This window comes from Serratia sp. CY81684, from assembly GCF_052166595.1.
GTDB lineage: Bacteria > Pseudomonadota > Gammaproteobacteria > Enterobacterales > Enterobacteriaceae > Serratia > Serratia nematodiphila.
In genome coordinates this window covers 513,818-569,553 of record NZ_JBJNOO010000005.1, presented here as the reverse complement: position 1 = coordinate 569,553, position 55,736 = coordinate 513,818, and the positions used below count along the sequence as shown (strand labels likewise).

56 protein-coding genes and 4 tRNA genes (2 of these 60 running past the window's edge) are annotated in these 55,736 nt (G+C 58.2%); 42 read left to right on the top strand and 18 right to left on the bottom strand.

Annotation, left to right across the window (positions count from 1 at the left end; translation table 11 throughout):
- The 4 genes from yncE to ACJ8QF_RS20740 form a co-directional block, all read left to right on the top strand.
- On the top strand, positions 1–461 hold the end of the coding sequence (gene yncE / locus ACJ8QF_RS20755; protein WP_370456249.1) for a 7-bladed beta-propeller protein YncE. Its footprint begins 559 nt before the window's first position; only the last 461 of its 1,020 coding nucleotides appear in the window; its start codon lies beyond the left edge, outside the window; its stop codon occupies positions 459–461.
- A 121-nt stretch (positions 462–582) separates the two neighbouring features.
- Positions 583–1,200 carry a DUF2238 domain-containing protein gene (locus tag ACJ8QF_RS20750; protein ID WP_049186365.1) on the top strand — a complete coding sequence of 206 codons (618 nt, stop codon included), beginning with the start codon at positions 583–585 and terminating at the stop codon, positions 1,198–1,200.
- Positions 1,201–1,465: 265 nt separating this feature from the next.
- Positions 1,466–2,260 carry a winged helix-turn-helix domain-containing protein gene (locus ACJ8QF_RS20745; RefSeq protein ID WP_442537826.1) on the top strand — a complete coding sequence of 265 codons (795 nt, stop codon included), beginning with the start codon at positions 1,466–1,468 and terminating at the stop codon, positions 2,258–2,260.
- Between the two features lie 31 nt (positions 2,261–2,291).
- Positions 2,292–2,732 carry a hypothetical protein gene (locus tag ACJ8QF_RS20740; protein WP_442537825.1) on the top strand — a complete coding sequence of 147 codons (441 nt, stop codon included), beginning with the start codon at positions 2,292–2,294 and terminating at the stop codon, positions 2,730–2,732.
- Positions 2,733–2,808: 76 nt separating this feature from the next.
- Here the strand turns inward: ACJ8QF_RS20740 and ACJ8QF_RS20735 are convergent, their stop codons facing one another.
- Positions 2,809–3,558: a winged helix-turn-helix domain-containing protein gene (locus tag ACJ8QF_RS20735; RefSeq protein ID WP_004929612.1), complete on the bottom strand. Its 750-nt coding sequence runs from the start codon at positions 3,556–3,558 to the stop codon at positions 2,809–2,811.
- 472 nt (positions 3,559–4,030) lie between these two features.
- Between ACJ8QF_RS20735 and ACJ8QF_RS20730 the strand changes: the two genes are divergently transcribed.
- The 10 genes from ACJ8QF_RS20730 (at position 4,031) to ACJ8QF_RS20685 (ending at position 13,017) form a co-directional block, all read left to right on the top strand.
- On the top strand, positions 4,031–4,591 hold the full coding sequence (locus ACJ8QF_RS20730; protein WP_442537824.1) for a fimbrial protein: 561 nt from the start codon (positions 4,031–4,033) through the stop codon (positions 4,589–4,591).
- A gap of 86 nt (positions 4,592–4,677) precedes the next feature.
- Complete coding sequence (locus tag ACJ8QF_RS20725; protein WP_131164185.1) at positions 4,678–5,223, top strand: fimbrial protein; 546 nt, start codon at positions 4,678–4,680, stop codon at positions 5,221–5,223.
- 29 nt (positions 5,224–5,252) lie between these two features.
- On the top strand, positions 5,253–7,784 hold the full coding sequence (locus ACJ8QF_RS20720) for an outer membrane usher protein (protein ID WP_442537823.1): 2,532 nt from the start codon (positions 5,253–5,255) through the stop codon (positions 7,782–7,784).
- A 53-nt stretch (positions 7,785–7,837) separates the two neighbouring features.
- Complete coding sequence (locus tag ACJ8QF_RS20715) at positions 7,838–8,587, top strand: fimbria/pilus periplasmic chaperone (protein WP_442537822.1); 750 nt, start codon at positions 7,838–7,840, stop codon at positions 8,585–8,587.
- Between the two features lie 49 nt (positions 8,588–8,636).
- Entirely contained in the window at positions 8,637–9,251 is a 615-nt protein-coding gene (locus ACJ8QF_RS20710) for a fimbrial protein (RefSeq protein ID WP_442537821.1), read from the top strand.
- Positions 9,244–9,831 (top strand): fimbrial protein, encoded by a 588-nt coding sequence (locus tag ACJ8QF_RS20705; RefSeq protein WP_442537820.1) that lies wholly within the window; start codon positions 9,244–9,246, stop codon positions 9,829–9,831. The genes ACJ8QF_RS20710 and ACJ8QF_RS20705 overlap by 8 nt, the downstream gene beginning before the upstream one ends.
- A 13-nt stretch (positions 9,832–9,844) precedes the next feature.
- Positions 9,845–10,375, top strand: coding sequence for a fimbrial protein (locus ACJ8QF_RS20700; RefSeq protein ID WP_442537819.1), 531 nt, complete (start codon positions 9,845–9,847; stop codon positions 10,373–10,375).
- 202 nt (positions 10,376–10,577) lie between these two features.
- Entirely contained in the window at positions 10,578–11,558 is a 981-nt protein-coding gene (locus ACJ8QF_RS20695) for an MrpH family fimbial adhesin (protein ID WP_442537818.1), read from the top strand.
- A 140-nt stretch (positions 11,559–11,698) separates the two neighbouring features.
- Entirely contained in the window at positions 11,699–12,226 is a 528-nt protein-coding gene (locus ACJ8QF_RS20690; protein ID WP_442537817.1) for a helix-turn-helix transcriptional regulator, read from the top strand.
- A gap of 503 nt (positions 12,227–12,729) precedes the next feature.
- A complete protein-coding gene (locus tag ACJ8QF_RS20685) occupies positions 12,730–13,017 on the top strand; it encodes a hypothetical protein (RefSeq protein WP_442537816.1) in 288 nt (95 codons plus the stop codon).
- Positions 13,018–13,101: 84 nt separating this feature from the next.
- Here ACJ8QF_RS20685 and ACJ8QF_RS20680 read toward each other — a convergent pair whose 3' ends face one another.
- A complete protein-coding gene (locus tag ACJ8QF_RS20680) occupies positions 13,102–13,728 on the bottom strand; it encodes a helix-turn-helix transcriptional regulator (RefSeq protein ID WP_004929586.1) in 627 nt (208 codons plus the stop codon).
- A gap of 310 nt (positions 13,729–14,038) precedes the next feature.
- Here ACJ8QF_RS20680 and ACJ8QF_RS20675 point away from each other — a divergent pair, with 310 nt between their 5' ends.
- The 5 genes from ACJ8QF_RS20675 to ACJ8QF_RS20655 all read left to right on the top strand — a co-directional run bounded on the left by ACJ8QF_RS20675 (position 14,039) and on the right by ACJ8QF_RS20655 (position 17,825).
- A complete protein-coding gene (locus tag ACJ8QF_RS20675) occupies positions 14,039–15,313 on the top strand; it encodes a cation:dicarboxylate symporter family transporter (RefSeq protein ID WP_442537815.1) in 1,275 nt (424 codons plus the stop codon).
- A gap of 54 nt (positions 15,314–15,367) precedes the next feature.
- The gene (locus ACJ8QF_RS20670) at positions 15,368–15,757 is read left to right on the top strand and encodes a RidA family protein (RefSeq protein WP_442537814.1); all 390 of its coding nucleotides are present in this window, start codon (positions 15,368–15,370) and stop codon (positions 15,755–15,757) included.
- Positions 15,758–15,778: 21 nt separating this feature from the next.
- Positions 15,779–16,750 (top strand): threo-3-hydroxy-L-aspartate ammonia-lyase, encoded by a 972-nt coding sequence (locus tag ACJ8QF_RS20665; RefSeq protein WP_442537813.1) that lies wholly within the window; start codon positions 15,779–15,781, stop codon positions 16,748–16,750.
- A gap of 26 nt (positions 16,751–16,776) precedes the next feature.
- The gene (locus ACJ8QF_RS20660) at positions 16,777–17,283 is read left to right on the top strand and encodes a YbaK/prolyl-tRNA synthetase associated domain-containing protein (protein ID WP_442537812.1); all 507 of its coding nucleotides are present in this window, start codon (positions 16,777–16,779) and stop codon (positions 17,281–17,283) included.
- Positions 17,284–17,402: 119 nt separating this feature from the next.
- Positions 17,403–17,825 (top strand): hypothetical protein, encoded by a 423-nt coding sequence (locus ACJ8QF_RS20655; protein ID WP_442537811.1) that lies wholly within the window; start codon positions 17,403–17,405, stop codon positions 17,823–17,825.
- A gap of 553 nt (positions 17,826–18,378) precedes the next feature.
- Here ACJ8QF_RS20655 and ACJ8QF_RS20650 read toward each other — a convergent pair.
- From ACJ8QF_RS20650 to aspA, 6 genes are all read right to left on the bottom strand, one after another.
- A tRNA-Phe gene (locus ACJ8QF_RS20650) sits at positions 18,379–18,454 on the bottom strand.
- 160 nt (positions 18,455–18,614) lie between these two features.
- Positions 18,615–19,190, bottom strand: a complete 576-nt coding sequence (gene dicD, locus ACJ8QF_RS20645) for a division control transcriptional repressor DicD (protein ID WP_280631021.1) — start codon at positions 19,188–19,190, stop codon at positions 18,615–18,617.
- 39 nt (positions 19,191–19,229) lie between these two features.
- On the bottom strand, positions 19,230–20,948 hold the full coding sequence (locus ACJ8QF_RS20640) for a protein-disulfide reductase DsbD (RefSeq protein WP_442537810.1): 1,719 nt from the start codon (positions 20,946–20,948) through the stop codon (positions 19,230–19,232).
- The gene (cutA, locus tag ACJ8QF_RS20635; RefSeq protein ID WP_442537809.1) at positions 20,924–21,247 is read right to left on the bottom strand and encodes a divalent cation tolerance protein CutA; all 324 of its coding nucleotides are present in this window, start codon (positions 21,245–21,247) and stop codon (positions 20,924–20,926) included. Before cutA ends, ACJ8QF_RS20640 begins: the two co-directional genes overlap by 25 nt.
- 109 nt (positions 21,248–21,356) lie before the next feature.
- Positions 21,357–22,658, bottom strand: a complete 1,302-nt coding sequence (locus tag ACJ8QF_RS20630) for an anaerobic C4-dicarboxylate transporter (protein ID WP_442537808.1) — start codon at positions 22,656–22,658, stop codon at positions 21,357–21,359.
- A gap of 125 nt (positions 22,659–22,783) precedes the next feature.
- The gene (gene aspA, locus ACJ8QF_RS20625) at positions 22,784–24,220 is read right to left on the bottom strand and encodes an aspartate ammonia-lyase (protein ID WP_004929659.1); all 1,437 of its coding nucleotides are present in this window, start codon (positions 24,218–24,220) and stop codon (positions 22,784–22,786) included.
- Positions 24,221–24,588: 368 nt separating this feature from the next.
- On the opposite strand from aspA, the gene ACJ8QF_RS20620 reads away from it, so the two are divergent.
- From ACJ8QF_RS20620 to ACJ8QF_RS20600, 5 genes are all read left to right on the top strand, one after another.
- Positions 24,589–25,077, top strand: a complete 489-nt coding sequence (locus ACJ8QF_RS20620; protein ID WP_197836448.1) for an FxsA family protein — start codon at positions 24,589–24,591, stop codon at positions 25,075–25,077.
- Positions 25,078–25,266: 189 nt separating this feature from the next.
- Entirely contained in the window at positions 25,267–25,560 is a 294-nt protein-coding gene (locus tag ACJ8QF_RS20615) for a co-chaperone GroES (RefSeq protein WP_004929661.1), read from the top strand.
- A 44-nt stretch (positions 25,561–25,604) separates the two neighbouring features.
- Positions 25,605–27,251, top strand: a complete 1,647-nt coding sequence (groL, locus tag ACJ8QF_RS20610; protein ID WP_004929662.1) for a chaperonin GroEL — start codon at positions 25,605–25,607, stop codon at positions 27,249–27,251.
- A gap of 224 nt (positions 27,252–27,475) precedes the next feature.
- The gene (locus ACJ8QF_RS20605) at positions 27,476–29,083 is read left to right on the top strand and encodes a methyl-accepting chemotaxis protein (RefSeq protein ID WP_442537807.1); all 1,608 of its coding nucleotides are present in this window, start codon (positions 27,476–27,478) and stop codon (positions 29,081–29,083) included.
- A 178-nt stretch (positions 29,084–29,261) separates the two neighbouring features.
- Positions 29,262–29,606 carry a DUF4156 domain-containing protein gene (locus ACJ8QF_RS20600; RefSeq protein WP_004929664.1) on the top strand — a complete coding sequence of 115 codons (345 nt, stop codon included), beginning with the start codon at positions 29,262–29,264 and terminating at the stop codon, positions 29,604–29,606.
- Positions 29,607–29,694: 88 nt separating this feature from the next.
- Here ACJ8QF_RS20600 and epmB read toward each other — a convergent pair whose 3' ends face one another.
- Entirely contained in the window at positions 29,695–30,723 is a 1,029-nt protein-coding gene (gene epmB / locus ACJ8QF_RS20595) for an EF-P beta-lysylation protein EpmB (RefSeq protein ID WP_004929665.1), read from the bottom strand.
- A 42-nt stretch (positions 30,724–30,765) separates the two neighbouring features.
- Between epmB and efp the strand changes: the two genes are divergently transcribed.
- From efp to sugE, 4 genes are all read left to right on the top strand, one after another.
- Complete coding sequence (efp, locus tag ACJ8QF_RS20590) at positions 30,766–31,332, top strand: elongation factor P (RefSeq protein ID WP_004929666.1); 567 nt, start codon at positions 30,766–30,768, stop codon at positions 31,330–31,332.
- Positions 31,333–31,402: 70 nt separating this feature from the next.
- On the top strand, positions 31,403–31,534 hold the full coding sequence (locus tag ACJ8QF_RS20585) for an entericidin A/B family lipoprotein (protein WP_004929667.1): 132 nt from the start codon (positions 31,403–31,405) through the stop codon (positions 31,532–31,534).
- 120 nt (positions 31,535–31,654) lie between these two features.
- Positions 31,655–31,786: an entericidin A/B family lipoprotein gene (locus ACJ8QF_RS20580; RefSeq protein ID WP_004929668.1), complete on the top strand. Its 132-nt coding sequence runs from the start codon at positions 31,655–31,657 to the stop codon at positions 31,784–31,786.
- A gap of 192 nt (positions 31,787–31,978) precedes the next feature.
- Positions 31,979–32,296 (top strand): quaternary ammonium compound efflux SMR transporter SugE, encoded by a 318-nt coding sequence (gene sugE / locus ACJ8QF_RS20575; protein ID WP_004929669.1) that lies wholly within the window; start codon positions 31,979–31,981, stop codon positions 32,294–32,296.
- On the opposite strand, the gene blc is transcribed toward sugE, so the two are convergent.
- The 5 genes from blc to frdA form a co-directional block, all read right to left on the bottom strand.
- A complete protein-coding gene (blc, locus tag ACJ8QF_RS20570) occupies positions 32,290–32,823 on the bottom strand; it encodes an outer membrane lipoprotein Blc (RefSeq protein WP_004929670.1) in 534 nt (177 codons plus the stop codon). The genes sugE and blc overlap by 7 nt on opposite strands.
- 84 nt (positions 32,824–32,907) lie before the next feature.
- Positions 32,908–33,267, bottom strand: a complete 360-nt coding sequence (frdD, locus tag ACJ8QF_RS20565) for a fumarate reductase subunit FrdD (protein WP_042783508.1) — start codon at positions 33,265–33,267, stop codon at positions 32,908–32,910.
- 12 nt (positions 33,268–33,279) lie between these two features.
- Positions 33,280–33,672: a fumarate reductase subunit FrdC gene (frdC, locus tag ACJ8QF_RS20560; RefSeq protein ID WP_004929673.1), complete on the bottom strand. Its 393-nt coding sequence runs from the start codon at positions 33,670–33,672 to the stop codon at positions 33,280–33,282.
- A gap of 15 nt (positions 33,673–33,687) precedes the next feature.
- On the bottom strand, positions 33,688–34,422 hold the full coding sequence (locus ACJ8QF_RS20555) for a succinate dehydrogenase/fumarate reductase iron-sulfur subunit (protein WP_004929676.1): 735 nt from the start codon (positions 34,420–34,422) through the stop codon (positions 33,688–33,690).
- Positions 34,415–36,211, bottom strand: coding sequence for a fumarate reductase (quinol) flavoprotein subunit (gene frdA, locus ACJ8QF_RS20550; protein ID WP_033631602.1), 1,797 nt, complete (start codon positions 36,209–36,211; stop codon positions 34,415–34,417). Before frdA ends, ACJ8QF_RS20555 begins: the two co-directional genes overlap by 8 nt.
- Positions 36,212–36,596: 385 nt before the next feature.
- Here frdA and epmA point away from each other — a divergent pair, with 385 nt between their 5' ends.
- Positions 36,597–37,574, top strand: a complete 978-nt coding sequence (epmA, locus tag ACJ8QF_RS20545) for an elongation factor P--(R)-beta-lysine ligase (RefSeq protein ID WP_004929681.1) — start codon at positions 36,597–36,599, stop codon at positions 37,572–37,574.
- A 68-nt stretch (positions 37,575–37,642) separates the two neighbouring features.
- On the opposite strand, the gene mscM is transcribed toward epmA, so the two are convergent.
- The 3 genes from mscM to rsgA all read right to left on the bottom strand — a co-directional run bounded on the left by mscM (position 37,643) and on the right by rsgA (position 43,023).
- A complete protein-coding gene (mscM, locus tag ACJ8QF_RS20540) occupies positions 37,643–40,990 on the bottom strand; it encodes a miniconductance mechanosensitive channel MscM (RefSeq protein WP_442537806.1) in 3,348 nt (1,115 codons plus the stop codon).
- A 13-nt stretch (positions 40,991–41,003) separates the two neighbouring features.
- Complete coding sequence (gene asd, locus ACJ8QF_RS20535) at positions 41,004–41,897, bottom strand: archaetidylserine decarboxylase (protein ID WP_442537805.1); 894 nt, start codon at positions 41,895–41,897, stop codon at positions 41,004–41,006.
- Between the two features lie 76 nt (positions 41,898–41,973).
- On the bottom strand, positions 41,974–43,023 hold the full coding sequence (rsgA, locus tag ACJ8QF_RS20530; RefSeq protein WP_004929686.1) for a small ribosomal subunit biogenesis GTPase RsgA: 1,050 nt from the start codon (positions 43,021–43,023) through the stop codon (positions 41,974–41,976).
- A gap of 244 nt (positions 43,024–43,267) precedes the next feature.
- Here rsgA and orn point away from each other — a divergent pair, with 244 nt between their 5' ends.
- The 4 genes from orn to ACJ8QF_RS20510 all read left to right on the top strand — a co-directional run bounded on the left by orn (position 43,268) and on the right by ACJ8QF_RS20510 (position 44,353).
- Positions 43,268–43,813 carry an oligoribonuclease gene (gene orn / locus ACJ8QF_RS20525; RefSeq protein WP_004929689.1) on the top strand — a complete coding sequence of 182 codons (546 nt, stop codon included), beginning with the start codon at positions 43,268–43,270 and terminating at the stop codon, positions 43,811–43,813.
- A gap of 192 nt (positions 43,814–44,005) precedes the next feature.
- Positions 44,006–44,081, top strand: a tRNA-Gly gene (locus ACJ8QF_RS20520).
- Between the two features lie 66 nt (positions 44,082–44,147).
- Positions 44,148–44,223: transfer RNA gene (locus tag ACJ8QF_RS20515), tRNA-Gly, on the top strand.
- Between the two features lie 54 nt (positions 44,224–44,277).
- Positions 44,278–44,353 (top strand) — tRNA-Gly (locus ACJ8QF_RS20510).
- A gap of 311 nt (positions 44,354–44,664) precedes the next feature.
- Here ACJ8QF_RS20510 and queG read toward each other — a convergent pair.
- On the bottom strand, positions 44,665–45,804 hold the full coding sequence (gene queG, locus ACJ8QF_RS20505; RefSeq protein ID WP_004929927.1) for a tRNA epoxyqueuosine(34) reductase QueG: 1,140 nt from the start codon (positions 45,802–45,804) through the stop codon (positions 44,665–44,667).
- On the opposite strand from queG, the gene nnr reads away from it, so the two are divergent.
- The 9 genes from nnr to hflC all read left to right on the top strand — a co-directional run.
- Entirely contained in the window at positions 45,803–47,317 is a 1,515-nt protein-coding gene (nnr, locus tag ACJ8QF_RS20500; RefSeq protein ID WP_131164170.1) for a bifunctional ADP-dependent NAD(P)H-hydrate dehydratase/NAD(P)H-hydrate epimerase, read from the top strand. The two genes, queG and nnr, sit on opposite strands and share 2 nt — an antisense overlap.
- A gap of 10 nt (positions 47,318–47,327) precedes the next feature.
- On the top strand, positions 47,328–47,798 hold the full coding sequence (gene tsaE / locus ACJ8QF_RS20495) for a tRNA (adenosine(37)-N6)-threonylcarbamoyltransferase complex ATPase subunit type 1 TsaE (protein ID WP_015376387.1): 471 nt from the start codon (positions 47,328–47,330) through the stop codon (positions 47,796–47,798).
- Positions 47,799–47,805: 7 nt separating this feature from the next.
- Complete coding sequence (amiB, locus tag ACJ8QF_RS20490; protein ID WP_004929933.1) at positions 47,806–49,602, top strand: N-acetylmuramoyl-L-alanine amidase AmiB; 1,797 nt, start codon at positions 47,806–47,808, stop codon at positions 49,600–49,602.
- Between the two features lie 22 nt (positions 49,603–49,624).
- Positions 49,625–51,508 (top strand): DNA mismatch repair endonuclease MutL, encoded by a 1,884-nt coding sequence (mutL, locus tag ACJ8QF_RS20485; RefSeq protein ID WP_442537804.1) that lies wholly within the window; start codon positions 49,625–49,627, stop codon positions 51,506–51,508.
- Positions 51,501–52,442, top strand: a complete 942-nt coding sequence (gene miaA / locus ACJ8QF_RS20480) for a tRNA (adenosine(37)-N6)-dimethylallyltransferase MiaA (RefSeq protein WP_197753468.1) — start codon at positions 51,501–51,503, stop codon at positions 52,440–52,442. The genes mutL and miaA overlap by 8 nt, the downstream gene beginning before the upstream one ends.
- Before the next feature lie 114 nt (positions 52,443–52,556).
- Positions 52,557–52,865, top strand: coding sequence for an RNA chaperone Hfq (gene hfq / locus ACJ8QF_RS20475; protein ID WP_004933678.1), 309 nt, complete (start codon positions 52,557–52,559; stop codon positions 52,863–52,865).
- Positions 52,866–52,963: 98 nt separating this feature from the next.
- Entirely contained in the window at positions 52,964–54,244 is a 1,281-nt protein-coding gene (hflX, locus tag ACJ8QF_RS20470; RefSeq protein ID WP_004933675.1) for a ribosome rescue GTPase HflX, read from the top strand.
- A gap of 68 nt (positions 54,245–54,312) precedes the next feature.
- Complete coding sequence (gene hflK, locus ACJ8QF_RS20465) at positions 54,313–55,563, top strand: FtsH protease activity modulator HflK (protein WP_442537803.1); 1,251 nt, start codon at positions 54,313–54,315, stop codon at positions 55,561–55,563.
- Between the two features lie 3 nt (positions 55,564–55,566).
- Positions 55,567–55,736, top strand: the beginning of a protein-coding gene (hflC, locus tag ACJ8QF_RS20460; protein ID WP_004933669.1) for a protease modulator HflC. The gene runs 835 nt beyond the window's last position; only the first 170 of its 1,005 coding nucleotides appear in the window; it begins with the start codon at positions 55,567–55,569; the stop codon falls past the right edge of the window.

Here is a 55,736-nt window from a genome sequence, read left to right as displayed (position 1 = left end):
TCACCAACGCCGACGGCGAGCTGGTGACCATCGATACCCAGAGTAACAAGGTGCTGTCGCGCAAGAAGCTGGATGAGTCTAAAGAGCACTTCTTCCTGAACATCAGCCTGGATACCGCCACTCACCGCGCCTTCATCACCGATTCCAAGCAGCCGCAGGTGCTGGTGGTGGATACCCGCAACGGCAACATCCTGAGCAAGATCGACGTGCCGGAATCGCTGGCGGTGCTGTTCAACCCGGCGCGCAATGAAGTCTACGTCACCCACCGCCAGGCGGGCGAAGTAAGCGTGATCGACGCCAAGAGCTACAAGGTGCTGAACACCATCAAGACGCCGACCCATCCGAACAGCCTGGCGCTGTCGCCGGATGGCCAGACGCTGTACGTCAGCGTCAAACAGGCTTCCAGCCGCGAAAAAGAGGCGACTGCGCCGGACGACGTGATCCGCGTCGCGCTGAAATAATCCTACGCTGGGTAAGCGCACACCGAACAGGCGAAGCGGCGACGCTCCGCCTGTTTTTTTTCGCCGTGCGATCTGCGGTATAAAGTGTGGATTGCCTTATTGACCCGAAGGAACGTTGGTTATGCCCGTCTCACGCGCACCGCTGTTGTTATCCGTTATCACTCTGCTGCTGCTGGCCGCGCTGATCCACAGCGGCATCAGCCCTTACGATCGCACCACCTGGCTGATGGAGGTGGCGCCGGTCTTGATCGTTTTGCCGCTGCTGTGGCTGACCCATCGCCGTTACCCGCTGACGCCGCTGCTCTACACGCTGATTTTCTTCCACGCGCTGATCCTGATTTTCGGCGGCATGTACAGCTATGCCCGCGTGCCACTGGGGTTTGAGGTGCAGCAGTGGCTGGGTCTTGGCCGTAACCCGTACGACAAACTGGGGCACTTCTTCCAGGGGTTGGTGCCGGCGCTGGCGGCGCGCGAGATCCTGCTGCGCGGTGGTTATGTACAGGGGCGCAAGATGCTGGGCTTCGTGGTGTGCTGCATCGCGCTCGCCATCAGTGCCCTGTATGAGCTGATCGAATGGTGGGCGGCGCTGGCGCTGGGCCAGGGCGCCGACGAGTTTCTCGGCACCCAGGGCGACCCGTGGGACACCCAGTCCGACATGTTCTGCGCGCTGCTCGGGGCGATATGCGGCCTGTTGCTGTTCGGGCGTTGGCAGGAGCGGCAAATCGCTCGCTTGGGCTGAAAAACTCAAATGATCACATCGCGTAATAGCCCGCCGTATGGCGGGTTTTTTGTTTATATTCATGTGGGTAGCTGCATCAGAAGACGATATGGAGCATAAAACCAGCCTTGAGTGCAGCCGCTTGTTATCATTGCTGTGTTGTTATCTTGTTGTTTTATATTAATTTATATTTATTTGGTAAGAATTTTCTTATCAATAGTGCTGTGCTAATATCATTACGCTTGGTAGGGGGTCATTAGCGTTATTAGTTATAGCGCAGGGGATTATGAGATATATAATTAATAATAATATTAAGTATCATGAAGATAGATCGGAATTGGTCTCGCTGCATGATGACATCCCACCTATCACATTGACGGCCACGCTGAATCGCCTGCTTTCCGCGTTGGTCAGAAATAATAACCTGGTGCTTTCCCGCGATGCGTTGCTGGCGCAGGTGTGGGAAGCGCACGGCCAGGTGGCCTCCGGCAATAATCTCAATAACACCATTTCGATTCTGCGCAAGATGTTCGCCACGTTGGGTGAGGATGACATTATCGTCACGCTGCCTCGACAGGGATTTATGTTTCGCGCATCCCAGCTAAAAACCGCAGACAGCCAAGTGAAAGGCCCGGTTGAACCGGCTGAACTGGCTGAACCTTCTGAGAGTGATACATCACCCGCATTGATACCCCACATGCCACGGTTGAAAAGGTATGCATTGATGGTGCTGATCGCACTGGCGATAGGGAGCGGTATCTGGGCGTGGTTGGCGACAGGGTATCCGCCGCTCCGCGTGGCAAACGTTGGCAAGATAGACAACTGCGAAGTGCAATTTGTGACTTCCTATCATAAAACGGGCCCCAGTGAGATAGACAGGCAGCATTTTCAGGAAATGCTGAAGAAAAATAATCATGTTCAGTGCCATGAACCGGCGACGTTGTTGTATTTCGACTCTCAGGCCATTTTGCCGAATACCACCGGTAAGGTGAGAATTGCTTATCTTTATTATTGCCCACAGGTAAAAATGGCGGCTGGAAAGGTCCAATGCGAGAACTTCTATGAAAGCTGGGGTTTATAAATTGTTATGGCGGTATCGCTATGGCGCACTAATGGCTATAGCGCTGTTTATCAGCGCTTGCGCCATTTACCGATTGTTTTTTACCCCCCGGCTGCCTGAATGCAGCGCGGTAATGCGCGTGGCTAATCATAACGGTGAAAGCCGCCATGAGCGCGTGTTGCTGCTTAAATTGATTCCACATGGGACACGGGAAGCGACGCTGTTGCTTAACGGAAGCTTTCTCGACGGCAATAATAAATATGTGATCTCCAGGGTGGCGCGTCTGGAATATCATCGCCGTGGGGACAACTATACCTTCTGGGTCAAAAGCAATATCAGGAATCCGCAGGATACCTTGGTGTCAGAGGCACTTAACCGCCGTCTGCCGATGAAAGGCCAGCAATACCACGTACGCATTGAACAGGTTGATGCAAGCCATTTCTTGTTTGTCGACAATCTCTCTCCCTATTTTGTCTGTTCGGTGGCATTGTAACTGTGCCCCCTGCGGATTGACGTATCGGCAGAGGGGTGGCGAGTTAGTGAATGATAAATAAAATTGCAAACATGGATTAATTATTGTCAATGGGTTTGCTGAAACAGGGGGTATTAGCCGTTCTGGGGCAGAATGTGAGCAGCCCGGCACCGTCTTTTATCCCTTCTTGTTGCACCCGGTCATAGTAGTAAACATCTGCTTTACTGGCGCAATTCAAACTTTCTCGCTGAATGAATTCGATAACCTTTACCTTGTCCCCGCCCCCCGCTTTCATGCTGTAGAGCTGACAAGACGCATAGTTGCCCAGTGGATAAACATTGATATGCATGCTGTGTTTATAAACCATGAACGCGGTAAAAGGCAGTAGGCAAATAAGCATGGCTACGACCGAACGACGCAACAATAACCAGGCGATTTTGCGCCTGAAGAACCCACCTCTTCGAGCCTCCTTGGTATCGTCCGCTTCATATTCAGTTTTTATACTCCTTTTGCTTTCATTTTCTACATGAATGCTTTCTGCGGTGAATTTAAAACCTTGTCGGGGGAAGGTGACTATGATTTTCTCTTCGCCGAATTGTGCAAGGGATTTGCGTAGGCCTGAAACATAATTATTCAGATTGTTATTTGAGGCCTTGAGCCCATGCTCCACCCAAACTTCATTAAGTAACTTCTCCCGCATAAGAAGAACATTATTGTTACGGATGAACAGTGATAACAGCCTGGCGCTGGGTCTAAGTAACACTATTTTAGTCGCCGCATTATCGATATGCGCTAGCGTGTTCTCTTCTTCATCGTAGAGAACATTGTTGTTTATATGGAAAATCATTTTTTCAACCTGTCAACTTACCTGTCGAGAGATGATTCTGAGACCTGCGACCTGTTTTTTCAATCCTCCAGGGGGGGGAGTCAATAGGATTTTTCCATGTATTTATATAATTATCGTAATGATTGGCTTGGTTTATAAGTATTAAAAAATAATCGTTATTACTTAATTTCTATTTTACAGAATTAAAATCTATTTAATTTGTATTTATTTTGTATAAATCCTGTGTTTTTGTATTTTTGCGACATAACATTTTATTTTCGTGCGATGGAGGGTAGATTTGTTGCCACTGATACGGAGCGTGAAAATGCCGCGTGTCAGCAAGAAAAGCGATGTTCCGACAATTAGATGGCTAACTCTAACTGAGTAAGATAATGACCAGGTGCAAACACAAGGAGTTGCCTGCGACTTAATCGGACTAATTAATTGTCATTTATTACAACCTCATGCTTACTAAGGAATGTAAGGGATTATTATGAAACTGAATAAAATCATGATGGCAGCGGTATTGGCTTTTGGCGTTTCTTCCATGATGGCACAGGCGGCAAATCAGGGTAGCGGTACTGTCACTTTCACGGGTGAAATCATTGATGCGCCATGCTCTATTGCACCGGGCAGCATCGATCAAACCGTACCGCTGGGTCAGATTTCCAACCTGAGCCTGAAAGACGGCCGCGAGTCTGAAGTAAAAGAGCCGTTCAGCATTAAGTTGGAAGACTGCTCTAATACTACGACAAAAACCGTCAAGACAACCTTTACCGGTGAAGCCGGTGGTTCCGCCGGCACCGATAAGAAGATGATTGCACTGGGCAGCGGCAGCACCGCCAAAGGTGCGAGCATTGTGATCACCGATACCCTTAATTCTAACGCCGTTGTAGAGCTGGGCACAGCGACCACCGGGCAGAAGATCGAAATTGGTGATACTGGTGCCGAACTGGCATTCAAAGCCTTCCTGAAAGGGAACGGCGGTGCTCTGGATACCATCACTCCAGGTGCATTCACCAGCGTGGTTAACTTCGCGCTGAGCTACCAGTAATAGTTTTAATTCAGTGATGCCAGCATGCGGGCGGGCCCGCATGCTTTTTTCTCCTGATGGATTCATATTCGCAAGGAATAACGTATATGGCCCCCATTGGCAAAAATAGAATGGCGCCTTCCCTATTGGCCGTGCTTTTTATTACTCAGACGATGCCGGCAGCGGCCTCGGTTATTGGCTGGGGAAGAGTCAATATGGAAGGCGCTATTGTTAACGCAGCCTGCGCAATTGAATCGGCAAGCCGCGATCAAACTATAGACATGAAAAGTTTGCCGATAGAGCAAATATCTCGCGATGGGCACGGATTAACTCGCCCTTTTACTGTGCAATTGGTGAATTGCGGGCTGTCTGGCGATGATACTGGTATTTCTGGTCGCCAGCATTTCCGCATGATATTTGATGGGCACGCAGAAGGTAAAAACTTCGGTGTGATAGGGGATGCCCGCGGCGTTGCATTGCGAATTGCCGATAGTATTGGTAAAGAGGTTAATCCCGGGGTGCCAGTGTCGATAGAAAATACTCTAACAAAAGATTATAGATTGAATTATTCAATGCAGCTGGTGGCTAACCGCCAGGTATTACGTGCAGGGGATTACCGCTCCGCCATTCGTTTTAAATTGGATTATTACTGATTATAAATAAGTCAAAGGTTGGCGGAATCATGGATGCGAAAAAATTTAAATCGGGAGCGCTCCCGTTAAGCTTGTTAGGGATATGCATTTCGTTGGCCCTGTGCAGTCTGGCGTTTCCGTTACGTGCAGATGATGCGATTCAATTCAACACCGACATTCTGGATATAAACGATAGGAAAAATATCGATCTCAGCCGCTTTTCCACCGGTGCTTACATTATGCCGGGTACGTACAACATGACGGTATTGATGAACAAGCAGGCATTGGATGAACAGCCTGTCACCTTCTATCAGCCGGAAAACGATCCTAAAGACAGCGTGGCCTGCATTTCACCGCAGTTGGTCGAGCAATTGGGTTTTAAAGCAGAATTTCTCAAGCAGCTGCGCTGGTGGCACAACGAGCAGTGTCTGGATCTTGCCAGCCTCAACGGCATCGAAGCCCGGGGCGATCTGGCGGCTTCGGCGCTGTACCTGAACATCCCGCAGGCCTATCTGGAATATTCCTCGCCGGACTGGGATCCGCCGGCGCGCTGGGATAACGGCATTCCCGGCCTGTTGTTGGACTACAACCTGAATGGCCAGGCACAGAGCAACAGAAATGGCGGCGGGCAGACGCAGCGGCTGGGCGGCAATGGTGCGGTGGGCGCCAACCTCGGCGCCTGGCGGCTACGTGCCGACTGGCAGACTAGCCTGAGCCATCAGACCGGCTCGGGCCAGTCGAGCCAGAAGTCGTTTGACTGGAGCCGTTACTACGCCTTCCGCGCTCTGCCGAAGCTGGGTGCGCGCCTGGCGCTGGGTGAAGACTATCTGCAGACCAACCTGTTCGATAGCTTCCGCTTTACCGGCCTCAGCCTGATATCGGACGACAACATGCTGCCACCCAACCTGCGCGGTTATGCACCGGAGGTGACGGGTATCGCCAAAACCAACGCCAAGGTCACGATCAGCCAGCAGGGGCGGGTGCTGTACGAGGCGCAGGTCGCCGCCGGGCCATTCCGTATCCAGGATCTGAGCGATTCGGTAATGGGCAAGCTGGATGTGAAAGTAGAAGAACAGGATGGCAGCGTGCAGCAGTTTCAGGTGGATACCGCCAACATCCCTTACCTGACCCGCCCTGGCATGGTGCGTTACAAACTCGCCGGTGGCCGGCCGTCGAACTGGGAACATAACCTGCAAGGGCCAGCCTTTGCGGCCGGTGAGTTCTCTTGGGGGGTGAGCAACGGTTGGTCCTTGTATGGCGGGGCTATCGCCGCGGGCGATTACAACGCGCTGTCTCTGGGGCTGGGGCGCGATCTGCTGGCGTTTGGCGCGTTGTCGTTCGACAGCACGCAGTCACGGGCCAGGTTGCCGAGCGAAGACGGCACCAAAAGCGGCGGCTCATACCGCCTGAGCTATTCGAAAAGCTTTGACGAATACGACAGTCAGGTCACCTTCGCCGGTTACCGTTTCTCGGTGCAGGACTTTATGACCATGAGCGAATACCTGGATGCGCGCTATCACGGCATGCAGAACGGCAAAAGCCGGGAGATGTACACCATCACCTTTAACAAGCAGTTCCGCGATCTGGGGGTCAGCGCCTATCTCAACTATGACCACCAGACCTATTGGGATAAACCAACCAGTGAACGCTACAGCCTGGCGGTGTCACGCTATTTTGACCTGGGCTCGTTCAGGAATATGAGCGCGTCGTTAACCGCTTATCGCAATAAAGCCCAGAGGGCCAATGACGACGGCATGTATCTGAGCCTGTCGGTGCCGTGGGGGGTGAATGCCAACCTCAGCTACAGCAGCGCGTGGAACCGCAACAACAACAGCCAGCGGGTGGGGTATTACAGCCGGCTGGATGAGCACAATAACTATCAGCTGAGCGCCGGCAGCTCGCGCAGCGGCGAATCCGCCAGCGGCTTCTACAGCCACGATAGCGACATTGCCAAGATTGACGCCAACGTGAGCTATCAGGGCGGCCAGTACAGCTCAATCGGCATGGGCCTGCAGGGCGGCGCCACGCTCACTGCCAAGGGCGCGGCATTGCACCGCAACGGCGCCTTTGGCGGTACGCGCCTGATGCTGGACACCGACGGCGTAGCCGGGGTGCCGGTGCGCGGCTTTGGCGCTACTACCCGCACCAACATGTTCGGCAAAGCGGTGGTGGCGGACGTCAGCAGTTATTACCGCAGCCGGGCTAGCATCGATCTGACCAACCTGGCGGACGATGCAGAGGCGACCCAGTCGATGGTGCAGGCGACGCTCACCGAGGGTGCGATTGGCTACCGGCGCTTCAATGTGATTTCCGGGCAAAAAGCTATGGCGGTGATTCGCCTGGCGGACGGCAGCACGCCTCCGTTTGGCGCCGAGGTATTCAACCGCCGCAAGCAGCAAACCGGGATAGTGAACGATGGCGGCAGCGTGTACCTGAGCGGTATTCGCGCCGAGGAACAAATGACGGTGCATTGGGAAGGGAAAGCGCAATGTGAGATTGACCTGCCGGCGGTGCGCGCGGATGTCGCTTTGAGCGACCTGCTGCTGCCGTGCCGGCCGGTGACCGCGGCGCAGGAAGGCTAAGCCGTACCCTTGAAAACCAGTAAGTGCAACTTTGACCAAATGGGACCTTTTTTATGCGAAACAACACTGTAAAAACGCTTTCGGTAGCCGGCCTGCTGACAGCCACCTTACTGAGCGGCCAGGCGCAGGCCGCCATTGCGCTGGATCGCACCCGCGTGATTTTAAACGGCGGCGATAGCGCGGCCAGCATGACCATCAGTAATAAAAATACTCAGCTGCCGTATTTGGCGCAGGGCTGGCTGGAGAATGAGCAGGGTGAGAAGATCACCAGCCCATTGATCGTGCTGCCGCCGGTGCAGCGCGTGGAGCCGGGCGCGCAAAGCCAGGTCAAGGTACAGGCGTTGCCGAGTATTAAGGTGCTGCCGCAGGATCGCGAGAGCCTGTTCTATTTTAACCTGCGCGAGATCCCGCCAAAGAGTAGCAAGGCCAACACGCTGCAGATCGCTCTGCAGACGCGCATCAAGCTGTTCTATCGCCCGGCGGCGATAGTGCCGAACAAAAACAGTGCGTTCGCTCCGTGGCAGGAACAGCTGACCCTGACGCGCCAGGGTGATGGCTTTAAGGTCAACAACCCGACCCCGTATTACATCACGCTGGTTGATGCACGCAGCAGCAAGAACGGCAAGACCGCCGCCGGCTTTGAGCCGCTGATGGTACCGCCGAAGGGCAACATCGCGTTGGGGGCTTCGGGCCTGGGCAATGCACCGGTGCTGACCTACATCAATGACTACGGCGGCCGCCCGGAGTTGACCTTCAAGTGTGGCGCTGGCGATTGCCAGGTGGTGCCTGAGAAGCAAGGATAATCGGAGCCGGCAGCGGTGCTCCGCTAGTTGAAGCGGCAGGGGAAAAGCAATGGAAAGGAATGGCGTGGGCTACGGCAGCCAAAGAAAAGGCATTTTAACGCGACGGGCAGGCCGGGCGGCAGCGCTGGCACTGGCGCTGATGGCGAATGCCAACGTTCAGGCAGCGCCAGGCAATAGCGGCGTGCTGTTTGTGCATGGCGCCCTCACCGAAGGCGCTTGTCGGCTGGAAATGTCATCGGCCTATCAGGATATCTGGTTGGGCGATACCACCACCGGCAGCCTGAGCATGCCCGGCAGCCGCGCAGAACCGGTGGCATTCCAGCTGCGGTTGCGTGACTGTATGCGCATGGGGGCGGCGATCAGAGACCCGCGCTTGGGTTATCGGCTATGGGATGCCTACCAGCCGGCGGTGACGGTAAGCTTCAGCGCCCCGGCCGATGCGGATAACCCGCAGTTGGTGCAGGTACAGGGCGCCAACGGCCTGGGGCTGCGCGTGTTGGATGCCGGTAAACAGGACGTTCGGTTGGGTAGCCGCAGCCGGCCGCAGCTGCTGGCGCTGGGCGATAACGGTCTGCAGTTCTATGTGATGGCGGAACGCACCCGCGCGCCTTTGCTGGCGGGGGCCTACCGCGCCGCGATTGATTTTCGGATGAACTATGACTGAGGTAGACGCAATGGAAACTCTATGGCGAGCCAGGCTGCAAACCGGCGCAGAATATCTGCGCCTGGGGTGTGGGCTGGCGGCTACCGCCACCGCTGCCTCGGCGTTAACCCTGCTGGCGGTGCTGCTCATTGGCCAACCCGCTCAAGCCGCCACGGTGGGCGTAACGGTCAAAGGCGTAGTGATCGCCAAACCGAAGTGTGAAATTAACGGCGGCAACGACATTGACGTGCCCTTCGGCGAGCTGAAGATCGCAGATATTGACGGCGTTAACTATGGCAAAAAAAAGATCCCCTATCGGGTAGTCTGCCATGGCGATACTTCCGGCATGAATGGGTATATGAAGATTAAATTGCAGGGCACTAGCCCGAACTTTGGCGACGGCTTGCTACGCACTGACAAGGATGACTTGGCGATCAAGCTGCTGTTTCAAAATACCCAGCAGCTAAAGTTGAATGAATGGCTGAATTTTTATTATCCCAATCTGCCGGAGCTGCACGCCGTACCGATAAAACACAGCGGCGCCACTTTGCGCGGCGGGGACTTTTCCGGTTCCGCCACATTGCTCGTAGAAGTTCAATAATAAGGAGATGAAAATGAAGATAATGAATATGGAAAAAATGAATATGGTGCGTGGCTCAGGCTTGGCCGCAATGCTCTGCGCAGGTTTACTGACCATGGGGGGGGCTGCGCAAGCGGTAAATGTAAAGTTTACCGGAAAATTGGTCGAGCAACCAATTTGTACGCTGAATGATGGCAAAGATATTAGCGTGGATTTTGCCAACGTAGCCATCAATAAAATTGATGGCATCGCGTACAAAAAAATGGAAATTCCGTATAGCGTATCTTGTAACGGCGGTTCTGCGGGATACGGTGATCTGAAAGTCAAACTGGGTTTTGCGCCGGTGTCTTGGGGGGATGGCAAACCGCTGCAGTCAAGCGTCGGCAATCTTGGTTTGCGCATTACGCAAGGTACAGGCGACACGACTTACGTCAGCGATACCAAATTGATCATTGATGCCGCCAACCCGACTAAGCTTTACGCGGTGCCAATTGCACGGCCAGGGAGCATGCTGGTGGGAATTGATTTCACCGGAACTGCCACGTTAACGGCGGAATATGAATAGCAACGCTTTCTGCAGTTGGCTGGAATACGCTTAGTTGCAGGAATAGAGGTTTCAGCATTCAACTATTAAGAAGCTAATGCCCTACCTAGCCTTAATTTTGATAGGTAAGGTGTTTGCGTTTAAGCCAAAGCCTCTCTGTTTTTTATGCACGACTTATAGTGAGTCTTATTTTTTTATATGTAAATAATTTTAAAGGGTGCTTATGATTCGCTACAAATCGGGTTTTAAAAATAAACTTCTATGGATGAAACGTACTTTTTTTACCTCATTCTTGCTTGTTTTTTTTGTCTGTAAAGCAAGCGCTAGCATGGTTTGGGAGACAGTCAAGGCGCCAATAATTGATGGCCAGATTCACTCTGCGAATTCTTCTGGCGCAGGTAGCACAGGCCGACTTGTAAGCGTTGATTTTAATGATCAAACACCGAGCCCTTGTTTTAATCCCACTAATACAGTGGGATGCATAATAACTGTTGGGGTGTTTACCAATCTGGGGACTTTAAGTGCGCCCTATTACTATGTAGGTACAAACGGTTCCCCCTCGATAAGTAGTGGGCTGCATCCTGCGTTAAAGAAGGCGCGTACAATGGGGGAATTGTATTCCTATCTAAGGCAAGTAGGAACGCCTATGGTTGAAGTTGGATTTAGCCCGTTCGGCTATCCACGTCCGGGCTGGTATTGTGATCCGGGGATAAGCCCATTAGCTAACTGTGTTATTAAGACTCGATGGGAGGCCTATTCGAAGGTGTGTTATGCGCTGGTTTACGCGCACGCGTCAACTTCATATTATGCGTCTTTACCAGGGCAAAATTGTATTGGCCCGACTCCACCAAATAATGAGTGCAACATTGATGCGGGGGCGGCAATACTGAATCATGGGCAATTAGGTACTGACGAAGTTAATGGCCATAAGAAAAAAGAAAGCGTTAGGCTTTCTTGTTCTTACCCAGCCAACGCAAATATTTCTGTGGTGAGCAATAATGCCAGTGAGAAAATAGAGTTAAAAGCCGACGGGAGTCTTTTCTCGACCGTCACTATCGATGGAGTTCCCGGTATCACTGGCAAGAAAATCAACATTCCTACTGGTGGGGTCCTTATTGATCTGGAATCTACCTTGCACACTGCCGGGAATGTTGAAGAGGGGCCGTTCAGCGGTAATGCCATACTTATTATAAACTCATATTGATTGTGTGGGTTTTACTCGATCGGCCAGAATAAGACGGTCGATTATCCTTGAATTTATTTTTTTGGCCGTTAATAACGGTAAGCGAAAGTGTCCTTTAATTTTGTAGGGCTTATCGGTATATGGTTTTTTTTGAGGCAAAGATGAAGGTTATCAATATTATCATCAATGATGACAATCGTTTTTTTTCTGCTGGTCTGAAAAGTAGTTTAAATAAGTATGCCCAAGTCAATAATAAGGTACTTTGTTTTTTAAATCAGGATGCTATAGCCCGACCTGATGTGATATTCGTTTCATCAAGGCGAAGCGCAGCGCATGGAAATGGGGGGGCGCCTGTCGTCATGATAAAGGAAAGGCCGATTATTTCCCATGAAGCTTCCCGCGTGCTGTATCGAACGGATAGCCTTGATAAATTGTTTGTACTGTTGTCCGAAATACTAAGTGATATCAGAGCTACAAGTCGGTTTGAATATCAGCCTTTAACCCGGCGCGAACGGCAGGTGGTGAACTATCTTCGCAATGGGTTCGATCAGTCGCAAACCGCCAGGCTGTTAGGGGTCAGCGTAAAAACCGTGCACAGTCATAAACGATCGGTTATGCGCAAGTTGATGTTAAGCCGGAATCATGAGTTTATTTACTGGCTGTTGTCCCAGGAGGGAGAACATTCTTAACCTTGATGAGGGATACTCTAATTCTTCTTTTTTGTTATTCTGACACCCCCTGTTATTTTTAATTCTAATGAAATGGCTATGTGTTTTTTTTAATATATTAATGGCGTGAATGTTAAATTTAAAAAGAGAGTTCACAAGCACGTCACACAGGTTGTGAAAAAATACTATAGGTTTATTAATGGCTATTTATCGATGAGCGGGGGTTAGCCCTGTTTTTTTTGGCTCGTAACGCGCTATGGCTTATGAGTTATGAAAAACTATTTATCAAGTGAATGTTATATTTTGTGTGGTGCCGAGATGTACCCAGGGAAGGTAAAGTGAGTCTTTTTTTTCTGGCGATACTGCTGTTTTTTCTGAGCCTGTATGCATTTTTCAAACATGAACAGCGTATGAGGAAAAGACGGCTGATGATAGGTGAAAGAGAGGGATTAACTGCAGCAGGGAATGGATAAATGGTCTGAAGTACGAGAAATCAAGTCAGGTAATTCAATAAGGAAAAGGCAATGATAAGTAAGAAAATTGCATTACTGAGCTGCGCACTGCTGATGTGTTCGCCGCTGGCCCAGGCAGGTTTGGTGATTGAAGGCGGCATTAATGGCAATACCGGCAGCGGCGGCAACACGTCCGTTGACGTGAGTATTAACGGCAGCACCAGCGGCAGCAACGGTACCGGCGTCAACATCGGCGATGCGCAAAAACCGGCGTCCACTGCCAGCCAGCGGCAAAAAGATATCTATGCGTCAATTTGCGCCAGCCCGTTTATGAAGAAATATGCTTCGATTTGCCAGTGAGGCATGAGTCTAAACTCGCCGTACTGGCGGGTTTTGTATTAATAATGCCTGAGTAACGCAAGCGGGGCTGAAGGTGCCGCCTTTTCACTCTTCTTTCGCATAGAGATACACCGAAGCGCGGGAAACGCCGAGGTGCTGCGCCACAATCTCCATCGCCTTTTTCACCTCGAGCAGGCCTTGCTCCCTCAGTTCCTGAATCAACCGCTTTCTCTCCGGCGTTTTCAGCGCGCGCGGCGTGGTGGCGTGGCGTGCGGCGAAGCGATCGATACGGTTGCGGATGGCCTCCGCGCCGCTGGGCTCCAGGTGTTCCGTCACCGCGCCGGCCGCCGTTTGCGTGAACTGCGCCAGCGCGCTTTGCATGCCGCGGAACAGCGTCATATCAACGTTCAAACAGAGTGCGGCGACGTAGTCGCCCTGCGCATTCTTGATGCCGATCGAGGTGCTTTTCGCCGGGCGGCCATCGGCGAACTGGTTGCCGTAGTTGGCGATCACGCTGGGAAACTCCGCCGAAGCGATGCGAGCCAGGCCAAGTTCCGTCGCCGCCTGGCCGACTTCTCGTCCGGACAGGTTGTTGTGGATTGCCAAAATGGCGTGTTCGGGATTTTGCAGATCGTGAACCACCACTTCGCAAAATGGCGCGAAGGTGGCGCTCAGCCCCTCGGCAATCACATTCAACTGGGATAACAGCAAATTTTCCGGCACTTCAGGCATAGGGCACTCCGATCACTTTCTTGGCGGCGTTGGCTCATTTCGAGCCAGATGAAGAACATACCACAAGTGCGGCGCACGGCGGTTTTCATCTGGCGCCTGGCGGCACTAAAAATGATCCTGCTCCCAATTCTGCACTTCCCGATTGGCATTTGGCCGTCGCGCAGGTATATAACATCATTATTGGACTTATTTTCTAATTTTAGATTATTTGTTTTAAGTATGACAATGTTCGTGCGTTAAAAGCCGTATCGCACACACCGGGGTTTTTCAGCGCTAGCTTCAACGGCCCGCAAGGGCATGGAGAACAATAATGTCTGCAACTTCAGTCGTCGGTTCTGCACGAAAACCTTTTTATTACACGTTGACCTTTCAACTGGTATTGGGGCTGGTGGCCGGTGGCGCGCTGGGCCTGTTGTGGCCGCAAATCGGCGCTCAGCTCAATCCGCTGGCGGCGGCCTTCGTCAAACTGATCAAAATGGTGGCCGGCCTGATTGTGTTTCTCACCGTGGTAGCCGGTTTTGCGCAGGTTAAACGCGGTGCCGGCGTTGGCCGCCTGGGCATGATCTCGGTCTGTTATTTCGAAGTGGTCAGCACGTTGGCGCTGCTGATCGGCCTGGCGATGGGCAATCTGTTTGAGCCGGGCAAAGGGCTGGCCCTGCATGCTGATGCCGCCACGGCGCTTAAACCGGCGGAGCCCCTGCAAGGCGTGGACTTCGTGATGAGCATCATCCCGAAAACGGTGGTTGATGCGTTGGCCGGCGGTGTCATGCTGCAAATCTTGTTGGTGGCTCTGCTGTTTGGCTATGCGCTGTACGCAATGGGCGATAAAGGCAAGCCGGTGGTTGATTTGGTGAATCTGCTGACCGACGCCACCTTCAAAGTGGTCAATATCATCCTCAAGCTGGCACCCGTTGGCGTATTTGGCGCGGCGGCGTTCATGCTGGGCAAATACGGCATCGGCGCGCTGATGCCGGTGATGAAATTGGTGGGGCTGGTCTATCTGGGGTGTCTGTTCCTCATTGTGGTGGTGTTTTCCGTGGTGGCCTGGTTGACCCGTTTTAGCCTGTTCGGTTTCTTAAAACTCATCAGGGAAGAGCTGATCATCGCCTTTACCACCACTTCATCGGAAGCCGCCCTGCCTGGCCTGATGAAAAAACTTGAATCGGCCGGCTGCAGTAAAGCCACCGTCGGTTTTGTCGTGCCGACCGGTTACTCCTTGAATCTGGACGGCTCTTCAATCTACATGACGTTAGCGGCGCTGTTTATCGCTCAGGCCGCCGGTTTGGAGCTGAGCCTGGTGCAACAGACCGGTCTATTGATGGTGTTTCTGTTGACCTCGAAAGGCGTAGCCGGCGTGACGGGCGGCGCTTTTGTCACGCTGTCCGCTTCGCTGTTGATGTTTCCAGAGATACCGATGGAGGGGCTGGCGCTGATTCTCGGCGTGGATCGCTTGATGGATACCATGCGTACGTTGACCAACGTGGCCGGCAACGGCGTGGCGACCATGGCGATTTCTTACTGGCAGAAAGAGCGTGTGGGTTTTCAGGCGAGGCTGCCTGAAGCGGCTGCGCGCAAACCCGTCTGAATGCCGCCCTGCGCCGTTTCCGCAGGGCTTTTCGAACCTGTGCAAGGATTAAATATGAAGCATGATGTGGTTTACAACGCCGGCGGCGGCTTTCCTCTCGCCGGTCATTATTCACCCAGTTGCACGGCCAATGGGACGGTCTATATCTCTGGTCAATTGCCGATCGCCTTTTCCGGTGAGAGTCTGGCCGAAGAACCTTTCGCGCGGCAAGCCCGCCAGGTGCTGGCCAATCTGGATGCCTGCCTGGCAGGGGCCGGCGTCGGCCGCGCGCAGCTGGTTCAGGTGCGCGTCTATCTGACGGATATCGATTTGTGGCCGACCTTCAATGCGCTGTATGCCGAATGGATCGGCGAGTTTCGCCCAGCGCGCGCGGTGGCCGGCGTATCGCAACTGCATTATGGCGCCGCCGTGGAAGTGGAAGCCGTCGCGTTGGCCGCCCTTTAACCCTTACTGACAGGTAACGCTATGACCGATTTGATTTTACCCGTTTATGACGACGTGGCCGCCGCCGCCGCGCGCATCAAGGATTATGCTCACCGCACGCCGGTGCAGACTTCACGCACGGTTGACGACGATTTCGGCGCCAGCGTATTTTTCAAATGCGAGAACCTGCAGCGTATGGGCGCCTTTAAATTTCGCGGTGCGATGAATGCCTTGCTGCAGTTTTCTCCGGCGCAGCGCAAGGCCGGGGTCGTGGCCTTTTCTTCCGGTAATCATGCGCAGGCGATCGCGCTGGCCGCCAGGCTGCTCGACATTCCCGCCACGATCGTTATGCCGCACGACGCGCCGGCGGCCAAAGTGGCTGCGACGCGCGGCTATGGCGGCAAAGTGGTGGAGTACAACCGTTATCATGAAGATCGCGAGCAGATCGGCCGGGATCTGGCGCAGCAACAGGGATTAACGCTGATCCCGCCTTACGATCATCCACAGGTGATCGCCGGGCAGGGCACCGCGGCTAAAGAGCTGTTCGACGAGGTTGGCGAACTGGACGCGCTGTTCGTTTGTCTGGGCGGCGGCGGGTTGCTGGCCGGTTCTGCGCTCGCCGCGCGCCGGCTGTCGCCGGGTTGCCGAGTCTATGGCGTAGAGCCTGTGGCGGGCAATGACGGGCAGCAATCATTCCGTACCGGCCGCATAGTTCACATTGAGACGCCGCAGACCCTCGCCGATGGCGCGCAGACGCAGCACCTGGGCCAATATACTTTCCCGATTATCTGCCGGGACGTTGACGACATTCTGACGGTGACCGACGATGAGCTGATTAGCGCCATGCGCTTTTTCGCCGAACGAATGAAAATGGTGGTGGAGCCAACCGGCTGCCTGGGATTCGCCGCCGCCTGCGCGCAGAAATCGATGCTGCGGGGAAAACGCGTCGGTGTGATCATCAGCGGTGGCAACGTCGACATTCGCCGCTACGGCGAGTTGCTGGCAGGTCAATAGAAACAGGCAGGTGACGAGAGAGAACCATGGTGACAGACAAGACGGTATTTGAGCAGGTCGTGGCGTTGCTGAGCGCCGGAGAGGCCGCATTCCGGGTGATAGAACATCCGGCGGAGGGGCGCTGCGAAGCGGTGGCGGCGCTGCGCGGCACCGAACAGGGGCAGGGCGCCAAGGCTCTGGTGTGCCAAACGCGCATCGACGGCGGCAAGCATTACATTTTGGCGGTGCTGGCGGCGGATCGGCAGGCGGATCTGCAGCGGTTGGCGGCCGAGTTGGGCGGTAAAAAGGCGTCGTTGGTCAGCCCGGCGGAAATCGCGACCCTGACGGCCTGCGTGCCGGGGGCGATCCCGCCGTTCAGCTTCCACCCGCAGCTCAGGCTGGTGGCCGATCCGGAGCTGTTTGACCGTTACGATGAAATTGCGTTTAACGCGGGCGATTTGGAGCGCTCCGTGGTACTCAATGCGCAGGATTATCTGCGTATTGCGGCGCCTGAGTTTATTCATTTCGCGCGTACGGAGACGATGGCGGAGTGAGAAAAAGAGTGTCTGTTCAGACGATTTGAACAACAACGCTGAACCGCCGTTTACCGCCGGTTCAGCGTTGTTATGCTATATCCTTTGTTCGGAACCGCTGGCTGAACGAGAGACTGAGTTTGATCACCAATCCCCTATCCCGCAAAGAGTACGCAGTATGGATGTCGTTAACGATAGGGCTCAGCTTTGCGTGGCTAAATCTTTTAGAGCTCTATAACAACGACGCATTATTCTTTCAGAAATTGACGATTTCCGTCATCAATAACGTATCGTTCGCCGATGTCGTCGCCTCTTACCTGAGGCTGATACTGTATCTTCCTGTCGGGCTATTGGCGGTGGTGCTGACGCTGCTGTTTTGCGCCCGGCGACTATGTGACACCCGGTTCTTCGTGCTTGCCTGGCCGGTTTCGTTGGCGATCTTCTTTGTTTTTTGGTTTATCAACGTCGATTTTCCCGGACATCTCAATCTGGTGCTGGCCGCCAAATCCTGTGTGCTGGCGCTGATTGGGCTGATCCCGCCGAGTCAACGAAAGCCCGAATAATCGAACGCAGTTCGATGGAGAATCCGTACCCCAGAAAGCGAAAAACCCGCCATAGGCGGGTTCTTCTGAATAGGGTGCCCGGACTCGGACAACCGGCGCTGGCGCCGCGTTGAACAGCGCTTCAGCGCTGGCCCGCAGGGTGAGGCCCTTGGCCGAATAATCGAACGCAGTTCGATGGAGAGTCCGTATCCCAGAAAGCGAAAAACCCAGCCATAGGCTGGGTTCTCTAAATATGGTGCCCGGACTCGGACAACCGGCGCTGGCGCCGCGTTGAACAGTCCTTTAGCGCTGGCCCGCAGGGTGAGGCCTTTGGCCGAATAATCGAACGCAGTTCGATGGAGAGTCCAGTCCCTGAAAAGCAAAAACCCAGCCATAGGCTGGGTTCTCTAAATATGGTGCCCGGACTCGGACAACCGGCGCTGGCGCCGCGTTGAACAGCGCTTTAGCGCTGGCCCGCAGGGTGAGGCCTCTGGCCGAATAATCGAACGCAGTTCGATGGAGAGTCCTGTCTCTGAAAAGCAAAAACCCAGCCATAGGCTGGGTTCTCTAAATATGGTGCCCGGACTCGGAATCGAACCAAGGACACGGGGATTTTCAATCCCCTGCTCTACCGACTGAGCTATCCGGGCAACGGGCAGCATTAAACCGTATTGGCCGAAAGCCGTCAACGGCTTTATGCGTGAAAGACGCTAAAATGCCTCCGGTTGCTGGCTTTTCAGGCAAAGGGCGCAAAAAATGCGCCTGTTGGGGCTATCGCCTCGGGGTGGCGGCTTCACCAACCCTGCCGATTCAGCTCAGCGCCCCGTTGCGCCGGCACTGCGCCACCTGCAAGATGTCTTCCGCCAGCCGTTTGGCGACCGATACGTCATGGAGCTGGCGTTTTACCAGCAGTTTGCTCAGGCAACCTTCCTGAATCAGCTCCATTTGCTGCGCCACCATGTCGGCGTCGTCGGCGTCCATTTCACGCAGTAATTCGCGGGTCAGCTCCAGCGATGTCAGCTTTTGCTGCTCCGCCAGCTGGTGGATCGGGTGGTCCGTTTCCGGGAAGAAGCTGCAGGCGGCGATAAACAGGCAGCCGGGATAGCGGTCTTGCTGCACGTATTCTGCCAGCACGTCATAGCGCGCCAGCAGCTTTTGCTGCGGGCTCAGATTTTCGTCCAGCAGCAGCTGGCGGCGCCAGGTGTCGATCTGTTGGCCGTGGTAGCGCAGGCAGTCGTACAGCAGCGCTTCGCGATCCGGCCAGAACCGTTTGAGATCGCCGGGCTGAACGTCGAGTTTTTCCGCCAGCATCTCTAATGTGGCGGTCGCCAGGCCCTGTTGTTCCAACAGGCCCAGCGCGGTATCAAGGACGTGTTCACGTTGCACTTGTGCTTCCTCCCATTCGCTTCCGATCTTCAGTGTCAGTTATCGCATCACTTTCTGCAAATGCGCGTTGAAGGCTTCCGCCTTCATAAAACCGGTGACCCGCTGCACCGTCAGTTCCTGGCCCGCCGGATCGAAGAACAGGATCGTCGGCAGCCCCAGCACCTGCAGATGCTTCAGCAGCGCCGCCTGTTCCGCGCTGTTGGCGGTCACGTCCGCCTGCAGCAGCACCGCGTTGGCCAGGCTCGCCTGCACCGCCGCATCGCTGAAGGTGTATTTCTCGAACTCTTTACAGGCTACGCACCAGTCGGCGTACAGATCGAGCATCACCGGCTTGCCGCGTGCCTGTTGCAGCGCCAGATCGAGCTGTGCGACGTTGTTGATGCGGGTAAAGGACAGGTGTGGCTGAGCGGCCTGCTGCGCCTGGTCGGCGCCGAAAGCCCAGTCCTGCAGCGGCCGTGCGGCGATCACCGCCGCCGCCAGCAGCAGCAGTTGCAGGGCGCGAGCCCAGCCGCGCGCGCTTCTTAGGCTCAGGGCGAAGGCCCAACCGAAGAACGCCAGGCCGAGCAGGCTCCACAAACGCATGCCCCACAGATCGCCGATCACCCGCTCCAGCAGGAATACCGGCAGCGCCAGAATGACGAAGCCGAAGGCCTCTTTCACGTACTGCATCCACGGGCCGCTGCGCGGCAGCAGGCGGTTGCCGAACAGGGTGACGATCACCAGCGGAATGCCCATCCCCAGCGCGTACAGGTACAGCGTGCCGCCGCCTGCCCACAGATTGCCGCTCTGGGCGATATACAGCAGGATGGCGCTGAGCGGCGCGGTGGTGCAGGGCGAGCAAATCAACCCGGCCAGAGCGCCCATCAGGAACACGCCGGTCAGCGAGCCGCCGCGCTGGGTGTTGCTCCAGTTAGCCAGCCGGGTTTGCAGTGCGGAAGGCAGCTGCAGGGAATAGAGGCCGAACATCGACAGGGCCAGGGCGATGAACAGCACCGACAGGCCGATCAAGACATAAGGATGCTGCAGCGCCGCCTGGAACTGCAGGCCGGCGGCGGCCACCACCAACCCGAGCAGGGTATAGGTCAGCGCCATGCCCTGCACGTAAACCACCGCCAGCGCCAGAATGCGGCCGCTGCTTTGCGGCCGGTCGCGGCCGAGAATGATGCCTGAGATCAGCGGGTACATCGGCAGCACGCACGGCGTGAAGGCGATGCCGATGCCGATAAGCAATGCCCACAGCGGCGAAAACGGCAGGCTGGCCGGTGCGGCGGGCGCTTCAGCCGGTGCTGCGGTCGGGAGCGGGGCGGCAGCGCCGGCGCTGACCGCGTCCAGCGGGATGACCCGGGTTTCCGGCGGATAGCAGAAGCCGGCCTCGGCGCAGCCCTGATAGGTGACGCTGAGGCTGGCGTTGGCCGCTGCCTGTTGCAGCGGCACCTGCAGATTAAGCTGCTGCTTGAAGATGGCGACTTCGCCGAAGAACTCGTCCTTGTGGCTCAATCCTTCCGGCAGGGTAAAGGCGCCGAGCGTCGCCTGCTGTGGCACCAGTTTGATCTGCTGACGATACAGGTAATAGCCGGGGCGGATCTGCCAGTTCAGCGTTACCTGGTTGCCTTGCTGTTTGAAATCGAAAGCGAAGGCCCGATCGACGGGCACGAACTGGCTGCCGCCCGTCGGCGCGAACAGTGAAGCCTGCGCCGCCTGCGGCAGGAAGAACAGGCTGCACAGCAGCAAAATCAGTTTAATGAAGCGTTGATCCATAACAGGTAGTCTTTATCTCCGGCCATCACCGGCAATACCAGCAGCTCGGGTATCTGGTAGGGGTGATGTTGTTTCAGGGTGTCGAGCAGGGCCTGCTGACGGCGGCGATCGCTTTTGAACAGCATCTGCACCTCGTATTCCTGTTCCAGTTTCCCTTCCCAGTAATACAGCGAGGTGGCGCCGGGCAGCAGCGTGGCGCAGGCCGCCAGCTTATCGCCCAGGATCCGCGCCGCCAGTTCCTGGGCGCTGGCTTCATCGGGTGCGGTACAGAGTATGACGACAGCTTCGCAATCAGACATCTTCAGCCCTCTCATCGGTTCGAATGGGCACTATACCCTGAAGGCGGATTGGCTAGAAGGCGAGTTTATCGCCAGAAGGAAAACCGGGGCCGCAGCCCCGGTCGAAGCGTTACAGCATGACGCTGCCGAGCAGGAAGCCGAATACCACCGCGAAGATCACGCCCATGGTGCCGGGAATGAAGAACGGATGGTTGAACACGAAGCGGCCGATGCGCGTGGTGCCGGTATCGTCCATCTGCACCGCGGCGACCAGCGTCGGGTAGGTCGGCAGGATGAACAGGCCGGAAACGGCGGCGAAGGAGGCGACGGCGGTCAGCGGCGACACGTTCAGCGCCAGCGCCATCGGCATCAGCGCCTTGGCGGTGGCGGCCTGCGAGTACAGCAGCGCCGAGCAGAAGAAGAAGATCACCGCCAGCAGCCACGGGTGCGCCTGAATGACGCTGCCGGCCGTCTCTTTGATCCAGTCGATGTTGGCCTGCACGAAGGTATCGCCCAGCCAGGCGACGCCGAGGATACAGATACAGGCGCTCATGCCGGCCTTGAAGGTGCTGGAGTTCAGCACCATGTCGGTGTCGACGCGGCACAGCAGGGTGGTCAGCGTGGCGACGCTCAGCATGATGATCAGAATGGCGTTGGTGGTGTTCATCAGCGGCTTGGCCACCAGGCCCAGGCCCGGGCTGTTGATGATGGCGTAGGCCACCACGCACAGTACGCCCAGCAGGAACAGCAGCACCGAGGCTTTGGCGCGCGGTTTGATCGCCAGCGCGTTGTTGCCGCGCAGGGTGATCAGGCCCTCTTCCAGGCGTTTCAGGTAGACCGGATCGTTAGACAGCTTGGAGTCGAACAGCCAGGTCACCAGCAGCGACATCACCAGCACCGCGCAGAAGGTGGACGGGATCACCACCATCAGCAGGTGCAGGTAGCTGACGCCGTGGCCTTCCATCACCGAAGATATGTACACCACCGCGGCGGAGATCGGCGAGGCGGTGATGGCGATCTGGGCGGAGACCACGGCGGTCGACAGCGGCCGGCAAGGTTTGATGCCCTGTTCTTTCGCCACCTCGGCGATCACCGGCAGCGCCGAGAGCGAGATGTTGCCGGTGCCGGCGAAGATGGTCAGGAAGTAGGTGACGATAGGGGCGAGAATGGTGATATGTTTGGGGTTCTTGCGCAGCAGCTTTTCGGTCTGCTGCACCAGGTAGTCCATCCCCCCGGCGACCTGCATCGCGGAGATCGCCGCGATCACCGCCATGATGATGGAAATCACGTCGAAAGGGATGCTGCCCGGCTTGACGCCGATCAGCGCCAGGACCAGAACGCCCAACCCCCCCGCGAACCCGATACCGATACCGCCCAACCTGGCCCCTAAAAAGATGGCCAGCAGAACGATAACCAATTCCAAGGCTAGCATAGTGTTTACTCCTTAAAATGAGAGAAATTGAAAATCAAACGTTAAAATTTTGTGGGCGCCTAAAAGTAAAAAGGCACGCTATCCAGAGGATTTAGCGTGCCTTTCAGGGCTACCGGGTAGGTCTGTTATTGTTCATTTTCATCCGTATAGCGTTTGGCTTTATAGGCCGGGTGCATCAGGTTCTCCACGGAGAAGATGTCATCCAGCTCGGCTTCGGTCAGCAGGCCGCGTTCCAGCACCACTTCACGCACGCTCTTGCCGGTTTCGGCGCAGATCTTCCCGACGATGTCACCGTTATGGTGGCCGATGAACGGGTTCAGATAGGTGACGATACCGATCGAGTTGAAGACGTAGTGTTCGCAGACTTCTTTATTCGCGGTGATGCCGTTAATGCATTTTTCCAGCAGGTTGTAGCAGGCGTTGGTCAGGATGTGGATCGACTCGAACATCGCCTGGCCGATCACCGGCTCCATCACGTTCAACTGCAGCTGGCCCGCTTCGGCCGCCATGGTAACGCAAGTGTCGTTGCCAATCACCTTGAAACACACCTGATTGACCACTTCCGGCACCACCGGGTTCACTTTGGCCGGCATGATGGACGATCCCGCCTGCAGCTCCGGCAGGTTGATTTCGTTCAGGCCAGCGCGCGGGCCGGAGGAGAGCAGGCGCAGGTCGTTACAGATTTTGGACAGTTTCACCGCCAGGCGTTTGAGCGCACTGTGCACCATCACGTAGGCGCCGCAGTCGGAGGTGGCTTCGATCAGGTCTTCTGCCGGTACCACCGGCAGGCCGCTGACTTCCGCCAGTTTTTGCACCGCCAGCGGCTGGTAGCCTTCCGGGGTGTTGAGCGCGGTGCCGATGGCGGTGGCGCCCAGGTTCACTTCCAGCAGCAGCTCCGCGGTGCGGTGCAGGTTGCGGGTCTCTTCGTTCAGCAGCACGCTGAAGGCGTGGAATTCCTGGCCGAGGGTCATCGGCACCGCGTCCTGCAGCTGGGTGCGGCCCATTTTCAGGATGGTTTCGAACTCTTTCGCCTTGCGATCGAAGCCTTCGCGCAGCTGGTTGATGGCGTCGATCAGTTTCTGGTTGGAGGCGTACACCGCGATGCGGAACCCGGTCGGGTAGGCGTCGTTGGTGGACTGGCATTTATTGAGGTGATCGTTCGGATTCAGGTACTGGTATTCGCCTTTTTGGTGGCCCATCAGCTCCAGGCCAATGTTCGCCAGCACTTCGTTGGTGTTCATGTTCAGCGAGGTGCCCGCGCCGCCCTGGAATACGTCCACCGGGAACTGATCCATGCACTTGCCTTTATCCAGCACCTCGTCGCAGGCCTGGATGATCACGTCGGCGATTTTGCGCGGAATGGTTTTGAGTTCTTTGTTGGCCATCGCCGCGGCCTTTTTCACCATCACCATGCCGCGAACGAACTCGGGGACATCGCTGATTTTGCTGTTGCTGATGTAGAAGTTTTCAATCGCACGCAGAGTGTGAACTCCGTAGTAAGCGTCTGCGGGGACTTCACGTGTTCCTAACAGGTCTTCTTCGATACGAATGTTGTTTGACATGAGAACCTTCTCTATGTGTTGCTGCCGAATTAATAATTTGTCAGGTCAAGGCTAAAGGGCACAGCCTAAATTAATATTGCCGAAGGCTTGGGGCGTGAAACGATTAACCAAATCGCCCGTTGCTGCCCAGATCATATGCTGGTTGATAAGAAATGACTGAATCCAGATCACCTTATGGTGTTTAAGGATATGCCCTTTTCCGGTTCTGTGACTTCTTTCACGTTTGTGAACTTTAGCAATAAAAACCGGCTCTCGGTTGAAATGGTGGGGGGATGCCCTCATTGTAATAGCGTCGGCCGTTTACGGCCTCTTTTTTCGCGCCGTCGCCCCCGTGGCGGCCGCGCTTTACCTACCGATAGGAGAACCAGGTGCGCTGGTTACCGCTACTGCTGATATTTCTGCTGGCTTACATAGAAATATCCATCTTTATCAAAGTCGCCGCCGTGCTCGGCGTGGCTGTCACCCTGTTGCTGGTGGTGTTCAGCTCCTGCGTCGGCATTTCGCTGGTGCGCAATCAGGGCATGAAAACCTTCGTGCAGATGCAGCAAAAACTGGCGGCCGGCGAAAGCCCGGCGGCGGAAATGGTGAAAAGCGTTTCGCTGGTGCTGGCGGGCTTCCTGCTGCTGATTCCGGGCTTCTTCACCGACTTCCTCGGCCTGCTGCTGCTGCTGCCGCCGGTGCAAAAATCGCTGACGCTGAAGCTGATGCCGCATCTGTCGGTGTATCGCCCCGGCGGTTGGACGAGTGGTGACGCCGCCAACGGCAACACCTTTGACGGCGAATTCCAGCGCAAGGACGACGAGCGCCCGGTGCTGGAACACCGCCCGGACGAGGATCGCAAACCTCACGATCGTTAAGCAAACGCGGCCCAGGCCGCGTTTTTCATCTCTGCGGCACTCGCCGAACCAAAAATGCGAAATTTTTTTCGTTAGCCCCCTTGAAGGGGGCTGGAACGCCCCCATCTCAAATGCCACGAGGCCGGTAATAACAACCATCCGGTGTACAACCCTAAATCTGATAGAGACCTTCTTACAGGAGAGCGTTCAATGAGTATTCGTCCATTGCATGACCGCGTTATCGTCAAGCGCAAAGAAGTTGAATCAAAATCTGCTGGCGGCATCGTCCTGACTGGCTCTGCTGCGGGTAAATCCACTCGCGGTGAAGTGGTTGCAGTGGGTAAAGGGCGTGTGCTGGAAAACGGCAACATCCAACCGCTGGATGTGAAAGTTGGCGATATCGTGATTTTCAACGACGGCTACGGCGTGAAAGCAGAGAAGATCGACAATGAAGAAGTGTTGATCATGTCCGAAAGCGACATTCTGGCAATTGTTGAAGCGTAATTGCGCTTTATCTTCTGAACTGAACGAGTTGAAGGGAAATACCAATGGCAGCTAAAGACGTAAAATTCGGCAATGACGCTCGCGTGAAAATGCTCCGTGGCGTGAATGTTCTCGCTGATGCAGTAAAAGTGACCCTGGGCCCGAAAGGCCGCAACGTAGTGCTGGATAAATCTTTCGGCGCACCGACCATCACCAAAGACGGCGTTTCCGTTGCGCGTGAAATCGAGCTGGAAGACAAGTTCGAGAACATGGGCGCACAGATGGTGAAAGAAGTGGCCTCCAAAGCGAACGACGCGGCGGGCGACGGCACCACCACGGCAACCGTACTGGCTCAATCCATCATCACCGAAGGCCTGAAAGCGGTTGCTGCCGGCATGAACCCGATGGATCTGAAGCGCGGCATCGACAAAGCGGTTGTCGCTGCGGTTGAAGAACTGAAAAAACTGTCCGTACCTTGCTCCGATTCCAAAGCTATCGCTCAGGTAGGCACCATCTCCGCCAACTCCGACGAAACCGTGGGTAAACTGATCGCGGAAGCGATGGAGAAAGTGGGCAAAGAAGGCGTTATCACCGTTGAAGAAGGCACCGGCCTGCAAGACGAGCTGGACGTGGTTGAAGGTATGCAGTTCGACCGCGGTTACCTGTCCCCATACTTCATCAACAAGCCGGAAACCGGTTCTGTTGAGCTGGAAAGCCCGTTCATCCTGCTGGCTGACAAGAAGATCTCCAACATCCGCGAAATGCTGCCGGTGCTGGAAGCCGTTGCCAAAGCAGGCAAACCGCTGCTGATCATCGCTGAAGACGTAGAAGGTGAAGCGCTGGCGACCCTGGTGGTCAACACCATGCGCGGCATCGTGAAAGTGGCTGCCGTTAAGGCGCCTGGCTTCGGCGACCGTCGTAAAGCCATGCTGCAGGACATCGCGACCCTGACTGCCGGTACCGTTATCTCTGAAGAGATCGGTCTGGAGCTGGAAAAAGCCACCCTGGAAGACCTGGGTCAGGCGAAACGCGTTGTCATCAACAAAGACACCACCATCATCATCGATGGCGTGGGCGACGAAGCGACCATCCAGGGCCGCGTTGCTCAGATCCGTCAGCAGATCGAAGAAGCGACCTCTGACTACGATCGTGAAAAACTGCAGGAGCGCGTAGCGAAACTGGCCGGCGGCGTTGCCGTTATCAAGGTTGGCGCAGCGACTGAAGTTGAAATGAAAGAGAAGAAAGCCCGCGTTGAAGACGCCCTGCACGCAACCCGCGCTGCAGTGGAAGAAGGCGTGGTTGCCGGCGGCGGCGTCGCGCTGATCCGCGTTGCAGGCAAAATCGCCGCGCTGAAAGGCGACAACGAAGACCAGAACGTGGGTATCAAAGTTGCGCTGCGCGCAATGGAAGCCCCTCTGCGTCAGATCGTGGTTAACGCCGGTGAAGAAGCTTCCGTTATCGCCAACCAGGTGAAAGCGGGCGAAGGCAGCTACGGCTACAACGCTTACTCTGAAGAATACGGCGACATGATCGCGATGGGTATCCTGGATCCAACCAAAGTGACCCGTTCTGCTCTGCAGTACGCGGCTTCCGTGGCTGGCCTGATGATCACCACCGAATGCATGGTCACCGACCTGCCGAAGGCTGACGCACCGGATCTGGGCGCAGCAGGCGGCATGGGTGGCATGGGCGGTATGGGCGGCATGATGTAATCATCCCCCACACGCTTGTGTGCTGAGAACCCCGGTCAAACGACCGGGGTTTTTTTATCTTAAAAATCAATAAAAAGAATGTTTGTTTAGCGCGTTATTAGTTCACTGAATGAATTATTGCATTATTTTGCTTTTGCCCTAAACCGCTGTCGTTTCGTACCGATATAGCCCCTACCGGGCGGGGAATTTTCCCCCGCCGGGGTGACTGTCAACGGAGACGACTTATGCTGAAAAATATGAAAATAGCCACCTGGTTGATGTTGATGCTGTTGCTGCTGGGCTTGATGCCCATGGGAACCGGCGCCATCGCCTTCTATTTCATGCAGCAAAACGGCAACAGCATCGGCAGGATGAGCACTTTCTCCGACGAGGAAGCGGCGCTGAACCGCAGCTGGCGTTCCTTGCTGCAAACGCAGACGCTGATCGACAACCTGGCGTTCGAGCGTATGGCGCAGACCAGCAGAGCCGATATTCAGCAGGGCATTGATGAGGCGCGCGGCGAGCTGCGCGGCGCCGATGTCGCTTTCAATCTGTTCTGGGATACGCCGGGCCTGACGGTATCGCGCCCGGAGCTGGGCGAGGCGATGAAAAAGGTCTACCTGGCGCAGCAGAGAGTGCTGAAGCAAGAGTTGACGCTGCTGGCCGAGACGCCGCAGGCATCGTTGATTGAACGGCTGCACGCCATGGCGGCCGAGAAGCGTCAGGTGCGCCAACGGTTGGACGGCCAGTTTGCCGACTACATGCGGGCCACGGTGGCCGCCCACCGTCTGGCGGTGGAGGAGGCGGAGCAGACTCAGAAAGTGTTCGCCCGCCTGCTGAGCGGCACCCTGGCGGCGATCCTGCTGCTGCTGGTCGCCGTACAGCGTGATTTCCGCCGGCGCCTGATCCTGCCGCTGCGCCAGATTGCCGAACATTTGCAAAAGGTTGGGCGTGGCGATCTGCGCAGCAAGATCGTGGCGCGCAGCAACGATGAGATTGGCATGCTGTTCGCCAGCCTGCAGGCGATGCAGCAGGAGCTGAGCGCCACCGTGCAGCAGGTGCGTGACGGTGTGGAGTCGATCAACCACGGCACGCATGAGATCGCCGTCGGCAACGCCGATCTCTCCAGCCGCACAGAAGAACAGGCCAGCGCGCTGACGGAAACCGCCGCCAGCATGGAACAGATCACCGCTACGGTGCGGCAAAACGCCGATAACGCCAACCAGGCCGCCGGGATGGTCAATCAGACCGCCGGCATTGCCCGCAACGGCGAAACGCTGATGGCCAGCGCGGTCGACAAGATGCGGGCGATCAACGACAGCGCGCGTCAGGTGGGGGATATTACCAGCGTGATCGACGGCATCGCCTTCCAGACCAACATTCTGGCGCTGAACGCCGCCGTCGAGGCCGCGCGCGCCGGGGAGCAGGGGCGGGGTTTTGCGGTGGTGGCCGGCGAAGTGCGCAATCTGGCGCAGCGCTGCGCGACTTCGGCCAAGGAGATCAGCAGCCTGGTCGACGGCGTCACCGGCGATATCGCCGCCGGCGTGCGGCTGGTGGAACAGGCGGGTGAGACGATGAATGCCATCGTCGGCTCGGTGAACCAGGTGACGTCGCTGATGGATAACATCTCGTACGCGTCGCAAGAGCAAAGCAAGGGCGTTGAGCAGGTCGGGGTGGCGGTGACCCAGATGGATCAGGTAACCCAGCAGAATGCCGCGCTGGTGGAAGAGGTGGCGACCACCGCCGTCGGCGTGGAGGAGCATGCGGCCTTGCTGGCGCAGGCGGTGGCGGTATTCCAACTGGCGGGAGAGCCGGAAGCGTCGGCTTCGGCGGCCGGTGCCGGCTGGGTATAATGCCGCCGCTCTGTATTTGATGATATTTTTGCCGCCCGGGGCGATTTAGCTGGTAAACTGGTTAGTCATCAGCTGTCGCTCAAGACGTTGGCCTGCTCGCGCGGCAACGGATGCTTAAGAGATGGCATCGCTTTCTGATAAGCTTTTGCGTAATTCTCAACATCGAATGGGGAACAAGATGCGGATTAAAGCCTTACTGGGTCTTTCGGCAGCGGTGCTGCTGGCGGGTTGCAGCACCACTCATGAACTGACCGCTGCGGGTCAGCAGATCAAGTTCACCGACAGCAAGCCGGCGGCGGAATGCCAGCTGCTGGGGGAAGTGACCGGCACCCAGAGCAACTGGCTGTCCGGCAATGGCGGTGAGGGCAGCTCCATGCGCGGTGCGGCCAACGATCTGCGCAACAAGGCGGCGGCAATGGGCGGCAACGTGATCTACGGCGCCAACAGTCCAAGCCAGAACCTGCTCTCCAGCTTCGCGCCGCTGGACAGCAAAATGGTCGGCCAGGTTTACAAGTGCCCGTAAGGCGCTGAGGCCAAACGCCGCACAGAGATAAAAAAAGAGGAATGCCACGGCATTCCTCTTTTCGTTCCATCAGGCCATGTGGCGCGCATCACTCCTGCATCAGGCGCAGGTCGATCGGTGTTTTGCTCGGTTCGCCGCCCACTTCACGCGTCAGGCGCGGCACCAGATAACCGGACACCTTGCTCAGCAGCGCCTGCATGATGACGCGCGCTTCATCGTCGCTGACCATGAAATGCGCCGCGCCCTGCACCTTGTCCAGCACGTGAATGTAGTAGGGCAGGATGCCGGCGTCGAACAGCGCGTTGCTGAGCGCGGCCAGCGTGTCGGCGTCATCGTTGACGTCGCGCAGCAGCACGCTTTGATTGAGCAGCGTGACGCCGGCGAGGCGCAGCTGAGCCATGGCACTCTGCAGCTCGCGGTCGATTTCGTTGGCGTGGTTGATATGCGTGACCATCAGCACCTGCAGGCGCGAGGCCGACAGCAGGCGGCACAGTGCCGGCGTAATGCGCGCCGGGATCACCACCGGCAGACGGGTGTGAATGCGCAGGCGTTTCAGGTGCGGGATGGTCTCCAGCTCGCCGACCAGCCACTCCAGCTCACTGTCTTTGGCCATCAGCGGATCGCCGCCGGAAAAAATGATTTCGTCGAGTTCCGGGTGTTGGCGGATATAATCCAGCGCCTGCCGCCAGTTGTTCTTGTTGCCCTGATTATCCTGATAGGGGAAGTGGCGGCGGAAGCAGTAACGGCAGTTGACCGCACAGCCGCCTTTGACCAGCAGCAGCGCGCGATTGCGGTATTTGTGCAGCAGGCCCGGCACCACGCTGCGCTGCTCATCGAGCGGATCGGTGGTGAACCCTGGGGCGTTGATGAACTCCTCTCTGGCGGTCAGCACCTGGCGCAGCAGCGGGTCGTTGGCATCGCCGGGGCGCATGCGCGCAGCGAAGGCGCGCGGCACGCGCAGGGCAAACAGCCGGCGGGCATCGCGCCCCTGCGGCAGTTCCGGGTGCGTATTCAGTGACAAAAGCTGCAGTAATTCATCGGGATCGGTAATAACATCGGCGAGTTGATGCAACCAATCTTCTCTATGTGCCGTACTTTGGGTTATAATGTGTGCCATTTTTTTGGCTAAGCTACCAGTTCAAATATTCAGAGGGCCATCATGGCGACTTATTCTAGCAACGATTTCCGTCCGGGTCTTAAAATCATGTTCGAGGGCGAACCTTACGCCGTCGAAGCCAGTGAGTTCGTTAAGCCGGGCAAAGGCCAGGCGTTTGCACGCGTGAAAATGCGTCGTCTGCTGACCGGCACCCGCGTGGAAAAAACCTTCAAGTCTACCGATTCTTGCGAAGGCGCAGACGTGATGGACACCAACATGAACTACCTGTACAGCGACGGTGAGTTCTACCACTTCATGCACCCTGAGTCTTTCGAACAGCATCAGGTTGACGGCAAAACCGTCGGCGACGCGGCCAAATGGCTGCAGGATAACGCAGAGTGCATCATCACCCTGTGGGATGGCCGTCCAATCGCCGTTCAGCCGCCGAACTTCATCGAAGCGGAAATCACCGATACCGATCCTGGCCTGAAAGGCGATACCGCAGGGACTGGCGGCAAGCCGGCGACCCTGAGCACCGGCGCCGTGGTAAAAGTGCCGTTGTTCGTCCAGATCGGCGAAGTGATCAAGGTTGACACTCGCTCTGGCGAATACGTCTCTCGCGTTAAGTAAGTTTCAAAACAGAGGAACCCCCGCGGTTCCTCTGTTTTATCCCATCCTCGTTCGTTGGCAGAAAATCCGCATGTTCAAGAAAACGCTGTTGGCCGTGCTCTCCCTGTTGTTCCTTTTCTCCCTCAGCAGTTGCAATACGTTTCGCGGTTTCGGCGAAGACGTTCAGCATCTCGGCGGCGCCATCTCCCGCACGGCCAGCTGATCCTGCCTTTAACCCGATGTATTTGCGCCACAAAGCCGGTCACGATCCCACACCCTCCGTCAATTTTGACTACGCTTAGAAAGCCGTACTTTTTCATCAACGACAAATAAGGACTTTCTTATGCTGAAGAAAAGTATTATCGCGATCTTCTCTTTGATGATTTTGAGCTCGCTGACCGCCTGCAATACCACCCGAGGTGTGGGTGAAGACATTCAGGCCGGCGGCAAGGCTATTCAGCGCAGCGCGGAATAATCCGCATTCCACCCGGCGGCGTTCCGGCTGCGGAGAGCCGCCACATTTCTATCCCTTGCCTGAGCGTTAACGCTGCTGCTATCCTGCCGCAGTGCGGGTGAGGTTACCCGTCATGCATCACCTCGCTGAACGGGACGACCCGTTTACGCGTCATTTTATCGGGGACGACCCCAGTGGTAGGGAGGCCGTCTCATGGCCTGGATTATTCTGCTTATCGCCGGTTTGCTCGAAGTGGTTTGGGCTATCGGTCTGAAATACACCCACGGTTTTACCCGGCTGACGCCGAGCATCATCACCATCGCCGCGATGGTGGTCAGCATGTTGCTGTTGGCCAACGCCATGAAAACGCTGCCCGCCGGCACCGCCTACGCGGTGTGGACCGGCATCGGCGCGGTGGGCGCGGCCATCATGGGCATGGTGCTGTTGGGGGAATCGACCAATATCGCGCGCATCATCAGCCTGTGCCTGATCGTGGTCGGCATCCTCGGGTTGAAGTTCAGCAGTCACTGATCGGCGGACTGCTGCACCCAGATCAGCTTGTCGGTGGCGAAACCGTAGCCTTTGGCTGTCTGCAATAAACGGTCGCGCACGGCGGCGTCAAGCGTCGGCGTGCGCGACAGGATCCACAGATAGTCGCGGTTCGGGCCGCAAACCAGCGCGTAGCGGTAGTCCGGGTCCAGGGCAATCACGTTATAGCCGCCGTAGAAGGGGCCGAAGAACGACACTTTCAGCGCCGCGACCTGCGGTGAACCGATAAAGTAGGCTTTGCCTTCGCTTTCTTGCCATTGCTGTTTCTGCGGATTGAAGCCGCGATTGATGACTTTCAGTCCGCCGTCGGCACGCGGGCTGTAGTGGGCGGTCACCTGCTGTAAACCGCGTTCAAAGCGATGATCCAGACGTGCAATCTCATACCAGGTGCCGAGATAGCGCTGGCTGTCGAAAGGGGTCACGACCTTGATGTCTTTAGGCGGGGAGACGCTGCAAGCGACGGAGAGCAGGGCGGAAAGCATGACGCTAAGCTTTGACCATAAACGCATCGGTGACTCCTGTTTACCGGGGGCGAGTAGACAGTGTAGCCGATGAGAAAAGGGCGGCCAACGGGCGTTGGCCGCCTGAGCGGTTTACAGCGTGACGACGCCGATGACGGTGACCACGCTAAGGATCGCCGCCAGACCGTAGAACACCCACTTGCCGGCCGGCACGTGGATCTTCAGATCGTGCATCGCATGGTGGATGCGGTGCAGGCCGCACCACAGCGGCAGAATGATCATCAGCAGCAGGAACAGGCGGCCGATCAGGCTCTGGCAGAACGCCAGCACGCGCTCGTAACCCAGCGCCTCACCGGGGAACAGCCCCAGCGGCAGCAGAATGCCGATCAGCAGCACGATGGCCGGCGCGACGATCGCGCCCCACATGCCGCCGGCGCCGAACAATCCCCAGAAAACCGGCTCGTCGGAGCGTTTAGGTGCTTGATTTATCATGTTTCCTCCGGATTAGATCAGGGCCACGGCCAGGATGACCACGCTGACGACGATGGTGACGGCCCACAGCCCTTTCACGATGGGGCCCGGCCCCATTTTCTCGCTGTTGACCACGATATTGGCGGCCTTCGGCGCCAGATCGAACCAGGTTTTGGTATGCAGCGCCGCCGCCAGCAGGGCGACGACGTTGATCAACAGCACCAGCGGATTCTGCAAGAAACCGACGAAGCCGGCCCAGCTCTCGGCGCCGCCCTTCAGCGCGAACACACCGTAGAGCAGCACGATGCTGAACCACACCGCCAGCACCGAGGTGCCTTCGCGCAGCATGTAGAAACGGTAGAAGCCGAGCTTTTGCCACCAGGTGGGCGTCATGGTGCGCACATAGGGCTTACGTTGAGTTGTCATGGCAATTTTTCTCCCTTATTGCGGCTTCAGCATGGCGATCATGAAGTCTTTGGCGCTCTCCACCTTGCCCTGCTGGATGGCGGCGGCGGGATCGACGTGTTTCGGGCAGACTTCAGAGCAATAGCCGACGAAGGTGCAGCTCCAGACGCCGTTTTGGCCGTTGAGCTGCGGCATGCGCTGTTTCTTGCCGTGGTCGCGGTTGTCCAGGTTATAGCGGTGCGCCAGCGTGATCGCCGCCGGGCCGATAAACTCGGGGTTGAGGCCGAACTGCGGGCACGCGGCGTAGCACAGGCCGCAGTTGATGCAGCCGGAGAACTGGTGGTATTTGGCCATCTGCGCCGGGGTCTGCACGTTCGGGCCATCCTCCGGTTTGCGATCGTTGCCGATGATGTACGGTTTGATCGCCTCCAGGCTTTCGATGAAGTGGGTCATGTCCACCACCAGATCGCGCTCGATCGGGAAGTTGCCCAGCGCTTCGACCTTCATGCCGCCGACGTAGTCGCGCAGGAAGGTTTTGCACGCCAGCTTCGGCACGCGGTTGACCATCATGCCGCAGGAGCCGCAGATCGCCATGCGGCAAGACCAGCGGTAGGAGAGGTCTGGCGCCAGGTTATCCTTGATGTAGCCCAGCGCATCAAGCAGCGAGGTCTGTTCATCATAAGGCACGGCGTAAGTGACGAAATGCGGCTCGGCGTCACTTTCCGGGTTATAGCGCATGACGTCGATCTTCAGGGTTTGCATCTCAGCCATTTGCCTGCTCCTTATTCTTTTTCTCCTGCGCTTCGGCTTCTGCGCCGTAGACGCGTTTGGCCGGCGGCAGCTTGGTGATTTTCACGTCGCTGTATTCGAGACGCGGTGCGCCCTGCGGGTTGTGGAACGCCAGCGTATGCTTGAGGAAGTTGACGTCGTCACGCTCGGTGCAGCCTTCGTCCAGGCGCTGGTGGGCGCCGCGCGACTCTTTGCGGTTAAATGCGGAGTGCGCCATGCATTCGGCGACGTCCAGGCCGTAGCCCAGCTCGATGGTGTACAGCAGATCGGTATTGAACACGCTGGTGTTGTCGGTGATTTTGACGCGTTTGAAGCGCTCTTTCAGCTCGGCCAGCTTATCGATGGTTTTTTGCATCAGCTCCGGCGTGCGGTAGATGCCGCAGCCTTCTTCCATCGACAGCCCCATTTCGTCGCGGATCTTCGCCCAGTTTTCGTTGCCTTCCTGCTTCATCAGGTTGCTCAGGCGGGTTTCGACGTCGCGGGTTTGCGCATCCAGCGCGGCGCCGTTGGCCGGCGCGGTTTCCAGCGCGCGGCGCGCCGCGTGCTCACCGGCGACGCGGCCGAATACCACCAGTTCCGCCAGCGAATTGGAGCCGAGACGGTTGGCGCCGTGCAGGCCGACGGAGGAACATTCGCCGACCGCGAACAGCCCCTTGATGCGGGTTTCGCAGTTCTGGTCGGTTTCAATGCCGCCCATGGTGTAGTGCGCGGTAGGGCGCACCGGGATCGGATCTTTCACCGGATCGACGCCGACATAGGCCTTGGCCAGTTCACAGATGAACGGCAGCCGCTCCAGCAGCTTTTTCTCGCCCAGATGGCGCAGATCGAGGTAGACCACGTCGCCGCGTGGGGTGGCGATGGTGCGGCCGGCGCGCCATTCGTGCCAGAAAGCCTGCGACACTTTATCGCGCGGGCCCAGCTCCATGTATTTGTTCTTCGGCTCGCCCAGCGGGGTTTCCGGGCCCATGCCGTAGTCTTGCAGGTAGCGGTAGCCGTCTTTGTTCACCAGGATGCCGCCTTCGCCGCGGCAGCCCTCGGTCATCAGGATGCCGGAACCGGGCAGGCCGGTCGGGTGATACTGCACGAACTCCATGTCGCGCAGCGGTACGCCGTGGTGGAACGCCATGCCCATGCCGTCGCCGGTGACGATGCCGCCGTTGGTATTGTAACGGTAAACGCGCCCGGCGCCGCCGGTGGCCATCACCACCGCGTTGGCGCGGATCTGCACGCGGGTGCCTTCCATCATGTTGAGCGCCACCAGGCCGCGCGCCTGGCCGTCATCCACCAGGATATCCAGCACGAAGTGCTCGTCGAAGCGTTGAATTTGCGGGTATTTCAGCGAGGTCTGGAACAGGGTGTGCAGCATGTGGAAGCCGGTCTTGTCGGCGGCGAACCAGGTGCGTTCGATCTTCATGCCGCCGAAACGCCGCACGTTGACCGAACCGTCCGGTTTGCGGCTCCACGGGCAGCCCCATTGTTCGAGCTGGGTCATCTCGCGCGGGCACTGATGCACGAAGTGATCGACCACGTCTTGCTCGCACAGCCAGTCGCCGCCGGCGACGGTGTCGTGGAAGTGGTAGTCGAAGGTATCGTGATCCTGAGTGACGGCGGCGGAGCCCCCCTCGGCGGCGACCGTGTGGCTGCGCATCGGGTAGACCTTAGAGATCAGCGCGATTTTTAGTTGGGGATTGGCTTCCGCTGCGGCTATTGCTGCACGTAAACCAGCGCCCCCGGCCCCAATAATGGCAAGATCGGCGTTAAAGGTTTGCACTGCATTCCTCCAATGTTCTTGTTAAGAACGGCAAGTTAAATATCTATGCTTAAAATTTAGCGAACTCTTCGGGTGCTAACTAATTGAACCGATTAATGTTGCTTAAAGGTTAAGGATAGATATCTCCCACCAATAATGGGGAATTAACTATACCTAAAGTTAAGTAGTCGAAATTTGATGTGATCGATTGTTTTGTCGATTAACGCTTGCCCAACAGGCTTGCCTGCCTTTTCGCGCGTTCGGCGTGCTTTACCCTTTTTAACGCGCTTTTGCCACCTATTTATCGGAAATTGGCGTTATGGCCGGTTGCGCATCGTGAAGAATTTGTTTGGCTGCAAGGATGCGAGTAGACTGCATCCCCTGTTTGATTTCGGAGTTAATTACCATGAGCGAAACGGCAAGCTGGCAGCCTAGTGCACCCATCGCCAATTTGTTGAAACGCGCAGCGATTCTGGCTGAGATCCGGCGTTTCTTCGCCGATCGTGGCGTGCTGGAAGTTGAGACGCCCACCATGAGCCAGGCGACGGTCACCGACGTTCACCTATTCCCGTTCGAGACGCGTTTCGTCGGGCCGGGGGCGGCAGAGGGCCTGACGCTATACATGATGACCAGCCCGGAATATCACATGAAGCGCCTGCTGGCGGCGGGCAGCGGCCCGATCTACCAAATGGGGCGCAGCTTCCGCAATGAAGAGGCCGGGCGGCACCATAACCCCGAATTCACCATGCTGGAGTGGTACCGTCCGCACTACGACATGTACCGCCTGATGAATGAGGTGGACGATCTGCTGCAACAGGTGCTGGACTGCGAGAGTGCGGAGACCCTGTCTTATCAGCAGGCGTTCCTGCGCCATCTGGACATCGATCCGCTGTCGGCGGAGAAGGCGCAGCTGCGCGAAGCGGCGGCCAAACTCGATCTGAGCAACATCGCCGATACCGAAGAAGATCGCGATACGCTGCTGCAGCTGCTGTTCACCGTGGGCGTGGAACCGCATATCGGCCGTGAAAAGCCGGCGTTCGTTTACCACTTCCCGGCCAGCCAGGCGGCGTTGGCGGAGATCAGCACCGAAGACCACCGCGTGGCGGAGCGTTTTGAGGTGTACTTCAAGGGCATTGAGCTGGCGAACGGTTTCCGCGAGCTGACCGACGGCCGTGAACAACAGCAGCGCTTCGAGCAGGACAACCGCAAACGCGCGGAGCGCGGTCTGCCGCAGCAACCGATCGACTACAACCTGTTGGCGGCATTGCAGCACGGCATGCCGGAATGTTCCGGCGTAGCGCTGGGCGTGGATCGTCTGGTGATGCTGGCGCTGGGCGCCGAGAGCCTGAGCGACGTGTTGGCCTTCCCGGTCGGGATCGCCTGACGTTTCAGGCGGTGAAAAAAGCAAAAAGGGTCGGCATTTGCCGACCCTTTTTTTATCGCGAGAAGCGCTTACAGCCCCCCGGCGTCGCGCTTGGTGTTCGGCGCCGGCGTAGACGGCGGCGTACGGCCGTTGTTGGTCAACCGCGACAGCGTCTCGGTGCGCACCTGGAACGGCGGGTACGGCAGCGTGATGCCGTGCTCGCGATAGCCCGCCAGGATCAGCTGGTGGATCTCGTGGCGCAGCGGCATGCGGTGGCCCATCTCGGCGGCGTAAATACGCATCTCGAAGATCTGGATGCCCTGTTGCAGATCGACCAGGTAAACCTCCGGCGCCGGATTATCCAGCACCAGCGAACAGCGCTCGGCGGCGTTCATCAGGATCTTGGTCACCTCCTCGCTGTTGGCTTCGCCCGGCGCCGGTACGGTCAGCACCACACGGGTCAGGGTGTCCGACAGCGACCAGTTGACGAACTGTTCGGTGATGAACGCTTTGTTCGGCACGATGATCTCTTTGCGATCCCAGTCCGAAATGGTGGTGGCGCGGGTATTGATCTTGGTGACGGTGCCGGTCAGGTTGCGGATCGTCACGGTGTCGCCGATGCGGATCGGTTTCTCGAACAGGATGATCAGGCCGGAGATGAAGTTGGAGAAGATCTCCTGCATGCCGAAGCCCAGCCCCAGACTGAGTGCGGTAACCACCCACTGCAGTTTTGACCATTCGATGCCGATCCAGGCGAAGCTGAGCACCGCGCCGAACAGCAGCAGCAAGTACTTGGTGATGGTGGTGATGGCGTAGCCGGTGCCCGGCGACAGATCCAGGTGCTGCAGCACCGCCAGCTCCAGCAGCGCCGGCAGGTTGCGCACCAGCTGCATGGTGATGATCAGCACCAGAATGGCGATCAGCACCGCGCCGAGGGTGATCGGATGGGCGGTTTCCACGCCGTTGACCGTCGAAGTCACGTCCCACAGCGAGATGTTTTCCAGGAAGGCGAACGCGGAGTGGATCTCGGACCACAGCACGATCACCGACACCAGCGCGATCAGCGTCAGGATCGACCGCACCAGCCGCAGCGACTGGGCGCTGATGGTGTCCAGATCGAAGTCCGAATCGTCCGGATCGATGGCGCCTTCGGTGCTGTTCGGGGTGTGCGAGGTTTCGTCTTCGCCGCGGGCGCGCTGGGCCAGGATGTCGGCGCGGCGCTGTTTGGCGCGATCGAAGGCGATGCGCCGCCGTTGGATCAGCATCCAGCGGCGGATGATGTGGTAGATGACCAGCAACAGGAACCAGATCGCCACCGAGGTCTCCAGGCGCGCCAACAGCGCCTGCGCGGTGGTGAGGTAACCGACGGTCGACGCCAGCGCCGCCAGCAGCGGCGCCGACAGCAGCAGCCCCCAGAAGGCGCTGTTGAGCATGTTGTCGCCGGAGCCGTTTTTATCCAGATACAGCGGAATGCCGGCGCGTTTCAGGCTGTGGGTGACCAGCGCCAGCGCCAGACACAGCAGGATGAAGCACAGCCGCCCCAGCGTATTGGCGAACTCGCGTTCTTTCAGGCTATCGAAGGTGATCAGCGCCATGATCAGCGGCACGATCAGCCAGATCGACATCTTGTAGTAGCGCATGGCGCGCGAAACCTGCTTCGCCGGCCAGCGGAAGTGCACGATGAACAGCCCCTGCGGGTGGGCGAAGGCGGCGCAGATCATGCAGATCCACAGGATCGGCAGCGTGGCGGTCACCCCTTTGCCGATCGCTTCCGCCACCGGGTAGTTCCAGGCGCTTTGCAGGCCGTAACCGAGCGCGGCCCACAGCACCGGCAGCGGCATCGCCACCAGAATCGACCAGAACACGGTGCGCACCGTGAGGAAGAATTCGTCCTGCGTCACCTTGCCGACGCGGCTGCTGGCGCGCTCGAGGAAGGCGTGGTAGTGCTTGCGCGAGCTGATGCTGAAAATCACCAGCAGCAGGGCGCCGAAGATCGGGATCAGCGTTTCGCGGCTGGTCACCATCATCATGAAGGCGCCGCCGAGCTGCGACAACGTGTCCAACGACAGGACGCGCGTTAGATCGTGTGCCACGTTGAGCGGATAAGAGAAGTTGATCGGATTGACGTCCGGCACCCAGAACAGATAGCGGTGGGTGGCGTCGCGAATTTCGTTCAACGCTTCGATCAGCTGGGTGTTGGCCACCTTCAGCTTGGTCAGCTCGAGGATTTGGGTGTCGCACCCGGACAACAACGAGTTGAGCAGCTCGCGCTGGGTGCGCAGCTGGGCATCGACGATGCGTTGCTCCTGGCTGGTCAGCGCGCTGCCGTCGTCGCGCTTGAATTCGCGCTGCGACAGCTTTTCCAGCTGATTTTCAAACTGCAGGCGCTGCACGCGCAGCTGGGCCATGTCGCCGTCCAGCTGTTGCGGCTTGGGCATTTCCGGCAGCGTCGCCACCTGGGCGCGCAGGGTTTCCCCCAGCGCCGACGACGAGCCGAGCCACTGGGCCTGTTCGATGATGGTGCTCAGCGCCTGGCGCACCTGCAGCGTCTGCGCCGCCGCCTGCCGCTGCTGCGACGAAATCAGATCCATGCGCTGCGCCTGGCTGTTCAGCGCAGCGGACAGTTCGCGGTTGATCTGCAACTGCTGGCTGATGCTTCTTGGCAAGTCGCCGTTCTGCTCGGCCAACTGCTCGGTTCTTTCCAGCGCCAGTTCCGCTTCGCGTTGGCGCTGGGCATTGAGGTTGTTGCGCAGCGCCTGCAGCTGCACGTCTATTTTCTCGTGGCGCTTTTTATAGACCTCGGCGCGCATGCGCGCCAGCTCCTGCCGGTTGTTGGCCGACAGTTGCGCCAGCTCCAGCTCGTCCACTTTGGCTTTGCGCGCCGCGGCTTCGGCCTGCAGCAGGGCCAGGGCGGCCTGCGCGTACGGCGTGGTCGGGTTGGCAGGCTGCGCCTGCAGGCGGCGCTGCACTTCCGTCAGCGCACGGCGAGCTTCGGTCTGCTGCTGCGGCAACTGGCCGAGCGAATCGCTGATTTCCCGCGTGCGATCCTGCTCTTGCTGCAGCAGGCGCGCCTGTTCCAGCAGCAGGCTGCTGGTTTGCAGGATCTGCTGTTCCAGCTCGGCGGCCGGCAGATCGTCGCCGTTCGGCAGGATCTTGTTGCTTTCCAGCACCAGCTGACGGCGCAGTTCCTGCGTCATCTTCGGGAAATCGTCGATCACTCTCTGATACTGCTCGGAGCGAGTCTGCGACTCTTTGCGCTCCGTCAGCCAGTTGAGGGCGCTTTGCAGCGCCTCGGTGGTCTCCGCCTGATTCGGCGCGTTTTTGCTGCTTTCCGCCTGCTTCAGCTCCTGTTTGAGCTGGGTCTCGGTCGGCACGGGGGCGGCCAGCGCCGGTTGCCACAACAGGCAACCGAGCAAAAGCGTGATGAAAAGGCGCACGGCGTCGATTCCTTTAGATCGGGGTCTGTGGTGTTTCAGCGGCGGCCGGGATTTCGGCGAAGGCTTCACCCATGCGGGTGACGGTGCCGTTATGCAGCTGCGGCGCAAACTGCACGCTGCCTGCGGTAAACAGGTTGATCACCGTGGAGCCGAGTTTGAAACGGCCCATCTCGGCGCCTTTTTCCAGCGCGATGGCGCCTTCTTCACCAGCGGCCGGGTAGGTCCAGCGCTTGATAATGCCTTCGCGCGGCGGCGTGACGGTGCCGGCCCAGACGGTTTCGATGCTGCCGACGATGGTGGCGCCGACCAGGATTTGCACCATCGGCCCGATGTCGGTGTCGAAGACGCAGATCACGCGCTCGTTGCGTGCGAACAGGTTAGGCACGTTGGCGGCGGTGAGCGGGTTGACCGAGAACAGATCGCCCGGCACATAGATCATTTCGCGCAGCACGCCGGCACACGGCATGTGGACGCGGTGATAGTCGCGCGGCGCCAGGTAGGTGGTGGCGAACAGGCCGTTGCGGAACGGCTCGGCCAACAGGTAGTTGCCGGCCAGCAGCGCTTCCAGGCTGTAGTGGTGGCCTTTGGCCTGGAAGATTTGGTCCTCGCGGATCGGGCCGAGCTGGCTGATGGCGCCATCGGCGGGCAGCGCCAGCCAGTTGGCGTCGGCGACGATCGGGCGCGCGCCATCGCGCAGCGGGCGCACGAAGAAATCGTTGAAGGTGGCGTAAGACGCCAGATCCGGGTTTTGCGCTTCCTGCATGTCCACGCGGTAGTAGCGGGCGAAGGTTTTGACCACCAGTTGGGTCAGCCAGCCGGCTTGTTTGTCGGCGCCCCAGCCCGCCAGGCGGGTCAGCGCCAGCTTCGGCAGCCAATATTGCAGTTTAATCTTGATGCTATCCAGCACGTTAACCTCGTGAATCAGGGTAAAGGGCGCGCATTGTAACGAGGGCTCCGCCGTCGTCAATGCCCGCCCGTCAGTGTCAGTCTGCGGCGTCCGTGAAGTTCTTGCGAACCTTCACCTGCGCCATGCTTTCCAGAATGCGGTGGTAGTTGTCGAAACGCTCTTCCGCGATATCGCCTTTCTCCATCGCCGCGCGGATAGCGCAGCCGGGATCGGTATCGTGGCGACAGTCGCGGAATTTGCAACCGCCTAAATAATCACGGAATTCGACAAAGCCGCGGGTAATTTGTTCCGGCTCCAGGTGCCACAGGCCAAACTCGCGCACTCCGGGGGAGTCGATCACGTCGCCGCCGTGCTGGAAGTGGTACAGCCGCGCGGCGGTGGTGGTATGTTGCCCGAGGCCCGAGACGTCGGAAACCTGATTTACCAGAATTTGCTCTTCAGACGGCGGCAGCAGCGCGTTCAGCAGGCTGGATTTGCCGACCCCCGACTGGCCGGCGAAGATGCTGATGCGCCCGGCCAGCGCCTGTTCGAATTCCGCCATGCCTTCCCGCGTCTGGCTGGAGACTTCCAGCACCCGGTAGCCAATCTTGCGATAGATATCCATCATGCCGTCGACCAGCTTGCGCGCTTCGGCGTCCAGCAGGTCAATTTTGTTGAGCACGATCAGCGGCTCGACTTCGAGCGTTTCGCAGGCCACCAGATAACGGTCGATGATGTTCAGCGACAGCTCGGGCAGGATCGCCGACACGATGACGATCTGATTGATATTGGCGGCGATCGGCTTCACGCCGTCGTAGAAGTCCGGGCGCGTCAGCACCGAGGTGCGCTCGTGCACCGCTTCCACGATGCCCTTCACCCCTTCATGGGTGCCCAGGCCGGGGCGCCACACCACGCGATCGCCGGTGACCAGCGAACGCAGCGTGCGGCGGATGTTGCAGCGGTGCTGAGTGCCATCCGGCGCCTCAACGTCGGCGTGCATGCCGAAACGGCTGATGACGACGCCTTCCTGCGGCTCGCCCAGCTGGGAATCATCCGGTTCCGGTTTGTTATCGGCGCGCTTCAGACGGCGCTGATGGTTCGCCTGCACGCGGCGTTGCTGACCTTTGGACAGTTTGTTCTTACTCACTGCGCCTCACTTGAATCGGTTTTATACCTTTACGTATACGCACAGCTGCGGCGGGGAGTTGCCCCCGGCGCAGCCTTGAACCCGTCTGGGTATATGTCGCCCAAGGCGACCAAAAAGACTATGATACACGCTATTTTATATTAAATAACCGTTGTTAGCCGCCGGCTGCGGCGCGTTGCCACCGGCGGCGCCCGTCGTCTCGTCCGCACAGCGTTTTTCTCTCGGCTTTTAGGCAGGAAACATCATGACAGGAAACGAAAATAACCTGATTTGGATCGATTTGGAGATGACCGGGCTGGATCCCGAGCGTGACCGCATTATCGAGATCGCCACGCTGGTCACCGACGCCAACCTGAACATCCTGGCGGAAGGGCCGGTGATCGCCGTGCACCAATCCGACGAGCAGCTGGCCTTGATGGACGAGTGGAACGTGCGCACCCATACCGGTAGCGGGCTGGTGGAGCGGGTGAAAGCCAGCCGCCAGGACGATCGCGCCGCCGAGCTGGAAACCATCGCCTTCCTGCAGCAATGGGTGCCGGCCGGCAAATCGCCGATCTGCGGCAACAGCGTGGGCCAGGATCGCCGTTTCCTGTTCCGCTACATGCCGGAGCTGGAGGCCTACTTCCATTACCGCTACCTGGACGTCAGCACGCTGAAGGAACTGGCACGCCGTTGGAAGCCGGAAATTCTCGGCGGCTTTAAGAAGCAGGGCACCCATCAGGCGCTGGATGACATCCGCGAATCGGTGGCCGAACTGGCTTATTACCGCGAACATTTCATTCAGCTTTAAGGCGATGGCGGCCCCTGCGGGGAAAAAACGCCGTTTTTAGCCGCTTAATTCGCCAATCTGGCGCTTTAATCGGCAATCAAACAAAAATCGCGTTTTTTTGCTTTCAGGGGCTTGCGGCAAAAAGGATTTCTCGTATAATGCGCACCCCGTACCGATGAAGAATTTCGTAACGTTCCACCATCGATACGCCGGGCGGGAATAGCTCAGTTGGTAGAGCACGACCTTGCCAAGGTCGGGGTCGCGAGTTCGAGTCTCGTTTCCCGCTCCAAATTCAACAATGTCGCGATGCGGCATGATGAATAAATAAAGCAGTATCAAGCAGTACCTATGCGACGCGGGAATAGCTCAGTTGGTAGAGCGCAACCTTGCCAAGGTTGAGGTCGCGAGTTCGAGCCTCGTTTCCCGCTCCAAAAATTCAAAGGTCACGCCAGTGTTTGGTGACCGGATGCCGAAAGCATCTCTATGCGGGAATAGCTCAGTTGGTAGAGCACGACCTTGCCAAGGTCGGGGTCGCGAGTTCGAGTCTCGTTTCCCGCTCCAATTTTCTCTTCGTTTCAAATTCAAGTCCAACGCCTTATCCGGCGCGGATTTTTGTCCCGTTTTACACGCCCGGTAAAAATGTTGTGAACAGAGTTATCCACAGCCTCTGCACATAAACTCACCTGCCTGAAAAATCAACGTCATACAAATTAAATATTTATCTATTTGATTTATATGCTTATTTATTTATCCCAAAACGTTATGCCGATCACTTGCTCTTTTTGTTGCAGTTGAAAGACAACGTGTTTTTATTTTTATGCACAAATCCACAGAGTAAGGATGCCGGTGATACGGCCGCGCGGCGCACGCCGTCAGGCGTCCCTCGGCAAACCTTTTTCCACAGCCCGTATCAGCCGTTTTTTCTGTGCCGTCTGCACCTCGATGCCCTGCGCTTCACGGCGAGCAAGCTGTTGCGCCAGCGCCCAGTGGATATGTTCGTCCAGCATGCTGTCCTGGCCCAAACGCGTGCGCAGCGCGAGCACGACGCCGTCCTCATAAGGCGCATTGCCCAGAGCCACGGCGATATTGCGCAACCAGCGCAGGTGGCCGATGCGGCGTATCGCCGAGCCTTCGGTGATGCGCAGGAATTTTTCTTCTGTCCAGTTGAACAGATCGATCAGCTGCGGCGCATGCAGTGCGGCGCGTGGGCTGAAATCGTCTTCGTCGGTGAGCTGCGAAAAGCGGTTCCACGGGCAGATCAGCTGGCAGTCGTCGCAGCCGTAGATGCGGTTGCCGAGCAGCGGGCGGAATTCTTCCGGGATCGCACCTTCCAGCTCGATGGTCAGGTAGGAGATGCAGCGCCGGGCGTCGACGGTATAGGGGGCGACGATGGCACCGGTCGGGCAAGTGGTGATGCAGGCGACGCAGCGGCCGCACTGTTCTTCCTGCGGCTGATCCACCGGCAGCGGCAGATCGATCAGCAACTCGCCGAGGAAAAACCACGACCCGGCTTCACGGTTGAGAATTAGTGAGTGTTTACCAACCCAGCCGATGCCCGCCTTGGCGGCCAGCGCGCGCTCCATCACCGGCGCAGAATCGACAAAGGGGCGGAAATTCAACTCGCCGCAGTATTCCTGGATCTGATCGCCCAGCTTTTTCAGGCGCTGGCGCAACAGCTTGTGATAGTCACGCCCCAGCGCGTAGCGGCTGACGTAGCCCAGTTGCGGATTCTGCAAGGTGCTGGCGAACGCCGCCTTGGCCGGCAGGTAGTTCATGCGTACGCTGATCACTCGCAGCGTGCCCGGCAACAGTTCGTGAGGGCGTGCGCGCAACATGCCGTGGCGCGCCATCCATTCCATCTCGCCGTGGTACTGCTTGTCGAGCCAGGCCTGCAGCTTCGGCTCTTCAAGGCTCAGATCGGTATCGCAGATGCCAACCTGCTGGAATCCTAGCGATTGCCCCCATTGCTTGATATGTTGGGCGAGTTGATGGAGATCGAGGGGGTGCGTCATGACGGGCCACAGTGAAAAAGCATACGCTGATAGTTTACCACACTCTGTCTGGCCTGCGGATTGGATCCGTCGTTCGGAACCCGCGGCGGCGGCCTCGCTCGGTATTTCTCTTTACGATTTGATGCAGCGCGCCGGTCAGGCAGCCTACGCGCTGGCGCGCAACGCGTATCCCTCCCGCGACCACTGGCTGGTGCTGTGTGGCCACGGCAACAACGGCGGCGACGGCTATGTGGTGGCGCGCCTGGCGAAGGCGGCGGGCGTGCAGGTGACGCTGATCGCCTGCGAAGGCGCACGCCCTTTGCCACCGGAAGCCGCAGCGGCTCGCGAGGCCTGGCAAGCTGCAGGCGGCGACATTCTGCCGGCGAACAGCCGCTGGCCGGCGTCTGTTTCGCTCATTATCGACGGCCTGCTGGGCACTGGCCTTGGCAGCGCGCCGCGTGCGCCTTACGACGCGCTGATCGAGGCCGCCAACCGCCATTCGGCGCCGGTGGTGGCGCTCGATATCCCGTCCGGCCTGCTGGCGGAAAGCGGCGCGGCGCCAGGCGCGGTGGTGCGTGCCGCGCACACCGTCACGTTCATCGGCCTCAAACCGGGGCTGCTGACCGGCCAGGCGCGCGACTGGGTCGGGCAACTTCATCAGAATGCGCTAGGCTTATCGGGTTGGTTGGCGAAGCAACCGGAGCAGATTCAGCGGCTTACCGCCGAGGTGTTGCCGCGCTGGCTGCATCCGCGCCGCCCCTGCGCGCATAAGGGCGAGCATGGCCGCCTGCTGTTGGTGGGCGGCGATAGCGGTTTCGGTGGCGCCATTCGCATGGCGGCGGAGGCGGCGCTGCGCAGCGGGGCTGGATTGGTGCGAGTGCTTACTCACATTGATCATGTTGCGCCGCTGCTGGCGGCCAGGCCGGAGCTGATGGCGCAGGCGCTCGACGAGGCGACGCTGCGGCAGGCGATGCAATGGGCGGATGTGCTGGTGATTGGCCCGGGGCTGGGCCAGGCTGAGTGGGGCAAAAACGCCTTGAGCGTGCTGCAAACCAGCGATAAACCAGCCTTGTGGGACGCCGATGCGCTGAACTTGCTGGCATTAAATCCCGAGAAACGGCAGAATCGCGTGATGACTCCGCATCCTGGAGAGGCGGCGCGGCTGTTGAGCTGCAGCACTGCCGACATCGAGAGTGATCGCTTACTTGCCGTGCGCAAGCTGACGGCGCGCTACGGCGGCGTGGCGGTGCTGAAAGGCGCCGGTACGCTGATCGCCGATGAGCAGGGGCAGATGGCGATCGCCGACGTCGGCAACGCCGGCATGGCCTCCGGCGGCATGGGTGATGTGCTGTCGGGCATCATCGGCGGTTTGCTGGCGCAAAAGCTCCCGCTGTATGATGCCGCCTGTGCGGGCTGCGTCGTGCATGGCGCGGCCGGCGATCGCGTAGCGGAAAGACAAGGAACAAGAGGCATGTTGGCGACCGATTTACTGCCGGACATCCTTCATTTCGTTAATCCTGAGTGGGCAAAATAGACTTTATCGAATGAAAGAACTCGTTTTACCTCTGCCGGACGAGGCAGCGACTGTCGCTTTGGGCACCACTTTGGCCAAGGCCTGCGATCGCGCCAGCGTCATCTATCTCTACGGCGACCTGGGCGCCGGTAAAACCACCTTCAGCCGTGGCTTCTTGCAGGCGTTGGGGCATCAGGGCAACGTCAAAAGCCCGACCTACACGCTGGTGGAGCCCTATGCCTTGCAGCCCTTGGCGGTATATCACTTCGATCTGTATCGCCTGGCCGATCCGGAAGAGCTTGAATTCATGGGCATTCGCGATTACTTCGCGCAAGACGCCATCTGCCTGGTCGAATGGCCGCAGCAGGGCACCGGCGTGCTGCCGGAGCCGGACCTGGCGCTGCACCTCGGCTATCAGGGCGAGGGGCGAGAGGCGAAGATTGAGGCGATTTCCGCATACGGCAGCCAGTTGTTAGACCGCATTCATGGATCACAGGGATGATGCTGCAATGACGCAGGTGTTGAAAAAATTTGCGGTCATCATGCTGATCGCCGTGCTGGGGCCGCTCGGCGCGTTGAACGCGCTGGCGGCGTCCTCGCTGTCCGATATCAAAGTGTCGAACGCCCAACGCGAAGCGACGGTGTCGGTGAGCTTCAATGGCCCGCCGGACTATGCGTTTTTCCCGCTGCACGGCCCGGAACGGGTGGTGCTGGACGTTAACCAGAAGGGCAAAGTCGGCGGCCTGCCGCTCAACTTTAGCGGGCAAAACCTGGTGAAGAGCATTCGCTCCAGCGCGCCGAAAGACGCTCAGAGCGTGCGCCTGGTGTTTGATCTGACCCAGCGCGCCAAAACCCGCGTTTCCACTCGCCAGAACGGCGGCGTGCATACCGTGGTGTTCACCATTTCGGCTGAAGGCGGCGCCAATATCGTGGCGCGTAAAGCGCCGGTGCAAACGCCTCCGCCGGTCGCCGTCAGTCAACCGCCGCGCCAGGCGCCGGTTGCGGTGCGTGAAGCGCCGGAGCCGCCGCTGCGCAAAGCGCCGACGGGATCGAATCCCTTTACCCAAAAACAGACTGTGGTCGCAGGCACCGCCACTGAGGTCACGCCGCGCAGCAGCCGCGTTTCCGCCGGTTCCGGCGATCGGGTGGTGGTGGCGATCGACGCCGGCCACGGCGGCCAGGATCCGGGGGCGATTGGCCCGAGCGGGTTGAAAGAAAAGAATGTCACCATCGCCATCGCACGCCGCCTGCAGGCGATGCTGGACGCCGATCCGCAGTTCAAACCGGTGCTGACGCGTAACGGCGACTATTTCATCTCGGTGATGGGGCGTTCCGACGTTGCGCGCAAACAGGGCGCCAACGTGCTGGTCTCCATTCATGCCGACGCCGCGCCAAACCGCAGCGCCAGCGGCGCTTCCGTCTGGGTGCTGTCTAACCGCCGCGCCAACAGCGAAATGGCCGGCTGGCTGGAACAGCACGAGAAGCAGTCTGAGCTGCTCGGCGGCGCCGGCGATTTGCTGGCCAATAGCCAGGCCGACCCTTATCTGAGCCAGGCGGTGCTGGATCTGCAGTTCGGCCACTCGCAGCGCGTCGGGTACGATGTGGCGGTGAAGGTGCTGCAGCAGCTGCAGAGCGTCGGATCGTTGCATAAACGCCGGCCGGAACACGCCAGCCTGGGCGTGCTGCGTTCGCCGGATATTCCATCGCTGCTGGTGGAAACAGGATTTATCAGTAATAGCACGGAGGAGCGGCTGCTGGGCAGTAGCGCGTATCAGGAGAAGATTGCCAAGGCCATTCATAACGGCCTGCGCAGCTACTTCCTGGCGCATCCGCTGCAAGCCGACCCAAAGGTGGAAAACCGACCGCTGGACGTCGCAGCGGCGGTTAACACCTCAACACCAGACGTGCGCCAGCCGGAGCCTATCGTTAGCCCGGCCGGCGCGAGCCGCAGCGTTAGCGGCAAGACCCAGATCCACGTGGTGAAGCGGGCGGAGACGCTGTCCGGCATCGCCGACAGCTACGGCACCACCATGGCGGCCCTGCGGGATCTGAACAAACTGAAGAAAGACGGCGTGTGGGTCGGGCAACGCCTGAAGGTGCCGGCGGGGAAAACCGCCGCCGTCACCGCCGTCGCCAAGGCGAAAACGCCGGCGAAGAAGCCGTCTAAACATAAAGTGGCCCGTGGGGACACGCTGTCCTCTATCGCTTCTCGTTATGGGGTCAGCGTCGGCGATCTGAAACGGGTCAATAATCTGAAGTCGGACGTCGCGCCGCTGGATCGGACGCTGACCATTCCGCAGGCCTAGCGCCACCGCTACAGGAGTCAGCATGCCTATCCAGGTGTTACCGCCACAGCTCGCCAACCAGATCGCCGCCGGAGAGGTGGTTGAACGCCCCGCGTCGGTGGTCAAGGAGCTGGTGGAAAACAGTCTGGACGCCGGTGCGACGCGCATCGATATCGATATCGAACGCGGCGGTGCCAAGCTGATCCGCATTCGCGACAACGGCTGCGGCATCGGCAAGGACGATTTGGCGCTGGCGCTGGCGCGGCACGCTACCAGTAAAATCAGCACGCTCGACGACTTGGAGGCGATCGTCAGCCTCGGTTTTCGCGGCGAAGCGCTGGCCAGTATCAGCTCGGTGTCCCGTTTGACCCTGACGTCGCGCACCGCCGACCAGAGCGAGGCGTGGCAAGCCTATGCCGAAGGGCGCGAGCAGGCGGTGACGGTCAAACCCGCTGCACACCCGGTCGGCAGCACGCTGGAAGTGCTGGATCTGTTTTACAACACGCCGGCGCGCCGCAAGTTCATGCGCACCGAGAAAACCGAATTCGGCCATATCGATGAAGTGGTGCGGCGCATCGCGCTGGCGCGTTTCGATGTGGCGATCAACCTCAGCCACAACGGCAAACTGATCCGCCAATACCGGGCGGCGAAAGAAGAGAGTCAGCACGAACGCCGTTTGGGCAGCATCTGCGGTCCGGCGTTTTTGCAGCATGCGCTGAACATCGATTGGCAGCATGGCGATCTGAACATCCGCGGTTGGGTGGCGGATCCGGACGGGGCGCGCCAGTTGGGTGAAATGCAGTATTGCTACGTCAACAGCCGCATGATGCGCGATCGCTTGATCAACCACGCCATTCGTCAGGCCTATCAGGATCAGTTGAAGGACGATCAGCAGCCCGCTTACGTGCTGTATCTGGAGGTCGATCCGCACCAGGTGGACGTCAACGTTCATCCCGCCAAGCACGAGGTGCGTTTCCATCAGGCGCGGCTGGTACACGATTTTATCTACCAGGCGGTGACCACGGTGCTGCAACAGGCCGGGCAGACGCCGTCGCTGCCGCTGGCGGAAACGCCCGACGAAGCGCCCGCGCCGGTCTGGCAGCAGGAAAACCGCGTCGCCGCCGGCGGTAACCATTTTTCTCAGCCGGCGCCGCGCCGTGAAACGCCGCCACCGGCCGGCACCGCCCGCGAGCGGGCGCCGCAGCCGAGCCGGCAAGCGGCGGGCGGCTATCAGAAACGCGAAGGCGAGCTGTACGGTAAACTGATGCAGCCCGCAGCCGAGCCGCCGGCCGAGGCCGCGCCGGAAGTCTTGAGCAAGCCGCCGCTGTTCCCGCCGGCGAAAGCCGCAGCGGAAACGCCGTTGGCGGGCGGCCAGCACAGTTTTGGCCGGGTGTTGATGATCTATCCGCCGTGTTATGCGTTGATTGAACAGCGCCAGCAGCCGGCGTTGCTTAACCTGACGGTGGCGGAACGCTGGCTGCGCCAGGCGCAGCTCAACCCGCCGGCAGAAGGGCTGCGGCCGCAGCCGCTGCTGATCCCAGTCAAGCTGACGTTGGAGAAGAGCGAAGCGGCGGCCATTGCGCGGCATCAGGCGCTGCTGACGATGATGGGGCTGGATCTGCAGACGGATCACGGCCGTGTGACGCTGCGCGCAGTGCCTTTACCATTACGCCAACAAAATTTACAAAAACTGATACCCGAACTGTTAGGCTATCTGGCCGAACATCAGGAGATGTCGCCCGCGGTGCTGGCCACCTGGCTCGCTCGCCGCCTTGGCAGCGAACATGAACAGTGGAACACCTCGCAAGCGATACAATTGCTGACCGACGTTGAACGACTTTGCCCGCAGCTGGTCAAATCGCCACCGAGCGGACTTTTACAACCCGTTGATTTACAGGCCGCACTGGCGGCCCTCAAGCATGACTGACACTGAAATGACACCACGTCCCCCGGCTATTTTCATCATGGGGCCAACCGCCTCGGGCAAGACCGCGCTGGCGATCGCGCTGCGCGAACGCCTGCCGGTGGAACTGATCAGCGTCGATTCCGCGCTGATTTACCGCGGCATGGATATCGGCACCGCCAAGCCGAGCGCCGAAGAATTGGCGCAGGCGCCGCACCGGCTGATCGATATCCGCGATCCCGCCGAAGCTTACTCGGCCGCGGAGTTTCGCGCCGATGCGTTGAAAGAGATGGCCGACATCACCGCCGCCGGTCGCATTCCGCTGTTGGTGGGCGGCACCATGTTGTATTTCAAGGCGTTGCTGGAAGGATTGTCGCCGTTGCCGTCCGCCGATCCCGCGGTGCGCGAGCGCATCGAACGGCAAGCGGTGGAGCAGGGCTGGGAGGCGTTGCACCGTCAGTTACAGGCGATCGATCCGGTCGCGGCATTGAGAATTCATCCGAATGATCCGCAGAGACTGTCCAGAGCACTGGAAGTTTTTTTTATTTCGGGTAAAACTTTAACGGAACTGACTAAAATTTCGGGTGAATCGTTGCCGTATCAAGTTCACCAATTTGCGATAGCGCCGACCAGCCGTGAGTTGATCCATCAACGCATCGAGCTGCGGTACCATCAAATGTTGGCGGCGGGTTTTGAGACGGAAGCGCGTGCACTTTTCGCACGGGGTGATTTGCATACGGACTTGCCCTCCATTCGCTGTGTCGGTTACCGCCAGATGTGGTCATACTTGTCTGGTGAAATTAGTTACGATGAGATGGTTTATCGTGGTATTTGCGCAACGCGTCAGTTGGCTAAACGCCAGATGACCTGGTTACGGGGTTGGGAGTCGGTCCATTGGTTGGACAGTGAAAAGCCGGGAGAGGCTTTGGACTCGGTGACACAGGTTGTTAGTGCATAGGTTGGGTGATTGTGTACAATTGCTGAGTATTCAGCGCGCAAATTTTTTACGTCGTTTATTTTAGAGCCGACAGGTTCTTAGTTACAAACAACAAGCAAATAAGGAAAAGATAGAATGGCTAAGGGGCAATCTTTGCAAGATCCGTTCCTGAACGCATTGCGTCGTGAACGTGTTCCGGTTTCTATTTATTTGGTGAATGGTATTAAGCTGCAAGGCCAGATTGAGTCTTTTGACCAGTTTGTCATCCTGTTGAAGAACACGGTTAGCCAGATGGTGTACAAGCACGCTATCTCTACCGTTGTCCCGTCACGCCCGGTTTCGCATCACAGCAACAACCCGAGCGGCGGTTCAAGCAACTATCACCATGGCAACAATCCGTCTGCGCAGCAACAGCCGCAGCAGGAAAGCGATGACGCTGAATAAAGCGCGTTGCAAGTCAACCATGACGGGGAGCATAAGCAGCCGCGGGCTGTTTATGTCCCCCAAACTCACGGTGAGTGTCCGTTTGAGAGGTTGCACGCTTGTTTGACCGTTATGAAGCCGGTGAGCAGGCCGTACTGGTTCATATCTATTTCTCGCAAGACAAAGATACGGAAGACCTCAACGAGTTCGAATCGCTGGTCTCCTCAGCCGGTGTCGAAGCTTTGCAAGTGGTGACTGGTAGCCGCAAAGCCCCGCATCCGAAGTACTTTGTCGGCGAAGGAAAGGCCGAAGAAATTGCAGATGCGGTGAAAGCCAGCGGCGCGTCTGTTGTCCTGTTTGATCATTCCCTTTCCCCGGCGCAGGAAAGAAACCTCGAGCGCCTGTGCGAATGCCGGGTGATCGATCGCACCGGGCTGATTTTAGACATCTTTGCCCAGCGTGCCCGTACCCATGAAGGTAAGCTGCAGGTGGAGCTGGCGCAGTTGCGTCACATCGCCACGCGTCTGGTACGCGGCTGGACGCACCTGGAGCGGCAAAAAGGGGGGATTGGCCTGCGCGGGCCGGGGGAAACCCAGCTTGAGACCGACCGTCGCCTGTTGCGCGATCGCATCAGCTTGATTCTGCGCCGCCTGGAGCGGGTAGAAAAGCAGCGTGAACAAGGCCGACGCGCGCGGACCCGCGCCGATGTGCCGACCGTATCGCTGGTGGGCTACACCAACGCCGGCAAATCCACCCTGTTTAACCGAATAACGTCTGCCGAGGTGTATGCGGCGGACCAGCTATTTGCCACCCTGGATCCTACGTTGCGGCGCATTGACGTGCCGGACGTGGGGGATACCGTGTTGGCGGATACCGTAGGCTTTATCCGGCACCTGCCGCACGATCTGGTGGCCGCCTTCAAGGCGACGCTGCAGGAAACGCGCCAGGCATCTCTGCTGCTGCACGTCATCGATGCCGCAGATCCGCGCGTCGATGAGAACATCGAAGCGGTGAACACCGTGCTGGCGGAGATAGACTCGGATGAAATTCCTACACTGTTAGTGATGAACAAAATAGATATGCTGGACGATTTTGTGCCGCGTATCGACCGCAACGACGAAAACCTGCCGATCCGGGTGTGGCTGTCCGCCGCCAGCGGAGAGGGTATTCCGTTGCTGTATCAGGCGTTGACGGAGCGCTTATCGGGGGAGATCGCGCATTACGAATTGCGCTTACCGCCACGGGCAGGCCGTCTTCGCAGCCGTTTTTACCAGCTTCAGGCGATTGAAAAAGAGTGGAACGAAGAAGACGGCAGCATTGGCGTGGTGGTGCGAATGCCGATCGTCGAATGGCGTCGTCTCTGCAAGCAAGAACAGGACCTGATTGACTTTATCGTATGATCATATCCTGTTACATTTATGCTTCGCGAAAGCCTGAAGTACCCAATCACAGAATATGGAGCTAAAACATGGCGTGGAATCAGCCCGGTAATAACGGACAGGACCGCGACCCGTGGGGGAGCAGCAATAACAATGGCGGCAACTCTGGCGGTAACAACAAAGGCGGTCGTGATCAAGGGCCACCTGATTTGGACGATATCTTCCGCAAACTGAGCAAGAAATTGAGCGGTTTCGGCGGGGGCAAAGGCTCCAACAGCAATAGCGGCGGCACCGGCACCTCTGGTCCGGGCTTCAGCGGCCGCATTATCGGTATCGCGGCGGTCGCCGTGGTGGTGATCTGGGCCGCCAGCGGCTTCTACACCATCAAGGAAGCCGAGCGCGGCGTCGTGACGCGTTTCGGTAAGTTAAGCCATCTGGTGCAGCCGGGCCTGAACTGGAAGCCGACCTTCATCGACGACGTGCGTCCGGTGAACGTGGAGTCCGTGCGCGAATTGGCAGCGTCCGGCGTGATGCTGACCTCCGATGAAAACGTGGTGCGCGTGGAAATGAACGTGCAGTACCGCGTGACCAACCCGGAAGCGTATCTGTTCAGCGTCGTCAATGCCGACGACAGCCTGAGCCAGGCGACCGACAGCGCCCTGCGCGGCGTGATCGGCAAATACTCGATGGACCGCATCCTGACCGAAGGCCGTACCGTGGTGCGTAACGATACGCAGCGCATGCTGGAAGAGACCATTCGTCCTTACAACATGGGCATCACGCTGCTGGACGTCAACTTCCAGGCGGCGCGTCCGCCGGAAGAGGTGAAGGCGTCGTTCGACGATGCGATCGCCGCGCGTGAGAACGAGCAGCAATACATCCGTGAAGCGGAAGCTTACGCCAACGAAGTTCAGCCGCGTGCGAACGGCCAGGCGCAGCGTCTGCTGGAAGACTCCAAGGCTTATAAGGACCGCACCGTCCTGGAAGCTCAGGGTGAGGTGGCGCGCTTTGCCAAGCTGTTGCCGGAATACAAGTCTGCACCGCAGATCACCCGCGAGCGTCTGTACATCGAAACCATGGAAAAAGTGCTGGGCCATACCCGTAAGGTGTTGGTGAGCGACAAAGGCAACAACCTGATGGTGCTGCCGCTGGATCAGATGCTGCGCGGCCAAGGCGCGGCGACGGAGAGCGGCAACAAGGATACCAGCCTGATTCGCCTCAATCCGAATCCTGCGCCGGCTGCCAACAGCAGCGCTCCGCGCACCAGCGGCGGATCGGTTATGGATCAGCGCCGGGCGAATGCGCAGCGTGACGACACCACTCGCGTAGGGAGAGAGTAATCAATGCGTAAGTCTTTTGTAGTTATTGTCCTCGCGGTGCTGGTGGTGCTGTACGCTTCGCTGTTCGTGGTGCAGGAAGGCCAGCGCGGCATCGTGCTGCGCTTCGGCAAGGTTCTGCGCGATGGCGAAAACAAGCCGCTGGTGTATGCGCCGGGTCTGCACCTCAAGATCCC

Bases quoted from the DNA above. Each gene is read 5' to 3' on its own strand.
- ACJ8QF_RS20750 (WP_049186365.1), top strand. From the start codon at position 583: ATGCCCGTCTCACGCGCACCGCTGTTGTTATCCGTTATCACTCTGCTG.
- ACJ8QF_RS20745 (WP_442537826.1), top strand. From the start codon at position 1,466: ATGAGATATATAATTAATAATAATATTAAGTATCATGAAGATAGATCG.
- ACJ8QF_RS20740 (WP_442537825.1), top strand. From the start codon at position 2,292: ATGGCTATAGCGCTGTTTATCAGCGCTTGCGCCATTTACCGATTGTTT.
- ACJ8QF_RS20735 (WP_004929612.1), bottom strand. From the start codon at position 3,558: ATGATTTTCCATATAAACAACAATGTTCTCTACGATGAAGAAGAGAAC.
- ACJ8QF_RS20730 (WP_442537824.1), top strand. From the start codon at position 4,031: ATGAAACTGAATAAAATCATGATGGCAGCGGTATTGGCTTTTGGCGTT.
- ACJ8QF_RS20725 (WP_131164185.1), top strand. From the start codon at position 4,678: ATGGCCCCCATTGGCAAAAATAGAATGGCGCCTTCCCTATTGGCCGTG.
- ACJ8QF_RS20720 (WP_442537823.1), top strand. From the start codon at position 5,253: ATGGATGCGAAAAAATTTAAATCGGGAGCGCTCCCGTTAAGCTTGTTA.
- ACJ8QF_RS20715 (WP_442537822.1), top strand. From the start codon at position 7,838: ATGCGAAACAACACTGTAAAAACGCTTTCGGTAGCCGGCCTGCTGACA.
- ACJ8QF_RS20710 (WP_442537821.1), top strand. From the start codon at position 8,637: ATGGAAAGGAATGGCGTGGGCTACGGCAGCCAAAGAAAAGGCATTTTA.
- ACJ8QF_RS20705 (WP_442537820.1), top strand. From the start codon at position 9,244: ATGACTGAGGTAGACGCAATGGAAACTCTATGGCGAGCCAGGCTGCAA.
- ACJ8QF_RS20700 (WP_442537819.1), top strand. From the start codon at position 9,845: ATGAAGATAATGAATATGGAAAAAATGAATATGGTGCGTGGCTCAGGC.
- ACJ8QF_RS20695 (WP_442537818.1), top strand. From the start codon at position 10,578: ATGATTCGCTACAAATCGGGTTTTAAAAATAAACTTCTATGGATGAAA.
- ACJ8QF_RS20690 (WP_442537817.1), top strand. From the start codon at position 11,699: ATGAAGGTTATCAATATTATCATCAATGATGACAATCGTTTTTTTTCT.
- ACJ8QF_RS20685 (WP_442537816.1), top strand. From the start codon at position 12,730: ATGATAAGTAAGAAAATTGCATTACTGAGCTGCGCACTGCTGATGTGT.
- ACJ8QF_RS20680 (WP_004929586.1), bottom strand. From the start codon at position 13,728: ATGCCTGAAGTGCCGGAAAATTTGCTGTTATCCCAGTTGAATGTGATT.
- ACJ8QF_RS20675 (WP_442537815.1), top strand. From the start codon at position 14,039: ATGTCTGCAACTTCAGTCGTCGGTTCTGCACGAAAACCTTTTTATTAC.
- ACJ8QF_RS20670 (WP_442537814.1), top strand. From the start codon at position 15,368: ATGAAGCATGATGTGGTTTACAACGCCGGCGGCGGCTTTCCTCTCGCC.
- ACJ8QF_RS20665 (WP_442537813.1), top strand. From the start codon at position 15,779: ATGACCGATTTGATTTTACCCGTTTATGACGACGTGGCCGCCGCCGCC.
- ACJ8QF_RS20660 (WP_442537812.1), top strand. From the start codon at position 16,777: ATGGTGACAGACAAGACGGTATTTGAGCAGGTCGTGGCGTTGCTGAGC.
- ACJ8QF_RS20640 (WP_442537810.1), bottom strand. From the start codon at position 20,948: ATGGATCAACGCTTCATTAAACTGATTTTGCTGCTGTGCAGCCTGTTC.
- cutA (WP_442537809.1), bottom strand. From the start codon at position 21,247: ATGTCTGATTGCGAAGCTGTCGTCATACTCTGTACCGCACCCGATGAA.
- ACJ8QF_RS20630 (WP_442537808.1), bottom strand. From the start codon at position 22,658: ATGCTAGCCTTGGAATTGGTTATCGTTCTGCTGGCCATCTTTTTAGGG.
- aspA (WP_004929659.1), bottom strand. From the start codon at position 24,220: ATGTCAAACAACATTCGTATCGAAGAAGACCTGTTAGGAACACGTGAA.
- ACJ8QF_RS20615 (WP_004929661.1), top strand. From the start codon at position 25,267: ATGAGTATTCGTCCATTGCATGACCGCGTTATCGTCAAGCGCAAAGAA.
- groL (WP_004929662.1), top strand. From the start codon at position 25,605: ATGGCAGCTAAAGACGTAAAATTCGGCAATGACGCTCGCGTGAAAATG.
- ACJ8QF_RS20605 (WP_442537807.1), top strand. From the start codon at position 27,476: ATGCTGAAAAATATGAAAATAGCCACCTGGTTGATGTTGATGCTGTTG.
- ACJ8QF_RS20600 (WP_004929664.1), top strand. From the start codon at position 29,262: ATGCGGATTAAAGCCTTACTGGGTCTTTCGGCAGCGGTGCTGCTGGCG.
- epmB (WP_004929665.1), bottom strand. From the start codon at position 30,723: ATGGCACACATTATAACCCAAAGTACGGCACATAGAGAAGATTGGTTG.
- efp (WP_004929666.1), top strand. From the start codon at position 30,766: ATGGCGACTTATTCTAGCAACGATTTCCGTCCGGGTCTTAAAATCATG.
- ACJ8QF_RS20585 (WP_004929667.1), top strand. From the start codon at position 31,403: ATGTTCAAGAAAACGCTGTTGGCCGTGCTCTCCCTGTTGTTCCTTTTC.
- ACJ8QF_RS20580 (WP_004929668.1), top strand. From the start codon at position 31,655: ATGCTGAAGAAAAGTATTATCGCGATCTTCTCTTTGATGATTTTGAGC.
- sugE (WP_004929669.1), top strand. From the start codon at position 31,979: ATGGCCTGGATTATTCTGCTTATCGCCGGTTTGCTCGAAGTGGTTTGG.
- blc (WP_004929670.1), bottom strand. From the start codon at position 32,823: ATGCGTTTATGGTCAAAGCTTAGCGTCATGCTTTCCGCCCTGCTCTCC.
- frdD (WP_042783508.1), bottom strand. From the start codon at position 33,267: ATGATAAATCAAGCACCTAAACGCTCCGACGAGCCGGTTTTCTGGGGA.
- frdC (WP_004929673.1), bottom strand. From the start codon at position 33,672: ATGACAACTCAACGTAAGCCCTATGTGCGCACCATGACGCCCACCTGG.
- ACJ8QF_RS20555 (WP_004929676.1), bottom strand. From the start codon at position 34,422: ATGGCTGAGATGCAAACCCTGAAGATCGACGTCATGCGCTATAACCCG.
- epmA (WP_004929681.1), top strand. From the start codon at position 36,597: ATGAGCGAAACGGCAAGCTGGCAGCCTAGTGCACCCATCGCCAATTTG.
- orn (WP_004929689.1), top strand. From the start codon at position 43,268: ATGACAGGAAACGAAAATAACCTGATTTGGATCGATTTGGAGATGACC.
- nnr (WP_131164170.1), top strand. From the start codon at position 45,803: ATGACGGGCCACAGTGAAAAAGCATACGCTGATAGTTTACCACACTCT.
- queG (WP_004929927.1), bottom strand. From the start codon at position 45,804: ATGACGCACCCCCTCGATCTCCATCAACTCGCCCAACATATCAAGCAA.
- tsaE (WP_015376387.1), top strand. From the start codon at position 47,328: ATGAAAGAACTCGTTTTACCTCTGCCGGACGAGGCAGCGACTGTCGCT.
- amiB (WP_004929933.1), top strand. From the start codon at position 47,806: ATGACGCAGGTGTTGAAAAAATTTGCGGTCATCATGCTGATCGCCGTG.
- mutL (WP_442537804.1), top strand. From the start codon at position 49,625: ATGCCTATCCAGGTGTTACCGCCACAGCTCGCCAACCAGATCGCCGCC.
- miaA (WP_197753468.1), top strand. From the start codon at position 51,501: ATGACTGACACTGAAATGACACCACGTCCCCCGGCTATTTTCATCATG.
- hfq (WP_004933678.1), top strand. From the start codon at position 52,557: ATGGCTAAGGGGCAATCTTTGCAAGATCCGTTCCTGAACGCATTGCGT.
- hflK (WP_442537803.1), top strand. From the start codon at position 54,313: ATGGCGTGGAATCAGCCCGGTAATAACGGACAGGACCGCGACCCGTGG.